This is a genomic window from Rhodococcus artemisiae (genome assembly GCF_036327795.1).
GTDB lineage: Bacteria > Actinomycetota > Actinomycetes > Mycobacteriales > Mycobacteriaceae > Rhodococcus > Rhodococcus artemisiae.
This window is the reverse complement of sequence record NZ_JAUTXY010000006.1, coordinates 284,508-331,864: the sequence shown is the minus strand read 5'-3', so window position 1 is coordinate 331,864 and position 47,357 is coordinate 284,508. Positions and strand designations below refer to the sequence as shown.

At 62.6% G+C, this 47,357-nt stretch carries 45 protein-coding genes and 1 pseudogene (1 of these 46 only partly in view); 28 read left to right on the top strand and 18 right to left on the bottom strand.

Annotated elements, in window-relative coordinates:
- Positions 1–1,887 precede the first annotated feature (1,887 nt).
- The 24 genes and pseudogenes from cobA to Q7514_RS15885 all read left to right on the top strand — a co-directional run bounded on the left by cobA (position 1,888) and on the right by Q7514_RS15885 (position 30,169).
- On the top strand, positions 1,888–3,045 hold the full coding sequence (gene cobA / locus Q7514_RS15995; protein WP_408016108.1) for a uroporphyrinogen-III C-methyltransferase: 1,158 nt from the start codon (positions 1,888–1,890) through the stop codon (positions 3,043–3,045).
- Positions 3,046–3,173: 128 nt separating this feature from the next.
- On the top strand, positions 3,174–4,760 hold the full coding sequence (locus Q7514_RS15990) for a methionine--tRNA ligase (protein WP_330134246.1): 1,587 nt from the start codon (positions 3,174–3,176) through the stop codon (positions 4,758–4,760).
- Between the two features lie 669 nt (positions 4,761–5,429).
- Positions 5,430–6,377: a methylmalonyl Co-A mutase-associated GTPase MeaB gene (meaB, locus tag Q7514_RS15985; RefSeq protein ID WP_408016102.1), complete on the top strand. Its 948-nt coding sequence runs from the start codon at positions 5,430–5,432 to the stop codon at positions 6,375–6,377.
- A gap of 667 nt (positions 6,378–7,044) precedes the next feature.
- A complete protein-coding gene (locus tag Q7514_RS15980) occupies positions 7,045–8,493 on the top strand; it encodes an ArsB/NhaD family transporter (RefSeq protein ID WP_330134245.1) in 1,449 nt (482 codons plus the stop codon).
- A 92-nt stretch (positions 8,494–8,585) separates the two neighbouring features.
- Positions 8,586–10,085 carry an FAD-dependent oxidoreductase gene (locus Q7514_RS15975; RefSeq protein WP_330134244.1) on the top strand — a complete coding sequence of 500 codons (1,500 nt, stop codon included), beginning with the start codon at positions 8,586–8,588 and terminating at the stop codon, positions 10,083–10,085.
- A 108-nt stretch (positions 10,086–10,193) separates the two neighbouring features.
- Positions 10,194–10,982 (top strand): SDR family NAD(P)-dependent oxidoreductase, encoded by a 789-nt coding sequence (locus Q7514_RS15970; RefSeq protein WP_330134243.1) that lies wholly within the window; start codon positions 10,194–10,196, stop codon positions 10,980–10,982.
- 577 nt (positions 10,983–11,559) lie between these two features.
- Positions 11,560–12,381 carry a FadR/GntR family transcriptional regulator gene (locus Q7514_RS15965; RefSeq protein ID WP_330134242.1) on the top strand — a complete coding sequence of 274 codons (822 nt, stop codon included), beginning with the start codon at positions 11,560–11,562 and terminating at the stop codon, positions 12,379–12,381.
- A gap of 510 nt (positions 12,382–12,891) precedes the next feature.
- Positions 12,892–13,656 carry a FadR/GntR family transcriptional regulator gene (locus Q7514_RS15960; protein WP_330134241.1) on the top strand — a complete coding sequence of 255 codons (765 nt, stop codon included), beginning with the start codon at positions 12,892–12,894 and terminating at the stop codon, positions 13,654–13,656.
- A gap of 143 nt (positions 13,657–13,799) precedes the next feature.
- Positions 13,800–15,524 (top strand): methylmalonyl-CoA mutase family protein, encoded by a 1,725-nt coding sequence (locus Q7514_RS15955; protein WP_330134240.1) that lies wholly within the window; start codon positions 13,800–13,802, stop codon positions 15,522–15,524.
- Entirely contained in the window at positions 15,517–16,260 is a 744-nt protein-coding gene (locus tag Q7514_RS15950; protein WP_330134239.1) for an enoyl-CoA hydratase/isomerase family protein, read from the top strand. Before Q7514_RS15955 ends, Q7514_RS15950 begins: the two co-directional genes overlap by 8 nt.
- Positions 16,257–16,688 carry a cobalamin-dependent protein gene (locus tag Q7514_RS15945; protein WP_330134238.1) on the top strand — a complete coding sequence of 144 codons (432 nt, stop codon included), beginning with the start codon at positions 16,257–16,259 and terminating at the stop codon, positions 16,686–16,688. The genes Q7514_RS15950 and Q7514_RS15945 overlap by 4 nt, the downstream gene beginning before the upstream one ends.
- Positions 16,685–17,869 (top strand): CaiB/BaiF CoA transferase family protein, encoded by a 1,185-nt coding sequence (locus tag Q7514_RS15940; RefSeq protein WP_330134237.1) that lies wholly within the window; start codon positions 16,685–16,687, stop codon positions 17,867–17,869. The genes Q7514_RS15945 and Q7514_RS15940 overlap by 4 nt, the downstream gene beginning before the upstream one ends.
- Positions 17,866–18,465: a cysteine hydrolase family protein gene (locus Q7514_RS15935; protein ID WP_330134236.1), complete on the top strand. Its 600-nt coding sequence runs from the start codon at positions 17,866–17,868 to the stop codon at positions 18,463–18,465. Before Q7514_RS15940 ends, Q7514_RS15935 begins: the two co-directional genes overlap by 4 nt.
- 3 nt (positions 18,466–18,468) lie before the next feature.
- Positions 18,469–19,239 carry an SDR family NAD(P)-dependent oxidoreductase gene (locus tag Q7514_RS15930; protein WP_330134235.1) on the top strand — a complete coding sequence of 257 codons (771 nt, stop codon included), beginning with the start codon at positions 18,469–18,471 and terminating at the stop codon, positions 19,237–19,239.
- A gap of 36 nt (positions 19,240–19,275) precedes the next feature.
- Positions 19,276–20,244, top strand: coding sequence for an NAD-dependent epimerase/dehydratase family protein (locus Q7514_RS15925; RefSeq protein WP_330134234.1), 969 nt, complete (start codon positions 19,276–19,278; stop codon positions 20,242–20,244).
- 44 nt (positions 20,245–20,288) lie between these two features.
- Positions 20,289–21,422: pseudogene (locus tag Q7514_RS33210) on the top strand (acyl-CoA dehydrogenase family protein); the annotation flags it as partial.
- A 57-nt stretch (positions 21,423–21,479) separates the two neighbouring features.
- On the top strand, positions 21,480–22,487 hold the full coding sequence (locus Q7514_RS33205) for an acyl-CoA dehydrogenase family protein (protein WP_408016107.1): 1,008 nt from the start codon (positions 21,480–21,482) through the stop codon (positions 22,485–22,487).
- Between the two features lie 13 nt (positions 22,488–22,500).
- Positions 22,501–23,403 (top strand): SMP-30/gluconolactonase/LRE family protein, encoded by a 903-nt coding sequence (locus Q7514_RS15915; RefSeq protein ID WP_330134232.1) that lies wholly within the window; start codon positions 22,501–22,503, stop codon positions 23,401–23,403.
- A 38-nt stretch (positions 23,404–23,441) separates the two neighbouring features.
- Positions 23,442–24,272: a crotonase/enoyl-CoA hydratase family protein gene (locus tag Q7514_RS15910; RefSeq protein WP_330134231.1), complete on the top strand. Its 831-nt coding sequence runs from the start codon at positions 23,442–23,444 to the stop codon at positions 24,270–24,272.
- A gap of 356 nt (positions 24,273–24,628) precedes the next feature.
- A complete protein-coding gene (locus Q7514_RS15905; RefSeq protein ID WP_330134230.1) occupies positions 24,629–25,987 on the top strand; it encodes an MFS transporter in 1,359 nt (452 codons plus the stop codon).
- A 45-nt stretch (positions 25,988–26,032) separates the two neighbouring features.
- Positions 26,033–26,875: an enoyl-CoA hydratase/isomerase family protein gene (locus Q7514_RS15900; protein ID WP_330134229.1), complete on the top strand. Its 843-nt coding sequence runs from the start codon at positions 26,033–26,035 to the stop codon at positions 26,873–26,875.
- Positions 26,872–27,741, top strand: a complete 870-nt coding sequence (locus Q7514_RS15895; RefSeq protein ID WP_330134228.1) for a CoA transferase subunit A — start codon at positions 26,872–26,874, stop codon at positions 27,739–27,741. The genes Q7514_RS15900 and Q7514_RS15895 overlap by 4 nt, the downstream gene beginning before the upstream one ends.
- The gene (locus tag Q7514_RS15890; RefSeq protein ID WP_330134227.1) at positions 27,738–28,490 is read left to right on the top strand and encodes a CoA-transferase subunit beta; all 753 of its coding nucleotides are present in this window, start codon (positions 27,738–27,740) and stop codon (positions 28,488–28,490) included. The genes Q7514_RS15895 and Q7514_RS15890 overlap by 4 nt, the downstream gene beginning before the upstream one ends.
- A 65-nt stretch (positions 28,491–28,555) precedes the next feature.
- Positions 28,556–30,169 (top strand): class I adenylate-forming enzyme family protein, encoded by a 1,614-nt coding sequence (locus tag Q7514_RS15885; protein WP_330134226.1) that lies wholly within the window; start codon positions 28,556–28,558, stop codon positions 30,167–30,169.
- Between the two features lie 500 nt (positions 30,170–30,669).
- Here the strand turns inward: Q7514_RS15885 and Q7514_RS15880 are convergent, their stop codons facing one another.
- The gene (locus tag Q7514_RS15880) at positions 30,670–31,485 is read right to left on the bottom strand and encodes a FadR/GntR family transcriptional regulator (RefSeq protein ID WP_330134225.1); all 816 of its coding nucleotides are present in this window, start codon (positions 31,483–31,485) and stop codon (positions 30,670–30,672) included.
- Positions 31,486–31,693: 208 nt separating this feature from the next.
- On the opposite strand from Q7514_RS15880, the gene Q7514_RS15875 reads away from it, so the two are divergent.
- On the top strand, positions 31,694–31,993 hold the full coding sequence (locus tag Q7514_RS15875) for a hypothetical protein (RefSeq protein ID WP_330134224.1): 300 nt from the start codon (positions 31,694–31,696) through the stop codon (positions 31,991–31,993).
- Positions 31,994–32,982: 989 nt separating this feature from the next.
- On the opposite strand, the gene Q7514_RS15870 is transcribed toward Q7514_RS15875, so the two are convergent.
- Positions 32,983–33,255: a hypothetical protein gene (locus Q7514_RS15870; protein WP_330134271.1), complete on the bottom strand. Its 273-nt coding sequence runs from the start codon at positions 33,253–33,255 to the stop codon at positions 32,983–32,985.
- Between Q7514_RS15870 and Q7514_RS15865 the strand changes: the two genes are divergently transcribed.
- Positions 33,145–33,561 (top strand): tyrosine-type recombinase/integrase, encoded by a 417-nt coding sequence (locus tag Q7514_RS15865; RefSeq protein ID WP_330134223.1) that lies wholly within the window; start codon positions 33,145–33,147, stop codon positions 33,559–33,561. The two genes, Q7514_RS15870 and Q7514_RS15865, sit on opposite strands and share 111 nt — an antisense overlap.
- A 360-nt stretch (positions 33,562–33,921) precedes the next feature.
- Here the strand turns inward: Q7514_RS15865 and Q7514_RS15860 are convergent, their stop codons facing one another.
- Positions 33,922–34,221, bottom strand: coding sequence for a hypothetical protein (locus Q7514_RS15860; protein WP_330134222.1), 300 nt, complete (start codon positions 34,219–34,221; stop codon positions 33,922–33,924).
- A gap of 128 nt (positions 34,222–34,349) precedes the next feature.
- Between Q7514_RS15860 and Q7514_RS15855 the strand changes: the two genes are divergently transcribed.
- On the top strand, positions 34,350–34,514 hold the full coding sequence (locus Q7514_RS15855) for a hypothetical protein (protein WP_330134221.1): 165 nt from the start codon (positions 34,350–34,352) through the stop codon (positions 34,512–34,514).
- Positions 34,515–34,552: 38 nt separating this feature from the next.
- Positions 34,553–35,044 (top strand): acyltransferase, encoded by a 492-nt coding sequence (locus Q7514_RS15850; protein ID WP_330134220.1) that lies wholly within the window; start codon positions 34,553–34,555, stop codon positions 35,042–35,044.
- A 274-nt stretch (positions 35,045–35,318) separates the two neighbouring features.
- Here Q7514_RS15850 and Q7514_RS15845 read toward each other — a convergent pair whose 3' ends face one another.
- The 15 genes in view from Q7514_RS15845 to Q7514_RS15780 are tightly spaced (at most 20 nt apart) and all read right to left on the bottom strand, a layout consistent with a single transcriptional unit that may run on beyond the window.
- Positions 35,319–36,266 carry a hypothetical protein gene (locus Q7514_RS15845; RefSeq protein ID WP_330134219.1) on the bottom strand — a complete coding sequence of 316 codons (948 nt, stop codon included), beginning with the start codon at positions 36,264–36,266 and terminating at the stop codon, positions 35,319–35,321.
- A gap of 1 nt (position 36,267) precedes the next feature.
- The gene (locus tag Q7514_RS15840; protein WP_330134218.1) at positions 36,268–37,194 is read right to left on the bottom strand and encodes a LamG-like jellyroll fold domain-containing protein; all 927 of its coding nucleotides are present in this window, start codon (positions 37,192–37,194) and stop codon (positions 36,268–36,270) included.
- A gap of 12 nt (positions 37,195–37,206) precedes the next feature.
- Positions 37,207–37,707, bottom strand: coding sequence for a hypothetical protein (locus Q7514_RS15835; RefSeq protein ID WP_330134217.1), 501 nt, complete (start codon positions 37,705–37,707; stop codon positions 37,207–37,209).
- Positions 37,707–38,141: a hypothetical protein gene (locus tag Q7514_RS15830; RefSeq protein ID WP_330134216.1), complete on the bottom strand. Its 435-nt coding sequence runs from the start codon at positions 38,139–38,141 to the stop codon at positions 37,707–37,709. Before Q7514_RS15830 ends, Q7514_RS15835 begins: the two co-directional genes overlap by 1 nt.
- An 18-nt stretch (positions 38,142–38,159) precedes the next feature.
- The gene (locus tag Q7514_RS15825; protein ID WP_330134215.1) at positions 38,160–39,347 is read right to left on the bottom strand and encodes a fibronectin type III domain-containing protein; all 1,188 of its coding nucleotides are present in this window, start codon (positions 39,345–39,347) and stop codon (positions 38,160–38,162) included.
- Positions 39,344–39,706 (bottom strand): putative phage holin, encoded by a 363-nt coding sequence (locus Q7514_RS15820; protein ID WP_330134214.1) that lies wholly within the window; start codon positions 39,704–39,706, stop codon positions 39,344–39,346. The genes Q7514_RS15825 and Q7514_RS15820 overlap by 4 nt, the downstream gene beginning before the upstream one ends.
- Positions 39,703–39,909, bottom strand: a complete 207-nt coding sequence (locus Q7514_RS33320) for a DUF7620 family protein (protein ID WP_456239146.1) — start codon at positions 39,907–39,909, stop codon at positions 39,703–39,705. Before Q7514_RS33320 ends, Q7514_RS15820 begins: the two co-directional genes overlap by 4 nt.
- On the bottom strand, positions 39,906–40,190 hold the full coding sequence (locus Q7514_RS15815; RefSeq protein ID WP_330134213.1) for a hypothetical protein: 285 nt from the start codon (positions 40,188–40,190) through the stop codon (positions 39,906–39,908). The genes Q7514_RS33320 and Q7514_RS15815 overlap by 4 nt, the downstream gene beginning before the upstream one ends.
- A 3-nt stretch (positions 40,191–40,193) precedes the next feature.
- Entirely contained in the window at positions 40,194–40,598 is a 405-nt protein-coding gene (locus Q7514_RS15810; RefSeq protein WP_330134212.1) for a hypothetical protein, read from the bottom strand.
- On the bottom strand, positions 40,598–41,860 hold the full coding sequence (locus Q7514_RS15805; protein ID WP_330134211.1) for a peptidoglycan recognition protein family protein: 1,263 nt from the start codon (positions 41,858–41,860) through the stop codon (positions 40,598–40,600). Before Q7514_RS15805 ends, Q7514_RS15810 begins: the two co-directional genes overlap by 1 nt.
- Entirely contained in the window at positions 41,860–42,039 is a 180-nt protein-coding gene (locus tag Q7514_RS15800) for a hypothetical protein (RefSeq protein WP_330134210.1), read from the bottom strand. The genes Q7514_RS15805 and Q7514_RS15800 overlap by 1 nt, the downstream gene beginning before the upstream one ends.
- Positions 42,036–42,629 (bottom strand): translation initiation factor IF-2 N-terminal domain-containing protein, encoded by a 594-nt coding sequence (locus Q7514_RS15795; RefSeq protein ID WP_330134209.1) that lies wholly within the window; start codon positions 42,627–42,629, stop codon positions 42,036–42,038. Before Q7514_RS15795 ends, Q7514_RS15800 begins: the two co-directional genes overlap by 4 nt.
- Positions 42,630–42,649: 20 nt before the next feature.
- Entirely contained in the window at positions 42,650–44,332 is a 1,683-nt protein-coding gene (locus Q7514_RS15790) for a Gp37-like protein (protein ID WP_330134208.1), read from the bottom strand.
- Positions 44,332–45,255, bottom strand: coding sequence for a hypothetical protein (locus tag Q7514_RS15785; RefSeq protein WP_330134207.1), 924 nt, complete (start codon positions 45,253–45,255; stop codon positions 44,332–44,334). Before Q7514_RS15785 ends, Q7514_RS15790 begins: the two co-directional genes overlap by 1 nt.
- Positions 45,256–47,357, bottom strand: partial view of an aggregation-promoting factor C-terminal-like domain-containing protein gene (locus Q7514_RS15780; protein ID WP_330134206.1) — the 3' end only. It continues 2,212 nt past the right edge of the window; only the last 2,102 of its 4,314 coding nucleotides appear in the window; its start codon lies off the right edge, out of view; the stop codon is at positions 45,256–45,258.

The window sequence follows — 47,357 nt, the reverse complement described above, 5'->3', positions numbered from 1 at the left end:
CGGATTCAAGACGGCCTCGTTGGAGCCACATGCGGCTCAAGCCGGCATGACATGGGCTTCCTACCCGGCACTCCGCCGTGCTACACCGAAGAACTCATGATCTTCGAATACGTGATCACACCGGTATACAGTCACGAGGTGCACAACACGCGAATTCAATGACTCCCACCGTCGTGGGACGCGACGACCCCTCCGCACCGGCCACTCATGCGGCCGCTGGTCTGCGGACTCACTGTCAAACGGTATGGGCGGCCGCGGCGTTGAGTCCGTGGTTACGGCGGGTCTTCCGCAAGCAGCCCGTTCGCGGAGGTCCTCACCGCGGCGTGGTGCACGCAACTCGTTGACCCAGCGGACGCGACGGCGATCGCGCGGGTGAGCACGTCCGGGACTTCTGGTGTCCGAGCGACCGCGTCGAGGTCTGCTGAGACTCTCACTCCCGCACTGATGATCTTGATGGATAACCACGATTATCCATGTCGAATCGGCAAGAAGAACAGCGCCTCCCCTTGCCTCGACCGCACCCCTTGAGGTCGTCACAAAGTCACGAAATAGCGTGTACTCCCCCAATTCTGCAGCCACCCACGCTCGGATCCTGTCCTGGGCAATGAACACCACGATGGCCAGGATGCACCCAACGCCCACAGGCTCGCGCCAGCGCTCGCCGTTACCGCAATGTCGTAGTTGCGTCTCCACATGCGTCCAGTGCCGTGCGCCCCGCGCGGATGCGTCCGCCCGAAACCGCATGCCCCAGACGTGGGCGGCATCGAACTGCGCTCGACGGCACATGTTCCCTTACCGAAGCCACGGTCATGCAGATCCTGCACGCAGACGGCGTCACCTGCATGAGCATGTACACCGCATGAGCGCTGATCACCCACATCGACGTGCCCGCCGCACCGGCGCGCTGCACCGCTACGATGTCAATTCCTTCCCGATCGCCGACGGCACCACTGTGGAGGTCTGTTCCTGAGCGCCTGGGCCGTTGGACTGCTTCGCACCGAGGATCGGCGTCATTGAGCCGAAGATGGCGGAACCGTCGTCGTGAGCACCCTCCGTGCGAGGTGATCCTCCGTCGGGAGCGCGACAGACCGTACATTATCAGCGTTCTTCTACCGGGAGTGGCAGCAGATGCGAGAACTCCCGCCCGGATCGATCCGGGCGTTTGTGGAGGTCGTCAACGGTTCCAACGAGGTGGCACTCTCAGCTGCGGAATGTCGCGGCGCAGGCGCCAGTGGCCGTATGTTTCGTGATTCGTTCGGGCGGCTGTCCATCGCCGACGGCGCCCGATCAGTCACCGCGCGTCTCTTGGGGTACCAGGCGGGATGGCCAACTGCCGCCCTTTTGATATCCGCTCCACCAGAAATAGCTGCGGATTCAGACACAGCCGTAGCCTGTCGAACCTCGCATCGCCCGGCCGTTCGCGTGCTTCATGCAAGCCGCATTCACGAGTGTTGTTACTGGCACTTCTACCCGGAGACAGCACTCTGCCAGGCCTACGATTGCGGCGCCGTGGGCATCCGTTGACATTTGACGAGCGCGCACCTACGCTGCGATAACAGAGATACTATGACCCTATATATTGGGTTTTGCCCTCCTGGAAAGTCGGTGGATCCGTGCAGGAAAAGCGATTTCCGAGGGGGTGATCGCGGCGCGGTTGTCGACTACCGATGACCCTTTTACTAGGAGATCAAAGCATTGCATCGAGGCGAGCGGGTGCGCGGCTGAATGCACTTGCATAGGAACCCATTTTGCGATGGCGCCGGCAACTCGAGCTGACGACGGGCCATCTGTCCACACAATGAAAGAAGAGACACTGTTCCCGTTGTACAGCGTAGGGCGTGAGTTGTGATTGATAAGCTGGAGAGCTCACTCGGGAACCGCAGCTACATGTTTGGCCTCGATCTCACAGACCGACATGTCGTCGTTGTCGGGTCCGGACCGGAGGTGGAGCGACGACTGGAATCCCTGCTCGCATCCGGAGCTCGGCCATTGGTGCTCTGCCTTGATCCCACCCCCGCACTCCGCTCGATGGCGGTGTGCGGCCGCATCGTGCTGGAAGTACGTACCTATAGTCCTGAGGATCTCGATAGCGCATGGCTCGCGGTCGCATGCACTGGCGATCCGAACATCGACGCAGCAGTCGCCGTGGATGCCGAGCAACGCCGCGTTCTCTGCAGTAGTGCCTCAGCCCGAACTGCAGGGGATGCAACCACAGCACCACGTGCATCGATCGATTTGTCCCGCCGCGCACACGAATATGAAAGCAGAAGCCGCTCGGCAATGCCTCCGGGAGTAGCCCTGGTAGGAGGCGGGCCTGGCGACCCGGATCTGATCACTGTACGAGGGCGGCGACTTCTCGAATCCGCTGACGTGGTGGTCACTGACCGACTTGCTCCCACGTCCTTGCTCACCGGCCTGCCCGCCGAGGTGGAGGTTGTCGACGCGTCGAAAGTGCCTCGCGGGCCCCACATGACCCAAGACACAATCAATCGCGTCCTCATCGAAAACGCCCGCGCTGGCAAGTTCGTGGTCCGGCTCAAGGGGGGCGACCCATATGTGTTCGGCCGCGGCTATGAAGAAGTGAAGGCATGTACTGCCGCAGGAGTTCCCGTCACGGTGGTACCAGGAGTGACCAGTGCGATCGCAGCCCCTTCCTCGGCATCGATTCCCGTGACGCACCGCGGCGCCGTGCACGAGTTCGTCGTCGCCAGCGGGCACCTCCCGCCGGGCCATCCGGATTCGATGACGGACTGGCACCTACTCGCGAAACTTCGAGGCACACTGGTGATTCTGATGGGTGTCGAGAATCTCGAAGCAATCGCCCAGGCCTTGATGTCCGGGGGGCGCGCTCTGCACACCCCTGTAGCCGTCATTCAGGAAGGCACATGGGAAACCCAACGCGTCGCGCGAACACACTTGCGGGGGGTATCTGATCTCGTCCGAAAAGAAGAGATTCGGCCGCCGGCAGTCGTCGTGGTCGGTGATGTAGCTGCGTTTACTACAACAGAGCGCGACGGCATCAAAGATCTTGTGCACGGCATATGACAGACCTGCTCGGTTTCGAACGTGTCCCGGGGCAGCGGCAACGCCTCGTCAGCCGACGATGGGCTACCAGTTCTGTGACGCGACCTCCACCTGCACCTGGTTTGCAAGACAGAGAGGACCACTCCGACATGGCCCACCGTAACGGATTCTGCCACTATCTCACTGCGGCTTTTGCAGCTGCCCCCGAGACGCCTGACATAGGACGCGCCTACCAGTACATCGCAACAGATGTCGTTGCCCGATTCAAAAGTCTCGACGGCTTCCAAGTCCACCGCCTGGCCGACGTAGACGAACTCAGAGCCGAATCGATCCGGGGTGCAGCTACTGTCACAGGTCGAGCTCGCAGTCCGGAGCACCTTGATTCGGATCTGCACGAGCACCTACAGAGGGTGTTGAACGTCTCCTTCGACCGGGTTATTCGCACCACCGATACTGAGCACCAAAATGTTTGGCGAGTTCTGTGGAATTCGATGTTGGCCAAGGGGGATCTCTACGTCGATACCTATGCGGGCTGGTATTCGACACTCGATGGCGCCTTCCACTCCGGTGCTGGCGTCAGGATCGGAAACGATGGTTCATGCACTGCTGCATCGTCAGGCGTACCAGTCGAATGGACCAGGGCGTCATGCTACTTCTTCCGTCTCTCTAGATTTCGAGAGCGGCTTCTCGCTTTTCATCGCGCCCGTCCCGATTTCATCACCCCTTCATCTCGGCGACCAGAACTTCTCAGTTCGCTCTCCCGCGAACTTCCTGATATCCCGGTAGCATTGGCCATCGAGGAGAAAAGAGGGAACTCCGGACGCTCCGAAAATAGTCTTAGCGGCGGGCTGCGCGGCTTAGCCGGTGCACTGGCAGAAATGGCCGAGATCGTCGGCGCCAGATCGGATAATTTCCCGAATCAGCCGAGAATTCTGCATGTTATCGGCCAGGACGACCTGCATCGACACGCTGTATATTGGCCAGCTGTTCTCATGTCCACCGAAATAGAGATTTCATACCGCCTCTTTGCTCACGGTAGTGCGCTCGGTAAGAGCACTACCGTGAGCGGCGCGACAGCAAAGCCACACGCCACGGATCCTTTCGAATTGGTGAGGAAATACGGCCGCGATCGTATTCGGTATTTCCTACTTCGTGAAGCACCTTTCGGATCTGAATGGGAATACAGTCATCAAGGGGTCATCAGCCTAACGGAAAACGATCTGGCCCAGAATCTGAGCACTGCCGCTTACAATGTGCTGTCCCTGCTTTCCAAGCATTGCCACGGGAAGGTCCCATGCCCATCCAGCCCCTGCGAGAGGGACATGGATTTGGTGAGGAGCGCAGACGCCCTACTCCCCCAATGCCGCGAATATATCGACGCCCAACAGTTCCATCTTATGCTGAAAGAAATATGGTCCGTTATCGAGGACGTTGGACGATATATTTCCGCCGAGAAACCATGGGGCTTGCGCACTACGGATCCGAACCGGATGAACACGATCGTGTATACCGCTCTGGATGTGCTCCGCACAGTCGGAGTGTTGATTCAGCCGATAGTTCCGGAGACTGCCACGCGACTTCTCGACCAGTTAGCGGTTCCTTGCCGGAGCTTTAACGGGCTTGATCACAGGATCGAGCCGGGTACTGCGCTCCCCGAACCTCAACGTGTCTTTCCCCGATACAGAAGAAGACCCTCGAAGGAGAGCCCTATCGCAGTGGGGGCTACACCTCCATAAAATCCTGGATTGTTCTTTTCCGGGGAACGATGAGTGACTTCGCGGAATTCTTCCAGTATTGGATCCGCGGCGGCGATAGAGATGCGCTGGTCGGTCGGTGGTACCAGCTCCCTCGGTTTCCGCGCCGAGGCACTGTACACATCCGCCTGGTTGCACTCGTCGGGTTTGCCCAGTCGGTGAGTCGGGTGCGCCGACTCCTACGACGATCCACTCGCACTCGGGCTCCGGGGTTTGCGCCACGCCGAGGATAGGGGTGTATATGCAGCCGTTGACATCTGCTCCGTGTGCCCTTAGGCTCCGATTAATAGATATATTCTGACCCTATATATGGATGCTCTCGCTGTGGGAGAGCGACCGGCATGGTCTCGTTGCCTTCGGTCGCTTTGGTGCGGAGTTCAGCCAAGGAGAATGTATGCCCAGGGATGCTTCATTTCCAGGTGGGAACGTAGAGATGAGGTGCCTGGACCGACCATGTAGTGCGCATGAACACGCTGTGGCTTGTCGCGCGATCGTGCACGGAATGGGGTCGTGAAGATGAAGCCTGTCTACCGGTCACGCTCCGCATCGACCTCCCCGATTGGAACCCGGCAGTCCCCCGAATCAGATTTCAGGTCGGCCGACAGCTCCAGGGGGAACCAGAAGACGTTTCGGGCTGTCGCCGTCGACTCCTTGGTCGAGGTGGCGCGCGGCGGCCGATTTCGGGCGATTGCACAGCTGTTGTCCCTCGTGGAGCAGGACCACCCCCAGCTCCCCGAAGTTACGGCGGCGCTGACGCCCCATACGGCCGGAGCGGTTGTGATCGGCCTGACCGGGCCGCCTGGGGCAGGGAAGTCGACGATGACTTCCATGCTTGTCTCGGCGTTTCGGGAAGAAGGCCGGCGCGTCGGCGTTCTTGCGATCGACCCGTCCTCTCCCTTCTCTGGCGGCGCTCTTCTCGGTGATCGGATCCGCATGACACAGCACTCGACCGATAAGGGAGTGTTCATCCGGTCGATGGCGACACGCGGTCATCTCGGTGGCCTGTCGTGGGCGACACCCCAAGCGGTCCGGGTCTTGGACGCGTGCGGATTCGATGTGATCCTCATCGAGACGGTCGGAGTCGGGCAGTCAGAGATCGATATCGCAAAACTCGCCGACACCACCGTTGTCTTACTCGCTCCTGGGCTCGGAGATGCCGTGCAGGCAGCAAAGGCGGGAGTCCTCGAAATCGCCGATGTATTCGTCGTCAACAAGGCCGACCGCGATGGTGCGGACGAAGTTGCGCGCGATTTGAAGCAGATGATCTCGTTTGGGCGTGCAGCACCCTCGGCACCGAGCTGGCGTCAGCCGGTGGTCAAGGCAGTTGCGTCGCGGGGTGAGGGAGCGGAAGACATCCTCGACGCGCTGCGCGACCATCGTGAATGGATAGACAGTCACGGCGAGTTGGAGGGCCGTCAGACCAATCGTGCTGCTGGCGAACTGGAATCGATCGTTCTGAGCCGCCTCAGGAGTGAACTGGATCGACTGTCAGACGAGACGATGTTCTCCACGGTCGCGCGCAAGGTCGCACGAGGAGCTCTCGATCCCTTCACTGCGGCGAATCAACTCATTACAGCTCTGGGGCTGGCCGGCACGTGAGAGTTGTCAACATAGTTATCATCTAACCAAGCTGAACTGCGATGAGCTGGCTGAGGCACGCCGGCATCCACCGCGACCCACAACGCTGCAGAGCCCCGACAATCCACTGCGGGTTCGTCGAGCTTTCATATCGCAACCGGCGCGACGTCAACAGAAGCGATCACTGAAGCCGGATGGGCGATGCCTCTATGAGCAAAGAGGAACAGCATCGACTTCGCAGGCTCTCCAATGCACTGCCGCGGCGGTGTGCGACGCCCCGGCTAGAAGAATGAACCTGGCACTCTGCGCCACGGATCCACTGCTGGGCCGATCTTGGGCGACAACCGGACTGCCCCCTCCGACTTGCCGATAGTCACCTCGTTGACCCAGCGCGAGCTCGGCCGGTCGGCCTAGGAATCCTGCCCTGTTGAAAATGGGTTCAGATGCTCTTCTTCCGCCCTCGGATCGATTGATGCGCTCCGGGCACAGTACGCAAACCACTCCGCAGGGCCCTATTCAGGACACACCACCACTCGCAGCTCTATCGCGGTCCAATGGACCGGGGCCCATGGGCGCTGAAACCCGTCGGGTCGACCAAAGTGACTGTTGACACACTCACGCCGAGCTGTCTATCGTTTTCATATATATCCTGACCCTCTTTTGTGGGCTGGGGTCTTACAGCCCGCAGTTGCAGAACCTGCTGCGTGCACTCCCCCGGGTTCGAGCGCGACAATCGAGATATCGCCTCGGTCAGCCGAGTACAGCGAAAGGACCAGTCTTGACTCTCCAACTTGGCGCGCTGCTCATATGCGTCGCCGTGTTCGCGATCGGCTTGTATCGCGGCGTGAACGTCGGAATTCTTCTCTTTGCCGTCGCGGCGGCAGTAGGGGTCGGACTGGCCGACCTGCCGGTGAAAGAAGTCATCAGCGGGTTCCCGATCGACCTCATGATTCTGTTGGCCGGTGTCACCTTCTTCTTCGGCGTCGCACAGGTCAACGGAACAGTCGACCGCTTGATCGATGCCGCGCTGCGTAGAATCGGCCACCGGCCGAGATTGCTGCCCCTGGCCTTCTTCGGATTGACAGGAGCAGTCGCATCGATGGGCAATCCCGGCGCCGCGCTCGTCGTCATGCCCATCGGTATGAACGTCGCCCGCAAGAAGAACATCAACCCAACGCTGATGGCCATCGCCATGGGTACCGGTATGAGCGCGGGCGGATTCGCGCCCACAAGCACCTTCGGCATCATCATCAACGGGACAGCACGAGAGGCGAATATCGACTTCAGTCCCGTTCTCCTCTTCGCCATTGCCTTGGTTGTCAACCTGATCCTGCTTGCAGTTGCTCATCTGATTTTCGGCCGCTCGCGGTATCGCCGACGCACCGAGGCGACCGCTCGTGCCAGCGCGCACGTGTCCGACCGTGATTTCGTGACAGTCGGGCCCAATGCTTCGGCCATCACGCCATCCGCCGACTTCACTACCGACGAGGACGCTATCGGACTCGGCACCCACGGGCCCTTCACTTTCATTCAGAAATCCACAGTGGCGTGCATCTTCGCGCTCATCGCCGCTGTCATCGGAGCCAACGCACTGGGTATGAGTCCAGACATCGGGGTAGTTACTTTCAGCCTCGGGGCCATCCTCATCCTGCTCGACCCCAAGTCCGCCAAGGACGGCGCCGCCAAGATCGACTGGAGCACAATCCTGCTGGTCGGCGGCATCATCACTTACGTCGGCGTACTGCAGGAAGTCGGCACTATCGACATGCTCGCGGACTACGCGGCAAGTATGAGTGTGCCGCTGCTTGCCGCCCTGCTCATCTGTGTCGTCGCAGGCCTGGTGTCTGCATTCGCCTCCACCATCGGCATGCTCGCAGTTCTTGTACCCCTGGCTATTCCGCTGATCACCTATGGAGGAATCCCCGGATGGGCGATGATCTGCGCAATCGGTGTCTGCGCATCAATCGTCGACGTGTCACCTTTCTCCTCGAGTGGTGCCACCATGATCGCCACCTATCCCGATGCCGACGAACGTCCGCGCATGACCAAAATGCTGATGCGCTGGGGGCTGAGCCTGGTAATCATCGGCCCTGTCGCGATGATCGGAGCCGTCATCATTCCCGCGATGCTGCTCTGATCCGGACTCACAACGCATGCACGACCGCCCTCGTACGGAACCGGCTTCTATCGTGGTTCGGTGCGAGGGCTCTTTTGCGAAAGGGAACCCACATGCAGGAAGCGCAATCGGACGACACCTTCGACGTAGTAGTCGTCGGCTTCGGTGGTAGCGGTGCCGCCGCTGCGATCGAGGCACACGATCGGGGTGCGCGAGTGCTCATACTGGAGAAAGCCACCGAGGAAACCCATGCGCCTACAACAGCTCTGCTTGCGGGCGGGGCAATGTTTGCGGGCAACGCCGATTCTGCCCACGTCTATCTGTCAGCCTGCGCGGGAAAGGTGGTCCCCCACGACGTCAGCAGGGCCTGGGCGGAAGAAGCAGCAACACTGCGTAGCTGGATCGACGGCTTGAGTCCGTCCACTTTTCGTACTGCAGAACCAGTGCCATCAGCGGAGTTCGACGACATCGACGGGGCCGACTCGATCATCTCGTCGGCCGGCGAAGCTCGGACTTCCGACGGAACATGGGCTAAAGGCTCCGGCGCCGAGTTGTTTGCCGCTTTGAGACATGCGGTGGAGAAGCGAGGGATCGAGGTGCGTTTTGGTGCGCGCGCCCATCAGCTGACCGTAGACAACGACCGCGTAAATGGGGTGAGGTTCAGGACCGTAGGCGGCGACGAGTACATCCAGGCGACGTCCGTCATCCTGGCCACCGGAGGCTTCGAGTTCGATGACGAGCTCAAGCGCCAGTACCTCACCGGTGGCGATCAAGTCCACTTCTATGGAAGCCAGCACGCGACGGGAGACGGACTCCGGATGGCCCAGGCGGTCGGAGCGGATCTTTGGCACATGTCGAGAATGGCCGGCAGGGGGGTCGGACACTTCGTCACTTCCGAAGGGGCCGTGGTCAATACGATCATGCTCCTCGACCTGAAGTGGCTCGGCCGGGCAGATCAGGTCGGCTACATCATCACCGACGGTAACGGCCGACGGTTCGCGGACGAGTCGGTTCAGGCCAAACTCGGCCATTCATTCTTCTACGAGATGTTGTACTACGACGCGGAGTCCGGGACGTTTCCCCGAATCCCGAGTTACTGGATTTTCGACAGTCGCAGATTCGGCGCGGGGCCGCTCAGCATTCCCCGCTACGGAGCGTCGGGTGGTGGGGGTCATTCGTGGAGCGACGACAACGTCGCAGAGACCGACGATGGCTGGATCCATGTGGGCGCGACCGTCGAGGAGGTCGCCCGCGCCGCCGGAATCGGGAATCCTTCCGTCGTGGCGGACGAGGTTGAGCGCTACAACAAGGCATGCGTGGGCGGCGAGCAGGACGCCTTCAGACCGTCTGGATCGGACATGACGCCGTTGGACCAGCCGCCGTACTACTGCGTGAAGCTGTGGCCGGGCGGAACGAACACCTCAGGTGGCCCGCGACGGGATGCGCACGGTCGCGTTGTTCATGTGTTCGGTCATCCGATTCCCGGCTTGTTCGCATGTGGAGAGAACGGGTCGATCATCGGTGAGCGGTATCCCGGGCTGTACGCCTACTACTCCGAGGTTCTGTGTACCGGGCGAATCGCAGGGCGCAACGCTGTCCACCCTGTAAAATAAAACAGGTATACAGTATGATGTGTTTAACAGCGCAACCCTTGCACCTTCCGAATGCGTGCACGTCCAGCGTTACGTTTCGAGAACATTCAAAGTCAGGAGACAAAGACGGTGACCGCTGAAACCCGCCTCAGGCCACTGGAAGGCAGGGCAGCGCTGGTAACCGGTGCCGCTCGGAATGTCGGCCGAGCCATTGCACTGAGGCTTGCCGCCGAAGGCGCACGCGTCGTCGTCAACACGCGGTCGGATGCTGACGCCGCTAATTCTGTAGTTGCGGAAATCGAAGCAGCCGGCGGCGAGGCGATCGTCGCGGTCGGAGACATCACAGACGCGCAATCAGTGAGCTCGATGGTGACTGACGCGCGCAACGCGGTCGGCCCGATCACCATTGTCGTGTGCAACGCGGCCGTTCGGTCTTCGGCCCGGATACGCGAGATCGACATCCACGAGTGGGACACCACCATCCGAACAACCCTCTACGGCGCATTTTATTGCGTCAAAACCTGTTTGGGCGACATGACCGACGAAGGGTTCGGGCGCATCATTGCCATCAGCGGAGACGGCCCCCACCAGGGGATGCCGGGCCACGCACACGTCGGCGCCGCGAAACTCGGACTGGAAGGCCTCATGCGCGGGCTTGCTACCGAACTAGGACCCGATGGCATTACTGTGAACACAGTCTCGCCCGGAATCGTCGCAACTACCCGTGAGTTCACCTCGGAACTACATCGAGAGCGGCTTCAGGAACAGATCGCCACCAGCCTCTCCGGTAACCCGCTCGGCCGCGCCATCGAAGTAGACGAAATCGCCGACCTCGTTACGTACCTGGCGTCACCGCGAGCACGTTTCGTATCCGGACAGACCATCCATGCAAACGGTGGTGGCTACCACGGATACTGATGCAGTCGGGCCGCGAACGCCAGGTTTCTCAGAAGGTCCCGCGGGGAGTCCGCTCAGCCGATCCTCTCGCATCACCGTTCCCCGACTCTTTTCGCGTGGTCTCAGCGCCACAGGATCTCGACTCAAAGAGCGAAGGAGTCGCTGGGACGCCGGAGCTCGAGAATTGCCTCGCATTCGCCGATCGTTCGATCTCACTGTGAACGCAGACTCTGTCAGATAGCCGACCATCAACCGGTAAGGGGTGACATGCGCAGAAACCGACACAGCGCGCACGCGCCAACTGCGAGAACCATTGGTGCCCGGCCCCCTGGCCACTCGCTGAGCCCCCCCGGGCTCCGCTTTGGTTCTCAAGATGGCGCGTGACTGGATGCCATACGGAGGGCCACCTCCGGACAAAACCTTCGTGACCTTCGGGCTGACTACAGTCCAGTTTCGCGAGAAACTCTGGGAGATCCTGCCGTCCGTCGCGGATGAGGCAACGCTCACGAGGTGGGAACGGGTGTACCCGCGGCCTCGTTCATTTCCTGCCTCCAGTTCTCGACGTCAGGCCTGAGGTCTGGTGAGACACGACCGAGCGATGGGCCCAGCATCGGCATCGGTTGCCGAAGGCGACGATCATCAGGAGGGACACAGCGTGGTGGAGAAGGCATGGACGGTTCCCCGCGGACAACTGCCGAGGCATACAGCTCGCCGAATCATGAGCGATCTCATCGACCTCGACCTTCGTCCTGGCGACAGTCTTGCCGACGAGAACACGCTCCAGAAGCACTACGACGTTGCGCGTTCCACGTTGCGTGAATCACTCCGCCTTCTCACGTTCCTCGGCGCGATCAAGGTCCAGGTCGGAAGGTCGGGCGGACCGCGAGTGGCGATTCCCGAACCGATCGTGGTCGGGAGTGCCCTGGGAATGGTCGTGCAGTCACGCGGAGCCACACTGCGCACCGTTTTCGAAGCGCGCCTGGCGGTCGAGCCCGCAGTGGCCGCGATGGCGGCGAACCATCGTGATGAGCGTGACCTGCTCGTCCTCGACGGCTCTGTGACCGCACTGCAGTCAGCACAGCAACGGGTCGGCCCCGAATTTGCCGAGCATGCCATCGCATACACTCTGCGAATCGGCGAGGCCGCCCACAATCCCGTTCTTGGCGCAGTCGTCCCCGCTCTCGCTGCCATGACGTCCGCTGTCCCTTGGCGATACCCTCCGGGCGTGCGAGCGGAGCTCGCCGAGGGTGTCACTGCAACCGTTGAGGCCATCCGGCGGGGCAACGGCACGTGCGCGGGAGCGGCGACGCGGGAGATGCTCGAACTCCTTGTGGTACGGCTGCAGGTAGATCAGCCCAGCGCGCTGAACAGCCCCATTCGGTGGTCCGAGGTCGACGAGACCTTGCACGCCAGCCACTAGCGGGTGAGCATGCTGCGCCGCATCCCGAATTGTTTGCCGTATCTCGCTCGAACCGCGAGTGGAGGTCCTGCTCGATGCACTCTGGCACATGAACATGGAATGAAACGCAACACTGCTGTTCGAGGAACGGCCAGGTATCTGGCCATCAGACGCCCTCGAGTCCATGGTGGTGAGCCGACTGCAACACGGGCCGGCTGCCCCGGAATTAGGTGTCCTGAGCATCATCTCAGGGCGTATGAGATCCGCTCGGTCGAGGTAGGCCACAGTCCACTTCATACCGAACGCGGGCTGCGGATCGGGAGTCCGTCCATCACCCTTGCATTTAAATAGGTATATAGTATTGTGTGTTACGTGGCACAGCGCTTCTCGCTCCAGCGATGGCCCCGGCGATCCACCGTCAGAGCGATGATCGCCCGTAGCCCCGCAACCTGCAGGCCCTGGCGTGTCGATGGATGTCGGGAGTCTGATGCCACACTCGTCACCGACAGTTCACAACCAGGTGAGGACCACATGACCGAGAATTCCCCGATGCACGGATTCGAGCAGCTCCGGCGGCCTCGGTCGCTGAAGATGTCCGAGCAGATCGCGAGACAGACGGTCGACTTCATCATCAACAACGGTCTGAAGCCTGGAACGCGCCTGCCCGTCGAGTCCGAACTGGGCAAAATGCTCGGCGTAGGACGCAACACGCTCCGTGAAGCCATGCGCCTACTCGAAGCGTGGGGCGTGATCGAAATTCGTCAGGGACGCAATGGCGGGGCCGTGGTCCGCCACCCGGCGCCGTCGGATCTTCGGGGACCGCTGACCGTGCAACTGCTGTTCGACGGCGCCACGCTGGAAGATGTCCTTGCGATCCGACTCATGCTCGAACCCGAAATGGCGTACCTGGCAGCACAGAAAGTCTCGGAGGGCGACGCCGACGAACTGGACGCATCGGTCGAGCGCATGAGGTCCGATACCACGGGGCCACACGAGGTGTTCGTCCAGGAAAACAGGGTGTTCCATGCCGCGATCGCTACGCAGTCGGGAAATATCGTGCTGCGGTCGGTGATCGAGTCGATCGAAGCGGTATTCGACGGGACAACGCAAGGAATTTCGTACAAAGATCGCCGCCGAGCGTCCGTTGCGGACGCACATGCGCGCATTGCCAAGGCAATCCGCGACGGAAATCCCGCACAAGCCCGGGACGAGATGCGGGCGCACATCGAAGAGGCCGGCGACTACTGGTCCAAGAATCGCGACCTCATGGAAAAACGTCTCAATTGGCCCGAATAATCCGGTGACCGGCCGGCCGGAGCCTTAAGAGCTCACGGTCGATGCTGCACAGAGACATCCAGGCCCCATACCGACAAACGACACCGCACGCGGTGGTCGTTGATTTGTCGACGCCTCCACGGCGCCGGAAAGGAGTGTTCACCATGCGCGAGGAACGCGAAGAGCTCGCCGGACGTGCGAAGAAGTGGGAAAACGAGCTCTACCCCAACGCGGCCGCCAAGCTACGGATGGGCGACACCACCGCCCCGCATGCATACACCCCCCTCGACACCGCAGGACACGACTTCCTACGAGATGTAGGGCTTCCGGGCGAGTACCCCTTCACCAGCTGGAACTATCCCACTCGGATGCCATTCGAGGAAGCCGGTGCACATTCGCTCAATCGCGCCGGACGCTACTCCGGATACGGCACGGCCGACGACTCCCGAGTCTACTTCGAGAAGATGAGCGCGATGGGGTTGCGTCTCGGAGGGCCGAACGTCGCATCGGACCTTCCCTCCCAACTCGGCTGGGACTCCGACGATCCACGATCGGCCGGTGAAGTCGGCCGAGTCGGTGTCACCGTCGACTCGCTGCGCGACTTCGAGATCCTCTACGCGCCGTTCGTGGGCCCGGACAACATCGACACGATCTCGACCAACTGGACGATCAACGCTCCTGCCGCGGTCTACATGGCCTTCTACTGCGCCCTCGCCGACAAACGAGGAATTCCACGCAAGGCGCTCCGCTGCACACCACAGAACGACATCCTCAAGGAGTACATCGCGCGCGGTCAGTACATCTTCCCGGTCGAACCATCCATGCGACTGGTACGGGACACGATCGAATGGGTCACCAAGGAGATGCCCAAGTCGAACGCGATCAGCATCTGCGCCGAACACATCCGCTACGCGGGAAGTACTGCAGCACAATCAATCGCCTTCGCATTCGCCAACGGCGAAGCCTATGTCAATCTCGGACTGTCACGAGGTCTGGCAGTCGACGAGTTCGTACCACGATTCACCTACCGCGGTTTCGGCGACTCGACCCTCGACTTCTACCGCGGCATCGCCACCCCTCGCGCGTCGCGACGAATCTGGGCGCGGATCATGCGTGAGAAGTTCGGGGCGAAGAACGACAAGACCTGCCTGCTCCGCGGCGGCGAACACGCATGGGGCAATGCGTACATGAAGATGACCGCGCAACGCCCGGTCAACAACATTGTCCGGCAGACCCTCGAAGCACTGATCTTCGGACTCGCCAGCGGTCAGCACACCGGCAGCATCCCTTTCGACGAACCCTTGGGACTCGGCCACAGCATCGAGGCCCAGCAGATCCGGCGCGACCTCGAACGGATCCTTCACTTCGAGGCACGCATCACCGACCAGATCGATCCCTTTGCCGGCTCGTACTTCATGGAGAGCCTCACCGATGAGATCGAAGAGGAAATCCTCACCGAACTGCGTGCTGTCGAGGAAATCGGCGGTGCGAGCGCAGCAGTCGAGAGCGGCTACTACAAGCGGGCAGTCGGTGATGCGGCGTGGAAGTCCCAGCGCGACATCGAAACCGGCGACGAAGTGTGGGTCGGGGTCAACCGGTTCACCGGGCCCGACGAGATCGACGTGCACATCGAACGCTCCTCCGAATACGACGCCGGCCAGCTCGCCACCGCCGAAGAGCGTCAGGTGGAGTCAGTGAAGTCGTTGCGACTCGAACGGGATAGCGCAGCGGTCGACCGCACGCTGAGCGCCCTCCGGAGCGTCGCCCGCGACCACGAAGCCAACATCATGCCCGCACTGATCGAGTGCGCCCACGCATACGCCACTATCGGTGAAATCTGCGACGTTCTGCGCGACGAGTTCGGAACGGCGGAACTCCCCTATGAATGAGCACTTCTCCGTAACCCGAACATCGGAAGGCACGACGGCGTTATTCACCATCACCCGCCCCGAACGAGCCAATGCATTGAGCCACCAGGTGATCGACGGACTGCGGACAACGGTCGAATACCTTCCGGACGGTTGCGACGCCCTGGTGATCATGGGCAGCCCAACGGTGTTCTCGGCCGGAGCGGATCTCGGTTGCGTTCGCGGAAAATGCCACGATAGCCGGCCCATCCAGCCCATGCTCGACGAGTTGACCGCCGCGATCGAAACAGCACCGTTCCCGGTGGTGGCTCTCATCGAAGGTCCGTGTGTGGGCGCCGCAGTCGAACTCTCCCTCACCTGCGATGCGCGGATCGGCACCGCTGACGCGTCGTTCCGGATACCGGCGACCGAAATCGGCACAGTCTACCGGGCAGGCGGAGTCGAGAACCTCTACCGACGACTGCCGTTCGTCGCATTGCAGAGCATGCTGCTGCTCGGTAGCGCGGTCTCGGCCGAAAAAGCTCAGGCCTGGGGGTTGATCGACACCGTTGACGGCCGGAAGGAAGCCCTGAAAACCGTCGATGCACTCGTCGACCGAATTCGACCTCGCCCACAGGTTTTTGCCGCCCAGAAGGCGTCGTTGGGGATTGCGGCACGCGTGATCTCGCTCTCGGACGAGGCGCATCGACAGATCACCGACATCCGCAACGAAAACTCCGGCCGGCCGGCCGCGCACGTGGAGGAGCGAATCCGATGAGCAGGTACAAGGCACTGATTTCCAAGGCAGGGCTCGACGCGCACGAGCGCGGGGTCCACGTCGTGGCGCGTGGGCTTCGGGATTCCGGGTTCGAGACCGTCGTCCTCGGTCTGAGGACCACACCCGAGATCCTCGTGGCGTCGGCCATCCAGGAGGACGTCGACGTCATCGGCATCAGCAGTCTCGCCGGCAGTCATATGCACTTCGTCAAGAAAGTGACCGAACTGCTTCGCGAGGAGGATTTCGATCCTGTGCTTGTGGTCGGTGGGGTCATCCCCGATGAGGATCTCGTCCCGCTCGAAGCGCTTGGGGTCGACGCGATATTTCGGTCCGGGTCGCTCGTGCTGAACATGGCCGAGGTGATCCGTGGACTGTGCGATGAGAAAGCATCTGCAGCTTCTGTGAAGAACAAGGAGATTTCGAAATGACCAGCACTGCACGACGCCCCCTCGAGGGGATTACCGTTCTCGACCTGTCCTGGCATCTCGCCGGGCCGTACTGCACCATGGCCCTGGCCGATCTCGGGGCCCGCGTCATCAAGATCGAGCGTCCCGGCGCCAACGGTGGGTACGACCCGGGCGGAGTTGCACGATTCGAGTTCCAGGGCGACGACGTGCACTACATCGCACTCAACCGCAACAAGGAGAGCATCATCCTCGACCTCAAGTCCGAGGAGGGACGGGAGGTGTTCTTCCATATGGTTGCGCAGGCCGATGTCGTGTTCAACAACTTCCGCCCGGGAACCATGCAGAAACTCGGTCTCGACTTCGAAACGGTGAAGACGGCGAACGACAAGATCATCTACGCGTCGCTCTCCGCGTTCGGCGCCACCGGTCCCGACACCACGCGCCCAGGCGTGGACCTGGTGATCCAGGCCGAATCGGCCGGCATGAGCATGACCGGCTACAAGGACGGCCCGCCCGCACGCGCCGGCCTCCCGATCGCCGACCTCGCCGGCGGAATGTGGAGCGCGATGGCGATCCTGGCGGCGATCCGCGAACGCGACGCTTTCGGAACCGGTGCACGCGAAATCGACATGAGCCTGTTCGACTCACATCTGTCGATGATCCCGTACTTCTCCGCCTACCTCACGACGAACGGATTCGTGCCGGGCCCGCAGGGGTCGGGTGGACACAGCCCGACATACGGAGCATTCGAGACAGCCGACGGATCGTGGCTCGTCCTGGCGGTCATCGATCAGAAGCCGTGGAATCTGCTGTGTGAGGCGCTCGAGGCCCCGCAGCTGCTGGAGGACCCGCGTTTCGCCTCGGCCGGTACGCGGATCGAGCACACGGAAGATCTGCGGAAGGCCGTCCAGGAAATTCTCCTGACCAAGCCCCGCGCAGAGTGGATGACGAAGTTCCGCGGACTCGGTGTGCCGTCCGGAAGCGTCAACGACCTGCGTGAGGCCCTCGACCATCCGCAGGTCGCGGCCCGCGACATGCTCGTCGACGTGCCCTACGTCGGGGGAGGAACCGTGAAGTTGCTCGGCAACCCGGTCAACATGAGCGGCTTCGAGAAGACCTTCGCTTCGCCGCCGCGCATCGGTCAGGACACGGATCGAATTATCGCCGAATTCACCACCGGAGCAAAGGAGAACGCACAATGAGCACGTTCGATTTCACGAAGTCCGCGATCGTTCTCCTCGACTGTCTGGAAGGGGTCGCGGCCGGCCAGTTCGGACAGGGACAACCCGAGGACCGCGCCCAGTTCGTCGATTCTCTCACCGAACTGCTCGACACCGCCGAACGCGCGCAGATCCCGGTCATCCGCGTCGATGTGCAGTTCCGAGCAGGACATCCGGAAGTGAGCCCGACCAACGCGTACTTTTCTGCGGCCAAGGCAGCAGGACGGCTTGTCGAAGGTACAGAGCCGACCGAGCCCCTGGCAGAACTACAGGACCGCCTCGATGCCTTTCCCCGGGCGATCAAGCGGCGCATCGGTGGTTTCGCGGGCAGTGACCTGCCGCAGCTTCTGGCCGGAGTCGAGTGCAACGGCATCATTCTCGGAGGGCTCATCACCCGGGGTGCTGTTCTCAGTACGGCGACCGAAGCCGCGGACCGCGACTACCGCGTCGCTGTTCTGACCGATTGTTCGTACGACCCGGACCCGGAGGTCCATGAGGTGCTGACCTCCAAGGTTCTTCCGATCCGGGCCGAGTTGTTGACGGTATCCGACATCGATGCCGCGTGTGTGAGGAGCTGAATCATGGGTCGGGTTGAAGGTAAGAAGTGCGTTGTCCTGGGCGGTGCCGGCGGAATCGGTTCGGCCATCTCGCTGGGTCTGGCACTCGAAGGCGGCCGGGTCGCTGTCCTGGATCGTGACGAAGCAGCCGGCGCGAAGGTCGTTGCGGAGATTGTGGACAAGGGCGCCGAAGCGCGGTTCTGGCCTGTCGACGTCACGAAGTATTCGGAGATGGAGCGTGTGTTCGGTGAGGCTGCCGAATACCTCGGCGGAATCGACGTCATGGTGAACTCGGCCGGTATCACCGGTTCGCACGCACGCGCTCACGAGGCCACTGAAGAAGATTTCGACAAGATCTACGCGATCACCGTCAAGGGTGCATGGTTGGCGACGAAGTTCACCGTGCCGCACATGCTCGCGGCCGGTGGTGGCAGCGTCGTGAACATCTCGTCGATCATGGGCTTGGTCGGTGGGGCGTCGCTGCCGCTCTACCACGGCACCAAGGGCGCGGTCCGCCTGATGACGAAGGCTGATGCGATCAGCTATGCCCCGGATAAGATCCGGTTCAATTCGGTTCATCCCGGGCCGATCGAAACCTCCCTGAGCCTGGCCGCGACCGCGAGCGACCCGCTCGGAGCGGACGAGTACATGCGTCGTCTGCTCGCCAACCTTCCGTTGGGCCGGCGCGGCGAACCTGCAGATATTGCTGCCGGTGTCCTGTACCTCGCCAGCGACGAATCGAAGTTCGTCACCGGCACCGAGCTCGTCATCGACGGCGGTTATACCGCCCGCTAGCCGATCGCGGCACTCCCAATATCGAAAGGCTTCACCATGCGTGGAAAGTTCTGTGTGATCGGCGGCGGCAGCATGATCGGATCGACGCTCGTCGATCATCTGGTTGCCGACCCCGAGGTCGAGTCGGTGCGTGTACTCGACGCCTTCTTCGCCGACGACAACCGCGGCAACCTCGCCGACGCACTCGCCACCGGCAAGGTCGACCTCGTCGAAGGCGACATCCGCAATCGTGAGCAGTTGCGCGAGCACCTGGCCGGGATGGACGGCGTGTTCAACCTGGCGGCCGTAATGTCACTCGACGGAGCGGGCAAGAACGAGTGGATGTGGACGGTCAACGCCGACGGCTTCTTCAACATCGTCGACGTTGCTCGCGAACTCGGCATCCCGCGCGTCGTCACATCCAGCTCGGCCGCAGTCTACGGTGAGCTACCCAGTGACGAATTGTGCCGGGAGGATGTACCCCTGCGTCCGTCGACTGTATACGGGGCAACCAAGGCAGCCTGCGAGATGCTGGCCTCGGCCTACAGTGCCTCGCAGGGTGTGTCCACGGCCGTGCTGCGTTACGGCGTGGTCTACGGGCCGCGTCTGCACCGGCGAGCAAAATCGTCCTTGGTGATCTCCGACGTCATCGACGCGCTGCTGCGAGGTGAGCGCCCTACGGTCATCGGCGACGGCACCCAGGTGTGCGATTGGGTCTATGTCGGTGATGTGGCCCGTGCCAATATCGCCGCCATGCAGTCCGACAGCACCGGCGAGGTCTTCAACGTCGGCACGGGAGGACGCCGCACCGTCGCAGAAGTCATCGACGTCATCTACCGACTCCTCGGGGTCGACGGACAACCGCCGATCTTCGAGCCGGCCCCCGAAGGGGTTCGGTACAACCAGAACATCATGTCTCCGGAGAAATCCGAGCAGATTCTGGGCTTCCGTGCTGAGACGAGTCTCGAAGAAGGCATTGTCGCGCAGATCAAATTCCAGCGCAGCCAGCTGTCCACCCAATCCTGATTCGAAGGGACACCGGGCGGTCTGCCCGTTGAAAGGAGTGGTCCATGACCACGTTCGAGGATGTCGATGCCGCTGCCGCACCGGACACCGAAAGTCTCCGGCATGAGGTGCGGACCTTGGTCGAGGCCTTGCGTGAGGAGGGTCGTTTCGTGCCCACCGTCGACAGTTGGGTCACGGGTTGGGACGAGGACTTCAGCAGGCTTCTCGGATCGCGAGGGTTCGTCGGCATGACGGTTCCGGTCGAGTACGGGGGCCATGGGCGAACGTACCTCGAACGTTTCGCCGTGACCGAGGAGCTTCTTGCTGCAGGCGCTCCGATTGCTGCTCACTGGATCGCCGATCGGCAGATCGCCCCCACCCTGCTCGCTCACGGAACCGAAGAACAGAAGCGCAAGTACCTCCCCCGCATAGCGTCCGGTGACTGCTATTTCGGTCTCGGTATGTCCGAGCCGGAGTCCGGATCGGACTTGGCTTCGGTTCGGACGCGGGCGGAGAGGGTCGAGGGCGGGTGGGTCGTGAACGGATCGAAGGTATGGACCTCCGGGGCACACCGGTCCGAAGCGCTGGTTGTTCTCGTCCGGACCGAAAGCGTCGAGACCGCTGGCCGGCACGGCGGTTTGACCCAGTTCCTCATCGAGACCGCCGCCGACGGTCTCGACGTGAGGCCGATCTTGTCGTCGTCGGGCGAACATCACTTCAACGAGGTGTTCTTCACCGATGTGTTCGTTCGGGACGAGGATGTGCTCGGCTCTGTCGGAAACGGATGGGCCCAGGTCACGCAGGAATTGTCGTACGAACGCAGTGGGCCGGAACGCTTCCTCACTCCCTACCCCCTGCTTGCTGCGGTCTTCGATGATCTGGATGTCGACGCGGTCGACCACGAGGCAGGTCGGCACATCTCGCGTCTGAGCGCCTTGCATCAGATGTCGTTGCAGGTCTCGAAATTGCTCCAGTCGGGTGTGCCCGCTGGGCTGGCTGCAGCTCAGGTCAAGTTGCTCGGCGGACTGTTCGAGGGCGACGTGGTCGGATGGGCGGACAATGCGGCACTGCGCCGTCCCGACCGACCGACGTCACCCGGCGTAGTCGACATCCTCGATCGGGCTTTGATGCAGCGCCCGGGATTCACTCTCCGCGGGGGTACAACCGAGATTCTCAGCGACATCATCGCCCGTGGGCTCGAAGACACCCAGATCGGACTCGCACGTTCGGTGGGCGCGGACCCGGACCTCGCCGAGATGATCGCTGATGTCATGGCGAAGGCCGGTCGCACGCTCGACTCCGGCGCGGACGATCCCGGCGTGATCGAGGCAGTCTGGAGGCACTTGGACGACCTCGGCCTCGTACGCTTGACGGGTGATCCGGAAGCCGGTGGCAGCGGCGCGGGCTGGCCGGAAGCTGTAGTACTGCTTGAAGCCGCCGCTGCCCACGACATCCGGCTGCCGTTGGCAGAGCACGACCTGCTGGCGGGCTGGCTCGTTGAACGCAGCGACCTCGAGACCCGCCCGGGTCCGACCGGATTCGCCTTCGTCGGATCCGACGACATCGCGCACCTGTCCGTACCGAGCCCGATCCTCAGGCAGATAGTGGTCGTCGGCAAGAAGGCAGACGGCAGTGTACGCGCAGGTTATGTCGATGCGGTCGACATCGAGAGCAAAATCCGCCGTTCATCTCCGCTCGGTACGGTGGACCTCCACATCGCCCCCGACGCAGTGGACTGGGTTGCCATCCCCGCAGAACTTGCCGCGGAGTTGCATCTGCGGGGTGCGCTCGCACGGTCGGCCCAGATGGTCGGCGCCATCGGCCGGGTGGTCGATTCTGCGGTGGCACACACCAACGAGCGCAAGCAGTTCGGCAAGCCGCTGGCAAAATTCCAGGCGGTCCGAGCACTGCTGGCCTCCACCGCAGCAGAAGCCGCACTGGCTTCCACCGCAGTGGCGGCCGCGGTCGAGGCCGTCCGCAGTGGTGACCTACGGGACGGCAATGCAGCCGGGCGAGCTGTCGCAGGCGCGAAATCGAGCGCAGGACGCGCATCGGAAATTGCTGTTCGGCAAGGACATCAGGCACACGGCGCGATCGGCACCACTTTCGAGCACGACCTACATCGCTACACGACCGCCTTGCTTGCCTGGCGTCGGGATTTCGGAAGCGCCTCCTTCTGGGACGAGCAACTCGCACGACAAGCCAGAGCCCGGACGCAGGGAACGCTGTGGGCGCATGTCACCGGTGTCGGTAACGCGATCTGAGACGGAGAATTCGATGGTTCACGTAGAGGTGGTCGATGCCCGGATCCTCGACCTGATCGAACCCGAGGTCGAGGGGACACCGATCGCCTCGGGATTCGTGTTCACCGAAGGGCCGGTGTGGATCGAGGAGGACCAGTGTCTCCTGTTCTCCGATCTCCGAGGAAGCAAGAGGGGACGGTGGTCCGAGGCCGACGGCTGCACCGTTGTCGCGACCGACACCAACAAGGCCAACGGAATGACCTGTGCCATCGACGGTGATCTGGTGGTCTGCGAACCTGCCAGCAGCAAGGTCGTCAAGATGTCCCGTGACGGCACCGGCCGCGACCGAACCGTCCTGGCATCTCACTACGGAGGCAAGGAACTCAACAGCCCGAGTGACTGCGTGGCCAAATCCGACGGGACGATCTGGTTCACCGACAACACTGCTGGTCGCCGAAATGACATTTCGGGAATCAAGAGGGAACACTCGCTGGACTTCCGTGCGGTGTACCGACTCGATTCACCAGGCGCTCTGAAGGTCGTGTCCGATGGGTTCGATCTGTGCAACGGACTCTGCTTCTCCCCTGATGAGCGGTATCTCTACGTCGCCGATACCACTCGGTGTCACATAGTCCGGATCGAACTGGGTGAGTCCGGCACACTTCTCGGCGAGGCGGTCTTCGCCTCGGGCATCGGGACGTTCGACCTCGACGAAGGGTACGTCGACGGACTGCGCTGCGATGAATACGGAAACGTATGGGTCACAGGACCGCGCGGAATCTGGATCTTCGATCCAGACGGTCACCATCTCGGAGTCATTCCTGTTCCCGAAGTCGCCACCAACCTCACGTGGGGCGGCCCCGGGTCCACCACCCTCTACGTCACCGCTACTGAATCCGTCTACCGGTTCGGTGTGAAAGTTCGCGGCGCTCGATGACCCCGCCCGGTGCACGACCGACCCTCGAAAGAGACGACATGACGACCTACCCGAACCACCCCGACGACAAGGCTTTCGACAACGACGCCACGCCCTGTGTCCTCGCCGAACACAAGGACGGCGTCGAGACGTGGACTCTGAATCTCCCGGAAACGAGAAACCCGATCTCTGATCCGGCAGTCGTCGCAGCTTTGGTAGATCATCTCGCACGGGTCGCAAACGATCTCACCGTCGGCGCGATCGTGCTCACCGGAGCAGGAACAGCGTTCTCGGCAGGCGGCGATGTTCGTGCCATGCAGGAACGAACAGGCATGTTCGGGGCGCCGCCGCCTGAGCAACGTCGGGGATATCAGCAGGGTATTCAGCGGCTCACCCGAGCTATGGTCGAGTGCGATATTCCCATCATTGCCGCGGTGAACGGGCCGGCGATCGGCGCCGGGTTCGACCTTGCCTTGATGTGCGATCTCCGCATCGCCAGTAGCAGTGCAAGTTTCGCCGAGAGTTTCGTAAAGCTGGGACTGGTCCCCGGCGACGGAGGTGCGTGGCTCCTTCCCCGAGTGGTCGGTCACGCTCGTGCTTCGGAACTGGCGTTGACCGGACGTCGCATCGATGCCGCGACGGCCCAGCACTGGGGGATCGTCAGCGACGTGGTTGCCCCTGAAGACCTCCTGGTCCGGGCGCACGATCTGGCGCGGGAGATCGCCGCACTCCCCCGTGAGGCTGTCCGGATGACGAAGTCCTTGTTGCGGAAAGCCCCTGATATCGGCCTCGACGCGACCTTGGAGCTGTCTGCCGCGATGCAACCCTTGTGTCACACCACCGATGACCACAGGGACGCTGTCGCCACTCTCGGTGTTCGACGACGCTGACAGACGCAGGTCGCCGAGGATTCACGCCTATCTGAGCCGGTGGTTGCCAGAAGATCTTCGGCAACCACCGGCAGTCCTCGTTTGGGCGGTAGGACCACCCTGAATTCGGGATCGAGGTGACCCTTGACACACCCATTCGGCACGATTAGGGTCTCTATATATATTCTGAACCTATTTTAAGAGGTTTGGTCTTTGACTTCGATTCATCGGCGTCCGGCTCCGCACACGCGCTGGCCCACCGCCCTCCGTGTACGAGGTATTCGGTGTGAGCGTCTTATTTCCCGTTCCGGAGACGTCGACCCTGAACCAGACATCCTGCCCCTGAGCATGCTGACCTGAACGCTAAGGAGAACGAGATGGCACACCAAGCAGAGGCGAACCATATGTCGCCGACGCCATCCACCGGCGGGGACGAACCTGCCGGCAAAACCAGCATGGCCCGTGTGGCGACTGCAAGTCTCATCGGTACGGTGATCGAGTTCTACGATCTCCATATCTTCGGCACCGCAGCCGCCCTGGTCTTCCCCCACGTCTTCTTCCCGAATCTCGGCGCCGCGGCCGGCATCATGATGTCCTTCGCCACCCTTGGTGTCGCATTCGCCGCCAGGCCGCTGGGTAGCATCATCTTCGGACACTTCGGAGACCGACTCGGCCGCAAAAAGATCCTCGCGATCACCATGCTGATGATGGGCATCGGCACCTTCCTGATCGGTGTCATGCCCACAGCCGCCCAAATCGGCATTCTCGCCCCACTGTTGATCGTGGCACTGCGCATCATGCAGGGCCTCGCTGCCGGCGGCGAGTGGGCGGGTGCCGTCCTGCTCGGCGCCGAGAACGCTCCGCCCGGCAAACGCGGCCTCTGGGCCGTGTTCCCCATCGTCGGAGGCGGCATTGCCATCGCACTGGCAAACCTGACCTTCCTCGGGACTGCGCTGTTGATGAGCGACGAAGCTTTCATGAATTGGGGCTGGAGAGTGCCCTTCCTCGCCAGCATCGGTCTGGTCGTCATCGGCATGTGGGTTCGCCTCAAGCTCGAGGAAACCCCTGTGTTCAAGGGTGAAGTCGAGCGCCACGGCACCGCCAAAGTCCCTCTTGTCGAGGCTTTCCGGAAGCAGCCCCGGCAACTGCTGTTTGCGGCCATGGTCGCGATGGCCACGGCGTACGTGCTCCCCTATATCGCCGGTCCCTACATGACCAACTACGGATCCAACACACTGCAATTCGATCGCACCTTCATCCTCTGCGTCGCCACCGTGGGCGGTCTCACCGTCGCAGGCGGCTCGCTGTTAGGCGCAATGGTCTCCGATACAGTCGGACGCCGCCGAGTCATCATGACCGCCATCGGTATCGGCGTGGTCTGGTCGTTGGTCTTGTTCCCGCTGGTCGACTCCGGATCGAAGGTTGTCTTCGCTATCGCGATCCCTCTGACAATGTTCATCGGCGGCGTCTCCGCAGGGCCATTGGGAGCCTTCCTCTCCGAACTGTTCGACACCCGATACCGTTACACGGCAGCAGGATTCACCTACAGTGTCGGTGGCATCCTTGGTGGCGCACTTCCGCCGTTGGTTGCCGCGGCCATCACCTCCGCCTTCGGCGGATGGGTCTTCGGACTTCTTCTTGCGGGCCTCTGCCTCATCGGAGCACTGTCCGCCTATGCCCTGAAAGAAACCGTCAGCGGCTCACTCGAGGAAGTGACCGTCCCGTCTGCGAAATAGGATTCGCTGCAACTTCGTCTCCCAGTCAGAAAGAACGCCATCACCATGAACCGCGCCATCGACTTCGCCCAGTACCAGCGCCTGGCTCTGCAGAAGAAGGGCAACGGGGTGCTACTGGTGACTCTCGGCAAGTCCGAGAGCACGAAGGCTGCAGATGGCCGGATGCATGCCGAGATGGCCTCCATCTGGACCGATGCAGCCGCCGATGCCGACGTGCGCGTCATCGTCGTCACCGGCGCCGGGAAGCTTTTCAGCGCCGGCGGAGACCTGGCACTACTCGAAGAACTCATCGGTAACCACGACAAGGCCGCCGACATGCTCGACGAGATGAGCAGGCTCGTCTACAACATGATGAACTGCGACAAGCCCATCATCTCAGCTATCAACGGGGCCGCTGTCGGCGCCGGCCTCGTCGTCGCTCTCATGGCCGACATCTCCATCTGTGCTGCAGATGCACGCCTCGGCGACGGTCACGTCAAGCTGGGTCTCGCTGCCGGGGACCACTCGGCCATCTTGTGGCCGCTCCTGATCGGCATGGCCAAGGCCCGGTACTACCTGCTCACCGGCGACCTGCTCACGGGGGAGGAGGCCGAGCGTATCGGGCTGGTGACCAAGTCAGTTCCCCGCGCCGAGGTCGTTGACGAAGCGATGCGGGTCGCTGAGAGGTTGGCTGCCGGGTCCCAGACGGCGATCCGGTGGACCAAACGGGCACTGACCAACTGGCTCCGGATGGCGGGCCCGATCTTCGATCAGTCAGCCGCCTACGAAATGCTCGGATTCATGGGCCCGGACATCGTCGAAGGCGTCGCGGCCCTGCGCGAGAAGCGTCCCCCGCAGTTCCCCTCCGCCCAGAACCGAGAAATTACGCAAACAACAGAGCCGTCATGACCGACAAGCAGATGACCGACGACGACGTCGTGGCCCAGCTTCGGTCCGGAATGACCATCGGTGTCGGCGGATGGGGCTCGCGCCGCAAGCCGATGTCACTCGTACGGGCGATCGCACGGTCCAGTTTGCGCGATCTCACGGTCGTCAGTTACGGAGGTCCGGATGTCGGCCTTCTGCTCGCCGCCGGAAAGATCCGTCGTCTCGTCTACGGATTCGTCTCGCTTGATACGATCCGGTTGGAACCTCATTTCCAGACAGCTCGACAGAATGCTGCGATCGAGGTCACCGAGTACGACGAGGGCATGCTCTACTGGGGCCTGTACGCGGCAGCCGTGCGGCTGCCCTTTCTTCCGGCACGGGCAGGCCTCGGGTCCGACGTGACAGTGAACAATCCAGAATTGCGTACGGTGAGCTCCCCATACGCCGATGGTGAGGAGTTGCTCGCGGTTCCTGCGTTGAATCTCGACGCCGCTCTGGTGCATCTTCACCGTGCCGACACCGCAGGCAACGCCGCATTCCTGGGGCCAGATCTGTACTTCGACGATCTCTTCTGCCGGGCAGCAGAAAACGCCTACCTCTCCTGCGAACGAGTCGTTCCCACCGCCGAACTCACTGCGGAAACGGACGTCACCCGACTACGTATCCATCGGTGGATGGTCAACGGCGTCGTGGAAGCTCCCAATGGAGCGCACTTCACCTCGTGTGTTCCCGATTACGACCGTGACGAGGATTTCCAGCGCGAATATCACACCGCGTCGCTCGATCCCGTCACATGGGAAGCCTTCTCGAAGACCTATCTTTCCGGCACCGAGCTCGATTATCAGCAGGCAGTTGCCCAACGAGCTCGGATGAAGGTAGTGCGATGAACACTCCGACCAGAGCAGACGTGTGCGTTGTCGCATGCGCTGAAGCGTGGCGTGGAGACGGGGAGATCGTGGCACGTCCGATCGGCGTCGTTCCATCGATCGCTGCCCGGTTGGCTCGCGCTACCTTCGCCCCCGACCTCCTCCTGTCGGATGGTGACGCATATCTGGTCACCGGAACCTGGCCTATAGGACGGGTGCCGGAGGGCGACATCGAGGGCTGGTTGCCATACCGCTCGGTCTTCGAAATGGCCTGGGGTGGAAAAGGTCACATCATGATGATGCCGGCTCAGGTCGACCGGTACGGCAACGCGAATTTGTCCGCGATCGGCGACTACGCCAAGCCGACCCGGCAGCTCGTCGGGGTGTGCGGAGCTCCCGGAAACACTGTCAACAACACGACCAGTTACTGGGTACCCAAACACCTTGCCCGCAGCTTTCCTTCCCGAGTCGATGTCGTGTGCGGCGTGGGATACGACAGCGCGGAGACAGCCGGGTCCGCCGCACAGAAGTTCCACGAGGTACGCAGGGTCATCACGAACCTCGCGGTGCTCGATTTCGACACCTCCACCCGTTCTATGCGTCTGGTGTCCGTGCATCCGGGCGTCGACGTCGAGGACGTCCACGCGAGCACCGGCTTTCCCCTCGGAGTCACCGGCGAAGTGCCTGAAACACGAACACCGACCGCCGCGGAAATGGCACTGATCGAGCAGATCGATCCGGATAACCTCCGATATAGCGAAGTGCCATAACCCGGGCCCTGATCGAATACCAACCGCACCACGTATCCACGAGATGCATTTCGAAGGAACCAACGATGAGCACGCACCACCGCCATGAGGGGACCGCTCCGTCCCTCGGACACCTCATGTGCGACCTCGCCGCCGACCACCCGAACGATCCAGCACTGATCACGCTCGAGCGGCAGGCCACCTACGGCGAAATCTGGGCACGAGCCCAGGAGATCGCAACGTATCTCACGAGCGAGAACATCGGTCCGGACAGTCCGGTGGCTGTGCTCGTCGAGAATAGCGTCGAATGGCTCGAGATTGCGGTCGGCATCTCCGTGGTCGGTGCTCGCCTGGTCGCGTTGAGCACGTGGGTCGAACAGTGGGACCTCGAGCGCCTGCTTGCCAGCGCTCAACCAGAGATGCTGTTCGTGTCCACCACCGTACGCGGCGGTGAGGTGGTCGATATCCTGCATTCGGTGCTCCCGGAACTCGGTTCCGGTGACGAGCCGCGCTTTGCGAACTGCCCATCGCTGCGCCGTATTGTCGCAGTGGGCCCGCGCACCGTGCCCGGAACCACGCCGTACAACACGTTGCGCACGCGGAAGCCGTATTCCTCAGGGCCGCAGGCACGCCCGAGCGACATTGGCCTCATTCTCTTCAGCTCCGGCTCGACATCGGCACCGAAAGGCGTCGCTCTCGTCAACGAGGACATCATCGTCAACGCGACTGCCATCGGCGACCGTCTGGGACTATCGGACTCCGATCGGCTGTTCGTCCCGATGCCCTTCTTCTGGGCCATGGGGGGACCGAACGGAATGATGGCTGCCTTGACGCACCGTTCCACGCTCGTGACCTTGCCCAAGTTCGAACCGGGTGCTGCTCTCGACCTGTTCGAGACGCATCGTTGTACAGGGCTGTACACGATGCCCAACATGACCCGGGCCATACTGGACCATTCGGACTTCACGGCAGATCGAGTGTCCACGTTGTGTAAGGGGATCACTGTCGGATCGCCGGCCGAGGTGCAACTGGCAATTAACGAACTCAGGGCAGAACAGATCTGCAATGTCTACGGCAGCTCGGAGCTCTACGCCAACGCAACCGTCACACCGCATGATGCACCGGTCGAGGACCGACTCACCACCAACGGCCCTCCGCTTGTCGGCGTCACGATCAAGATCGTCGATCCGGACACGAGAGATGAGCTGTCGGCCGGGGAAATCGGCGAGATCTGCGCTGCCGGCCGCGTCGCTGCGGGATACATCCAACCCGACGGAAGCATCCGACCCATCGCAGATGAGTCGGGTTACTTTGCTACCGGCGACCTCGGCTTTGTGAACGAACGCGGCTGGTTGACATACGTCGGTCGGGCAACCGACATGATTAAGACTCGCGGAATCAACGTCTCTCCCGTCGAGGTCGAAGAGTTCCTCTGCACGAACCCGTCCGTCGTCAGCGCGCTGGCCTACGGGATCGATGACGCAAAGTACGGTCAGGCACTGGTGGCTGTGGTCGTACCGGAACTCGAAGCCGATGTGGACGAAGAATCGCTGCGGCGATGGTGCAAGGGCAAGGTCGCAAGCTACAAGATTCCTAAACATGTCGTGGTCGTAGACGAGCTGCCCACAACCCAGACAGGCAAGATCTCTCGGAGTATCGCAAAAGCCCGATTCCATGCCGTCACGTCGAACAAGTCATGACGCGCGTTGCGTTGCTATCGACTTCGGACGAGGTTCTTCTGGCGGCACTGTCCTCCGACGCCGACTACACCCTTGTCAATCTGCGGCGGCTACAGAACGCCTCGGCACTGACACTTATTCTCGGTGGCTGCGACGTGGCCATCGTCCACTCCGCCGAATCGCGGCGAGACTGGAAAGAAATATTGGACACAACCTGCACGCTTGTCCCGCGAGTTCTAGCCGTCGAGGAAAACAGCCCTCCTACAGAAGCGCTCCCATGTCCATTGACTGCTCCGGCGGAAGACTCCGGAATCGGCAGGCTCCTCGCTGGAGGAGAATCACTTCACCTTGCACGGCTACACGAACTCGTGTCTGCAACCGTCGAGGCTGTCCCGGGTCTCGTAGAAGTTGAGGTCGCGGTCCCTCGCTCTATACCTGCGGTGTGGTAAGTATCGGGCGGCCTCCAAGACACCAACAGCAAGGGGAATGCCGCGGCATCCTGGTCAATCCTGACCAGTAGGTCACTGCGGCCAAGCGACTCGGTCGGTCATCAGACCACGGTGCTCGGCCCAGTACTCGTCGACTTCCTGGAGATGAAGTCGCATCTCCTCGCGAGCCCTCTCCGGGTCTTTTTGCCGAATAGCTTCAGCGATCCGCGCGTGCGCGTTTGAGACCAATTCTCGTCGGTTATCGTCGTACCCGATACCCTGCGCGGTGCCGTCGAATACTGCCTCGATCGATTCGATGACTGACCTTGCAATGATGTTTCCGGCGTGTTCGGCAATGACCGCATGGAAGTTCTTGTTTTCTCGAATGAAGGCGTCATGAGTACCGCTGGAGACGGATCGCATTCGCTCGATCGCGTTCTCGAGTTCGATCGCCTTCGCTTCGGGCATCTTCTGTGCCGCAAGATAAGCGGTCTCCGGTTCGAGCATAAGGCGGATCTCGAGGATGTCCTCCAGTGCGGCTCCGCCGAAAAGGAGCTGCACCGTCAACGGTCCGCGAAGGTCCACGGGCTCCGGCTGGCGAACAACGGCTCCTCCATTGCGCCCCTGACGGATCTCTATCACTCCCCACGCCTCCAGCAAACGCAACGCTTCACGTAGGGTATTCCGGCCGATCCCGAGTAGTTTGCCCAGCTCGGATTCGATCGGGAGACGAGTCCCGGGCTTGAGGCCGTTTGCGATAATGTAGTCCACGGTCTGCCGTGCGACCTGTTCGGACATCTTCAGGGTTCTCGGTCGCCGAAGTTGCTCGAAATCGTTTTGCGGGACCGGGAAAGTGTCGGCGATCTGGTCGTCGCCTGGTTGCTCGAACTCTACGGTTGAGTGCCCCATCCGAAATCCCTTCTAGCGTCCCTCTTACCGGCCAACGGTCGAACTTGCGGGAATCGCCGAGCCAGAGATCTGATCTTTCCCGGTGGTATGGACCATGTACTACACAAACCCACCATATTGTATCCCTCTTACCTCTCGGCTCCGCGGCGCCCAAGCCGCGTTCGATCGGCACGGTCTGAACCTGGCGTTGCCACCAAATCTGAACCACATGGTCGGTGTGGGCCTGAGCACCGCCCCGATCACCCAACAGGTGATTGCCCGGATCCGGGGCTGCGTCGCCAACCCGGCGGACGCCGCCGCGCTGGCCACCGTGTTGTTCACCGGCGCCACCTACCGCGAGTTGACTTTTCTGCCGCGGCGTACCGCCACCGGGGACACGGCGATCTTCCCCGGTACCCCCGATGTCGACCACCCGGCCGACCTGGGAGTGTGGGGTGATCCCACCGTCGGGGCGGCCCCTGCTGCAGGCTGCCGTCGTCTTCCAGGAAAGACGCACGGTACCCGCTGATCGGTTGTTCGCCGACCGTGATCAGGAGGACTAGCAGACTGCATCGGACAGCCCCGGCCTGTGGAGTGCGCATTCCGGCTCGGCACCCATGGCGCGACGGATGGATCCGCCACATCGTGGCTCTCAACCTCGACCTCGGACAACCCTGAGCCAATTCAGCCACCGGACGTTCTGTCCGAGCGACTTCCCTTGTTGCCACCATCCAGGGAAACGCCGGCCACCACCGTCGCGTCCACTGACATCGATGTCGCCTGACAGGGGATGGGAAAAGTCCAGCTCGCCGCACTGACATCCCGGCGGGAAGTCTCAGCCATTCCGGCGTCGCTCTCAGCTGACATTCTCGTGCGGCTCAGCGGAAGACGGGAGTGCAGTACGGAGTTCTCTGTCATAATGGCAGGTGGAGGCTTTTTTACGGGCGAGTCCTGCACAGGGTCGATGGGTGCATTCGACTACAGGAGCACGCCCCAACAATTAGGGTAAAACGGGCAAATCGTAGGTACTTTCGTGTCTGGGGGGTTTGTCACTCATGGTTTGTGCGAGGTGACCGACGAAAAATGACATTATCGCACCGTCTCCCCCAAAACCTCCTGGTGAGCGCGTTTCCTCGCACAGAGGCGTCGGAGCAGACCGGTCGCCTCTGGTCTCGTGCACAGCGACCAGCCGAATCCCCCACCGCAGAGCGTTCCCGTGCCCGTAGGGACGTCTCGGGCGCCGTCCGCAGCCACCGTGCCGAGGCTTCACGCCTCGAGCTCACGCCCTTGCTGAAGCCAAAGCGCTCGCCCACGACCTGGCCGAACAGGGCATCCCTGTCTGCGACATCGGCGCGATCCTCGACGTCACCTTCCAACGAGCCAGCCAACTCGTGAACTCGTAACTCACACCACCTCGGTCGAAAACGCCCGCCTCACGAATGCGTTGAGGCGCAGTGCGTCACGGGGGTCTGGATAGCAGAAAGGCAGGACCTGACCACCGTTTCGACTGGCCAGAGCTTATTCACTGGAGCCCCCTGTTCCCTTTCCCAGGCGGAAAACTCCTTCGCTACCTACATCGTCTACGAGTTCTTCGACCGGATCGAGAAGTTCACCGACGAGCGGCGGAACGCGTATCCGTGGGTTGGCACGCTCGAGGGCCACAAGTCCCGCGAGGTCGTCATGCCCGGGTTCGTCGCCGAAGCGCTGGCGCGCCAGTGTGAGGGCAAGGGACGCGACGACCTGCTGTGGCCGTCCAGGACCGGCGGCTTCCTCGGGCCACCCTCCGCGCACGACTCGTGGCTATCAGGGGCGGTCCGGCGATGCCAGCTCCGGGGCGAGTTCCCCCGCGTCACGGTTCACGACCTGCGCCACACGGCCGCGTCCCTGATGGTCTCCGCCGGAGCGAACGTGAAGGCCATCCAACGGTCCCTGGGCCACGAGTCTGCGGCGATGACCCTCGACACCTACGCGGCCCCTGTTCGAGGACGATCTCGACGATGTGGCGGACGCGCTGGAGGCGTTCGCGTCCATTCGGGGTCCAGATACGACGAAAGGGGCCGACCCCGTCTCCGGAATCGGCCCCTGACCAGCGCCTAAGCCGCTGGAATGATGGAGCCCCCTGTCAGGATTGAACTGACGACCGCTCGCTTACAAGGCGAATCCTCAAGCGATTCTGGACGATTCGATGCGCGGCACGACGCGCTTACCTGCATCGATCCGATTCGACACGAGGCGATCCGGGGCCCCGCGGTGCGCACGTTGTGACAACCGTGTGACAACTTTGCCCCTTGGCGCCGATTCCGCTCACTACTCAGTCATCGTCGCACGTCTGTTCGACTCGAGGTAACGTCTCCTCGCGTGGGCGGTGGGGCTTCGGTCCGGGAAGCATCGCCCACGCCCCAACGACAAAAGCGGCCCCACCCTCGTGAAGAGGGTGGGGCCGTAGTCGTGTGTAGGTCAGGCAGGCTGGTCGGGTTCGACGTCCTCGACGGGAACCTCGGGGGTCTCGGGCTCGGGCACAGCATCCTCGTGCAGATCGTCGAGGGCCTGGGCGCCGGCCTCCAGACGCGAGAAGTCCAGGTTTTCCCCTGCCTCGACCTGAGCCTTCAGGTCAGCGATACCGCCGACGATTTCGGTGCGGGCCTTGTCGAGCTGGTCCGCGATGGCATTGATCTTGTCCTGGTTCGACACGATGGTCCACCTTCCTGTTGCTACTACGACCGCGGCGATCGCTGCGGTCTCGATCAGTCGCCACATGGCGACACCTCCCCTGGGTTGGGGCTGGGTTGTGGGTGGTTCGTAACGGCATCGCGGGAGGCGTTATGGGCGGGTGGTCAGTACGTCCAAGATGCGACCCGGAACGACCTACGGGAGAATCCCGGCCTATGTACGAACACGAGGACAGGATCACCGCACCCTGGTTGTGGACAGTCGGAATCGTCTACTTGATCTCAGCTATAGCCCTCGCAGGAGTGTTCATGTACAACCACGAACACGGCACCTACAAAGAACGGCACCCTGAGGTGTACGAGCAGCTGCTCGGCAACTGAACAGGCGCCGCCTGAATCTGTGGTGCAGAATTCCCTGCATGACGCTCAGAGGTTGGCTCGCCAACGGACCCGCCGCATCAGCACTTCTGCATCCGAAACTCCGGCTCTCGCTCCTGCGCAGCGCAGGAGCGAAGATCGGACGCGCACGGATCATGCACGGCACCACGATCGGCGGCGACATCTCCGGGCTGACCATCGGCGACGGAACATTCCTCAACACCGGATGCTCCCTCCACCCCACCGGCGGCATCACGATCGGCAACAACGTGTCGTTCGGTCCGCGAGTGGTCATCATGACCGGCACCCACGACATCGGACCCGGCGCGAAGCGTGCATCAGACCCGACTCGATTCCAGCCGGTCACCATCGCTGATGGTTCGTGGCTCGGAGCTGGGGTCCTCGTCAACCCCGGTGTCACGATCGGGGCCGGCTGCGTCGTTGCGCCCGGTGCGGTCGTGACGAAGGATTGCGAGCCGAACGGGCTCTATGCCGGTGTCCCTGCAATACGTAAGCGAGACTTGGAACCGTGACGCAACGATCCACCCGGGACGCTCCGCCTGCTCGCCACTCGCATATCGACGCTTCGAACTGCGAGAAGTGCGGCCACCCCCGCGAGGGGATCGCGGCCTCTGTGTGGGGGAACCGGATCCGCGTCGCGCTGGGGAAACCTCTTCTCAGGCCGGAGTGCACCAGCCACAGTCTCAATGCGTTCGACGATCCGGTGATGTGCGAATGCCGGGACCTTGCCCATTCCAGTTCGGTGGTGTCCGGTCTGGATACTGCGGTGCTGGGGATCGTGTTCGACTAGTTCGACGTCGGGGCCCATTCGCCGCCTTGCCGCACCTGCAGGGCCGCATCGACCCAGGCGCCGCCTTGGCGGACCTTGACCGCAGCATCCACCCAGGCACCGCCTTGGCGAACGCGGGCACCGGATGCCGCGACCGGGTGTTCCTGCTCGACGTTGCCGACCGCGAGCGCGTGCGCGTAGAAGTCGACGACCTCGTTCGGCCGGTAGTGGTCGGGACTCAGGTGCGTTCCGGTCACCGTCATTACCTGTGTCGATGCGCTGCGATAGTCCAGGCCGCGTGCCTTGAACTGGTCGGCGTGCTCGGTCTTCGGCGTGGTGGTGTCGTCGGGTGACGCCCAGAACTTGAAGTGCATCGTGGCGTAGTCGTTCATCGTGCCGACGAACGGCGCGTAGTCCGCAGACTGGGCCGCGAACGTCGAGGCGTTCGCCCCGTACGCGGCCCGGATGTCTGCCGATGAGCTGCCGGAGTCGGACACCCACTGGAAGTTGAGTGCCGGGGCGACGGCGGCGACGGCACGAAGAGTGGGGATGATCTTCCGGCGGGTGGCGACCATGACCACACCGCCACCTTGCGACTGGCCGAAGAACATCGTGTCGGTGACATTCCACAGGTCGGCGCACCACTCGTACAGGTTCGCCATGTGCGTCATGGCCTCCGCGTTGCCCCACGTGTTCTCGCCGAGCTGCCCCGCGACCACGACGTACCCGGCGTCGAGCAGAGCATCGCGGACGGTCTTGCCGTTGCCCGAGTCCATCGTCGCGTCACTGCCGTTCGTGCCGTGCGTGGCAATGACCAGCTTCACGTCTGCCCCGTCTTCGAGGGCTACGGGTGCGCACACCGTTGCGCGGTCGCTGGTGCCGTTCGGGTACACGCGGGCACTGCGCCACGCGACACCACCCGAGGTCGTTCCGGTCGCTACCGAGGTTTCATCAGGCCACGCCATGTCAGGCCCCCAGGGTTTGGCCGTAGAGGTCGGCGAGTTCCTCGAGAACGTCCTTCACTTCGGTGTCGGTACAGGCACGGTTGACGATCGCGAGATCCGCGATGTCGATGCGGCTGTATTCACTCGACGCGGCGGGTCCGCGCCCGAGGCGCAGGTCTGCCTGGTTCACGATGTTGGTGGTGCCTGTGATCGGTGTGCGCTTGTGCCGGTACAGCGCCGAGGATGCGCCGTCGAACACTGCGGCGATGATCCGCCACCCTGAGGTCGAGGTCCACGAGTCGTAGATGCTGTTCGGTGCCGATCCGGAGGAGAGCATCCCGCCGGTGGTTCCGTTCGAGGAGAGTCGGATCGACCGGAAGCTTCCCGACGTCATGGAGGCGACAGCCCGTCCACCGGCACTGCCCGCGGTCTGCAGGTCGCACACGATGAAGATCGTCGACGGTCCGGTGATGTCCTCGTGGTCGAGGTCCATGTACTGGTTCGTGCCGTTGAACGAGAGCACCTTGCGGCCGTTGAGTGCGGAGTGGGCGAGCGTCGGTGCCACTCCGGAGGAGGCAACGAGTGGACTGGTCCAGGCGCCGACAGTGGGGGCGAACGAGGTGACCTCGCTGCCGTTCCCTGCGGTGAGGGCATCGGGCTTCCAGCGGGCGGAGAGGCCCGAGAGCGTGTCGAGGACAGACTCGGTGATCGTCGGCTGCACCCAGATCGTTCCGTCGGGGACCGCGCCCGGGTCGACGCTGGAGATGAGGATCTTGTTCGCCAGGGAGGCAGGGGCGTACCGGAGATCGGCCTCGTCCTCGTCGATCTTGCCGGTGATCACGGAGTCGGTAGGCCGCACATAAGTGTTGTGTAGGACCGTTTCTACCGCGTCCGGGAGACCGGTGCCGGAGGAGGCCGCATCGTCGAACGAAATCAATTTCTTGGCCACGATGGCCTCCAATCAGATCAGGTACAGGCCGGGATTGTTCGGGTCCTCGGTCAGGCCCGCCGACGATGGGGAGAAGAGACCGGAGCCGGGCGGATCCTCCACCAGCGACCCGCCACCGCCTCCGGTCGGTGGGTCCGTCCAGGCGAGTGCTCCCCCCGACTTGGCGAGCACCTGCCCATCAGCGCCACCCGGCGGCATCTTGAAATACGTTGCCGACGGCGGGGGAGTGACGACGGACTCGATCAGATCCCACAAGTCCACCGATGTACCGGACGGGACCATCGCTTCCCACGACCGGAATCGGCCACCCGTCGACAGGGAGATCTGTACGGGCCCGGGGTCGACGACGGGACTGCCGGTGATGACACCGGCGACAACGGGAATGTCGTAGGTACGTTCGTCGACGACCGCGTCAGCGCCGGCGTTGCGTCGTACTGCGAGTGCGCGGACTCGTAGAGTGCCGGTGGCGGGCCGCCCGGCCACATCCTCCACCGAGCCTGTAATGGTGGGCATCAGGTTACGTCCTCTCCGAGAATGCCTTTGCGGGCTTTGCCGTTACGCTCAGCCTCGAGGACCCGCACCTGTTCGGCCGGATCTGAATGGTCGAGGTAGTCGTTCACCTCGGCGACGGTGCGATCGGCAGGGTTGAACGGAGACAAAGCAGGTGTCGCCTCCGATTCGATCAGCACGTATCCGCCCGCGAGCTGCAGCGCCAGGTGATGGTTCGGTTCATCGGTGGTGTACGAACCATCGCGTTGCCGCATGTCACTGGCCACTCCGTACTCGTCGGAGACGAGGACACACACCTTCCCCTTCTGCCCGTACATCGGCGGCTGGTGATACACGATCAGATGATTCGATCCATCGACCGGCGGATCGACTCGATACAACGTCGCCGGCCCCGCATACACGTCGGGGATCTCTGCAACAATTTCGGCTGTGGGCATCGCAGGTCGACGCTCCTTCTATGCGGTAGTGGTGAACACGGCTTGCATCGAGAAGTTCGAGCGTTGCCCGTCGGCATCCACCGAACGGACCCGCACCGCGTAAGGCGTGGACGGTGTCAGGTTGGTGAGGTTGAAGCCTGTGGTCGGCGATGTACCGGCCAGGTCACCGTTGGCTGAAATCTCGTAGCTCACCGGTGGGACACCGAGTGTGGGTGCTGCCCATGTGACGATCGCCGACGTGGACGAGATGTTCGACACCAGCACATCGGACGGCGGGAACGGGACGGTGACAGCAGTGTTGATGATGGTGGTGACATAGACCGCGCCGCTCGCACCGATGCCGCCGTTGCCAGCGAACCCGAACGAGATGTACGCGCCGCCTCCACCTCCGGGGCCTTGCGGCCAGCCACCGTCACCGCCTCGACCACCATTGCCGCCGAGGACGGCGCCCTGGCCGCCTCCGCCGCCGCCAGATCCTGCGCCGACCTTGCCGGCGCCGACGCTGAATCCGTTCTCACCGCGGCCGCCGCTACCGTCCGGGCTGCCCTTGCCGCCCGGGTCGAAGCTGCCCGCGGATCCTGCGGTGCCGCCGTTGCCGTTCGATCCGCCGGTGCCGCCGCGCATGCTGAAGGTGTTGTTGCCGGTTCCGTAGCCAGCCGGTTGGCCACCGGTGGCGACGGCCAGCACACCGAACGCGGCATCACCTCCGGCGCTGCCTCGGGATCCGTCGGATGTCGCTCCGGCGCCCGGGCCGCCGAGGATCACCTCGACTTCATCCGGAAGATCTTCCGGGTTGAACTCGAGTTTCGTCCAGCCGCCGGAGTATCCACCGGTGCCGCCGCGATATGCGCCACCGTTGCCGCCGTTGTTCGATCGGCCACCACCCGAGGAGGAAGCGAGAACGTCGACGATCACACGGGTCGCGCCCGGAGGTTTGACCCACACATCGGAAGTGGAGAATGTCGCGATCTGACCTTTTTCGGTGCCGACGACGATCTCGTCGATGCGGTTGTCGAGGCGCACCACTTCGCGGTGGGTGTAGTCGCCGCGGGCGTAGGTGCCACCGATGTTCTGCTGCGCGGTGTTCCAGGCGCTCAGTGGGATCTTCATTTTGTTTTTGGCGTCGGCTTCGGTCATTGCCTGCCACGACGCGAAATCACCGATCCCCAGCGAACCATCAGGACTGGACTGATTCGGGGCAGTCATCGACCCTCACCTATCTTGTCGGCTCGCTGCTGCGCAATCAATGCGATCAGTCGATGGGTCAACGCGAGTACGAGGATCGACACGGTCGCTGACCTCACTTCGTTGCGGCCCGTGTAGTCACCGAACCACCACACGGAGATCAGCTGTGACCCGATCAGCACCAGCGAGCCAGCCACATACATCAGGGACCGTCCACCTGTCGTGGCGCGCCAATCCGACACCAACGCGTACCGCACCACGAACACCGCGGCCAGAACCGTCATCGACGTGAGAAGGATGCGAGCCTCGGTCTCAGCACCAAACAGCAGCACAACCGCAGCACACGCCAACGCGACTGCGGCGAGAATGAGGTGCCTCACGCGTGCCTCCTTCGTCTCATCGCGGCCGTAGCCGACGCACCAAACCCATTGACTCTCAGAGCTTTTTCGGCGCGGTCCGCCAAGTGCTCGACATACTCTCGATCCGCCCGCACATCCTCGAGTTCCTGCTCGGTGACCATCCGTTCCGCCCGGGCCCGTTGCACTTCGGTCGAGTCGGGATGCTTCCTCCGAAACCACCTCACGAACCCTCCCCTTCTCCGAGTTTCTTGAGGGCGTCAGCGATGTGCACCGACAGTTCGATCTTCGGAATGAGCAGGGAAATCTGCATTGCCTGCTCGTCGATGATCTGTCGCTGCGCCACCTTGTCCGCACGATGCTCGGCAATTTGCTGGTCCTTCTCTGCGAGCGCTGATCGGTACTGCCGCCTGGGGACCAGGCCGCCGCCGAGGATGAGTAGGACCGTGAGCGCGAGGAGTCCGGAGAGTCCGAGGTCGGCGACGGCGATGCCCGCCACGGATTCCATGCTCTACCGTCCGAGGTATCGGTCGGCCTCTGCGCGGAGACGTTCTCGGATGTCCTGGACGCTCAAGCGTTCTTCTTCGGCGTGCGAGATCGCGCGATTGAAGTGATCGACGACCGGCGTCGCCTGAGCCATCACAGGTTCGGCTGCCGTTCGGGCGCGCTCCGTGAGCGCGTCCTTGATCTCCTGAACATCGAGTTTGGTGATCTTCGCCGGGGCGTTGCTCACATTCCGACGGGCCAGCTCGCCACCACCGGCGAGCACGAGACCGAGCACGCCGCCGACCGCTGCGGTCAGGGTGTCGCTGAACTCCTGCGTGACCAGACCGCCAGCAACCAACGCGACAAGCGCGGCACCAATCACGACCTGGGCGACATACGCCCACTTACGAAACTCGGGACTCGACAACATCAGTTGCCCGCCTTTCCCTTGAGGATGGCGAGGACCTCATCGAGCTTGTCGCTCTCAGCCTCGGACAGGTCCAGTAGCTTCGCCGTGCGCGACGCCGCCGTGAACGAATGCCGGTCCGCAGTGAACAGGAGGGACGCCGCCGAGAACGGCTTGCCGTCGACGAGTGAGGGCTTCGGGTCGATCAGGAAGTTCCACAGATCACGGATCTTGTCTCGCATCTCTTCTTGCTCGTGCTGAGGCAGCATGTCGAACAGTCCTTCCGAGCCTTGATGATTGATGTGCTGCTGGACGTCGCGGCGGGCCGAATCCATGTCGATGCCGCCCGGATCCCACTTGCCTTGTGCCTTGCCCGCCCAGTCCTTGTGGCCGAGCACGCGTGAACTGTCACGTCCGAGCTTGCGGAGGATCGCGGCGGTGCCGCGCACGTACGCGCCGTACTGCGCAGGCGACCAACCTTCGGTGCCGGAGTTCTCCGCCTCGATACCGATCATGAGCCGGTTCGCGTCGTTCGTCGGCAGGCCCGGGTAGGAGCCGACACCGGCGTGCCACGCGATGCCGACACCGCACAGCGTGAACTTGCCGTTGCGGTCCAGGTGCAGCTGTGAAGCGAGTCCGAGCGTGGGGTGCTCGGCGATCGCGCGCGGTCCCGGCGCGGAGCCGGCGGGGGCACCGGTGTGGTGCCACATGACGCCCCAGATTTCCCCGAAGTCGCCCTTGCCGCGGTTGAATGCGCCTGGGTAGATGTCGCATTTGAGTCCCGCAGCGCGGAGTACGTCGGCGAGCCAGATGGGGTCACCCACGGTGTGCACCTCCTGTCGAGGGGGAACCGGAGAGGAAGTCTGCTGTCCTGCGATCCGGTCGTAGAGTTGCTGCGCCTCACCCATCCGCTGGTCGTAGCGATCCGGGTAGGCGGACTTCTGGACCGCCTGCGCGTACCAGCCGGGGCTCCGCGAGGAGTCGAGGTAGTTGAGCTTGTCCAGTTCAGCGAAGAACATCTTCGCGGACTCGTACGGGCTCATCCGCTGCGCGACGGTGCCCCACCACGGGGCGCGCTGCTGAAACAGGCCGACCGAGTTCGCATCCGATCCGACACGCTCGTGCGGGAAGTTCAGCGACTGTGGGTCGCCGCGGTTGGCGTACATGTACCAGTCACATTCGACCGACACGGTTGCGAAGGCGATGACGATGCCCTTCGGCTGGATCCCCATGTCGCGGCCAGCGCGCAGAATCTCACGTGCGTACTCGTCCCGTTTCGGTGCCATCACAGCCTCCCTTCACGGTTCCATTGCAGGACCACTTGGCGGATCGACTCGAAGTACGAGTGGTGCACACCGTCGGTCGCATCGATGCCGAGTGCCGCGCACGCGCCGAGAATCACCCCGACCGTCACACCCAACTGCTCCGCGACCTCGTCGACGAGCATCATGTCCGGCGACATCACGGGGCCCTCCGATACGCCATCGCCCGTTTGATGCGCACCTGATCGCGGATCGCCGCGCACCGATCACCCGGAACATTCGACGACGCGCCCTTCACCGTCAGCCCGATCTCTTGCGCCACCGCGATCACCTCCTTCGAGGTTGCGTTGATCCGCTTCGCGAGCTCGTGCACGCGCATCGAATCCGGCCACCGCGGTTCGTCGACGATCTGCACCGGCGACATGTTCGGTGCCGGTTCACCTTCGAGTTCGAGCGCCTGCCGCCGGATCTCGTCCTGCATCACCTTCGACAGCTTCGTGATGTCGATGTCCGGGCGTTCATGATCCGGCGGGGTGTCCTTCCACTCACCGGCCGCGAACATCGGCGAGATGTCCCCGGCCTGCGGCGGGTGATACCAGACCGTCTGCTCGGCCGTGAGCCGGGCGCCACAGTCATACAGGCGCCTCGACACCTCCCGCAGATACTCGATCGGGAACGGGAACGGAGCTCCCTTCATGCCAGGGATCGCGACCAGCATCCACAGGAATATCTCCTCCGGATCGTCCAGGTCGCAGTTGTCGCGAGTCGGTAGCTCACCAACGGGTACAGCCATGTGCGGGTTCTCCTGATTGCTCAGAACACGCCGAGAGCAGAGATCATCGACAGCATGTGCTCGATCTTCTCCATGGCGCGTTCAGCGGGGTCTTTCAGTGCAGACCGGTCACCGATCACCGGCATCCATTCGGCGGCACTGTCGCGGTTCCACGACAACGTCAACTCACGGACCCGGTCGACGTGAACCTGTCCGGTCCAGTCACCGGCGATGGTGGCGCCGATACGGTCGTCGAGGAAGAAGTGGCCTTGCCCGTTGTCACCGATCAGCCAGGGTGCGCCGTCGACGACAGTGAGTTCGTGCGCGAACCGTCCTCGGGTGGCCCAGAATCCGGTGCGCAACACCATCAGTGAGCTGAGGGTGTAGGCGCGGTTGGCGCCGTCCTGGAAGTACTCGTAATACCGAGACCATCCCGAATTGTTCGCTCGCTGAACACTCTTGATCGAATGCCAGGCCAATATGGTGTCGCTGTACAGGGGCTGAAGCACCGCGTCCAAAGCCCCGCCTATGGGGGGCGCGAACGGAATCATCGCGGTCAGGTCACCCACGGTTTGGATCGCCGCCGAGATCAACTCGTTCACACCGGGCATCGACTTACCACCCGCGTTGACCTGAATACCCTTCGTCGGGATCCTGGTGAACCGCGATGTCTGAATGCCCGTCTCGTCGCCCTCGGGGTAGATCACCACCGGGAGGCGCTTCATCGTGCCCATCCAGTTCGCCTGGTAGTACTCCGACGGAATGTCGGTGTCGTTGATCAGCGATTCGGTGGTGTCGATGAAGTCGGATGCGAAGTTCGCGACCGTCTGCCGCAAACCATCCCAGATGGTGCCACCGTTGGAGGTGCCCATGTAGTAGCCGGACTTGTCGACGATGTCGACGACGAGGCAGCCGTGCCGCAGGTTCGCGCCCGGCCACGGAGCTTCGTCACCTTCGAGATAACGCCGGCACACGACCGACAGCTCGGCGTCCTCGAGGATCGGCTTCGCGATGTCATGCCACGTCTGGAACCGTGAGGCGACGAACGCCCACAGGATCCCGTCGTTCATGTCGTCCATGAACGAGTGCGGCTTGACGACCACCGACCAGTTCGACTGGTTGGGGCCGCTCCCACTGGACGCCAGCGGATCGTCGGGGAACTGCCACAGCGAGGTTTGCTCGCGCATGATCTGGAAGAACAGTGTCGTCAGCAGAGCCCAGCGGGCACCACCGGCGAGCATGAACACGCGCGGGAACTGGATCAGGTTGATCGGCAGGAACGGGTTCGGCGGGACCTGATACCACTTCAGGTTTTCGTAGTCGTGCAGGAATCGGACGATCAGAACGATCGAGCCGTCCGACCGTTTGTCGACCGCGACGTCTTCGAGGCGGCCACCCCAGCGGGCACCGTCCTTGTCTATGGTGATGTGCACGTTGCGGTATTCGCCGCGCTCCATGCGGCCGCGTTCATCCCAGATCCAGCGGGCGACGTAGTGGTCGAATGGCAGCTCGATTTCCCCGGCGCCGGTGTCGTTGGACACCCACCCGAACGTGCCCTGATATTCGGCGGCGATCTCGCCCTGCCAATTCCACGCGCCATCCCACACACGCACCAGTGGTGGTTGCAGGCGTGCGATTTTCTCGCGTCGCTCCTGGTCGAGTGTCGCCTGCCAGATCGCGGCACACTCATCGGACAGAGGCCGATCGAGAACAGGTGCAGTCACTATTCACCACCCCAAGGACGAGGCCACAACCGTGGCTGAATGCACGACACCTTCAATCCCGGCAGTGCACCAGTCACCCACACAGGAAGCTGCGTCGGTGGCGTGTACGGCGGGATCTTGTACAGCAGCCGGTTGCCGCGCATCGCCGCGGTCGGCCGCATCGAATTCACGACATTGCGGAACGGGATCTTCATGCGATCCACCTCGGCGGTGATCCCACCACCATCAGAAGCGAGCACCTCGATGGTGAGCATCCGCTCCGAGTGATCCTTCCCCGATGCCAGATCGACCCCGGGGACGCGCGCATACTTCGGTCCCGTCCACGAATGATCGGGTAGTGCAACCGTGCCGCGGCCCGCGATGATCCACGTGTGCATCATCGGCAGCGGAGTCGGATTGGACACAGTGACGAATTGCTCCCCGGACGTGCCGGTGAACGTCACCTCCGACACGTCGGCCGGCGCCTGCCAATCCGGCTCCGGAGCAATCAGCATCACCGGCAACAGGGAATGCTCGTAATCCCACGGATCTGTCTCCATCTCCATCACCGGAGACTCGGACATGAACACACCCAGCTCACGCGGCCCGGACCGGTCCGTGGTGATGCGGATGATCGCCGGGGTCGCGTCCGGATCCCACGGATCCAGTTCGTAGTCGAACGCCTTCCGCACCTGCGAATCAGCCTCAGCCCACTCGTCAGGCGAGTGCGCGTACGACCCGATCGGCAACATCAGGTTCCGGTACCGGCGGGTGACCTTGGTGAGTTTGCCGCCGATCTCGAACGCACCCGACTTGTAGGACGTTTCCACCGGCGAGTCGTACAACCCCTGAGGGGAGGTGCCCAGATAGATGTTCTGGACACCGTCCCCTGACAGTGGGTGATGCGACCCGTCGACACCGAACAGTTCGACGAGAGCGCCCATCTAGAACCTACTTCCCGACGCGACCGTCTTCCGGCGTTCCTCCTGGCGGATCTTCTCGATCGCCTCGTACATGTCCTGCACGATCACGTTGATCTGAGAACCTCGATCCCTCATGGCGCGCAGGTGATTACCGAACGGCATGCCTTCGAGTTGTCCTTCGACGAACGCCTGTCCGGCGTTCGTGAACCGCTCATTCGCGTTCTTCTGCCACTCGGCCCACTTGTCGTCGTCGGAGGTATAGGTGTCTTCCACCCCGGTACCTCCGATCGTCGGTGTCGTGTTTCCTGCGCCCGGGAACGCTTCGCCCGCTGAGGCTGCGGTGGGATCCGATTGCGCGGGCGCCACCGTCTTCAAGGCGTCGACGAACTCCGGCTTCTCGAGGACGTCGACGAGACGCTCGAAGTGCTTCGTCATCTCCGGCGACAACACACGTTCCGGCTGAACGACGTTCTTGAGCATCAGCCCGACACCGGACGCCAAACCACCCTGGTCGTACCAGCCGTTCTGTTCCCAGAACGCCTTGGCGGACAGGGGGTCGCCGTACCGGTCCCGGATGTAGCGGGCGCCCGCGTCGCCTTGGATCTTCGGGTTGGGGTTCTCGTCCGGCAGGTATTGATCCTTCGTGCCGCCGAGGAACTGGAACAGACCGAATGCCCCCGAGTCGGGGTTGCGTGCGGTCGGGTTCCAGGACGATTCCTTACCGATGATCCAGTTCGCTGCATCCCACTGGGCGCCTTCGCCCCAGCCGTACGCGGTGAACGCTTCCCGAACCTGATCGACGATCGGACCGGACCCCGGTGCGACATCGAACGATCCGCCGGACACGCCGCCCTTCTGGTCGGCCTGCCCGAGAATCCAGTCACGCACCGAGGTGCGGAACTTGTCGAACGCGAGCTTCGGTAGCTGCCCGATCTGCGAATCCCCGAACGACGGGATCGCGTTGCCGATCGGGTCCATCACGCCGTCGAACAAACGGGCCACAACCGACCGGAGCGACTGCATCGCCGACGACGCGGCACCCTTGATGCGATCCCAGATCGACGGGTCCATCTGTCCTGCGATCGACGGGTCGAGAGCGAACGGGGCAGCGACGTGCACGTGGTTACGGTGCGCCGCCATCGTGTCCGCCCCGTAGAACCCGAACCCGTCGCCGACGTTCGATCCGTCCTTGACGTTGTTCCCGAACGGGGAGTGGATCAGCTCGAGCAGGCTGCCACCGTAGTTCTCGTAGAACCATTGGGCTGCAGCCTGCATGCCGGGCGTCGAGTCGGTGCCGTCAGAGAAGTCGACGGCCTTTCCGGCACCGTGGTGGTCGTTGCTGTTGCGGTAGGTGGAGGTGATCGTCATGCCGGGGAAGTGCTGATTGACCAGCCCGACGATCGACTCGACGATGCCGCCGTTGGCGAATGCGCCCATGAACTTCTTGACGCCCTGCACACCACCCATGCGGGCAGCCGCGTTGGCACCGTCCACGTAGTCGGAACCCATCGCCTTCGTCCACTCCGGACGCATCACAGCTTCACCGCCGCCGACGGCGATCAGGCCGGTGTCGCGCCCGGGCGTGTAGCCGGGGATAACACCACCTGATGCGTAGGCGCCGAGCAATCCGAGATCGACCGGCGCGAGCTCCTCGAGATTAAGGAACCCTGCGACCTTGTTCCAGGCCTCACGGATACCGTTGTTGTAGACGGTCTCCACCACGAACCGCACCGGCGCGGCGACGATCGACTTGATGCGATCCCACACCTGACCGATGAACCCGACCGCAGTCTCGAACGACGACTGCAGTGTCGAGAGCCCGGACTTGAACGACTCCCACACCGGAGAGACGACGTTGTCCCACACCCATTTGATGCCAGCACCGAGTGCGTCCCAGACCGGTTTGATGACGTTGTTCCACGCCCAGGAAAACGCGTCCTGCACCAGCACGAGACCGGCCTTCAAGGATTCCCACACCGGGGAGACGACACTGTTCCATACCCAGGAAATACCTGCGCCCAGCGCATCCCACGTCGGTTTGATGACGTTGTTCCATGCCCACGAGAACGCGTCCTGCACAAGGACCAAACCGGCCTTGAGTGCATCCCATGTAGGCGAGATCA

Coding starts and splice junctions, on each gene's coding strand:
- Q7514_RS15890 (WP_330134227.1), top strand. CDS start 27,738: ATGAACACTCCGACCAGAGCAGACGTGTGCGTTGTCGCATGCGCTGAA.
- Q7514_RS15965 (WP_330134242.1), top strand. CDS start 11,560: ATGGGCCCAGCATCGGCATCGGTTGCCGAAGGCGACGATCATCAGGAG.
- Q7514_RS15860 (WP_330134222.1), bottom strand. CDS start 34,221: ATGTGGCGACTGATCGAGACCGCAGCGATCGCCGCGGTCGTAGTAGCA.
- Q7514_RS15900 (WP_330134229.1), top strand. CDS start 26,033: ATGAACCGCGCCATCGACTTCGCCCAGTACCAGCGCCTGGCTCTGCAG.
- Q7514_RS15855 (WP_330134221.1), top strand. CDS start 34,350: ATGTACGAACACGAGGACAGGATCACCGCACCCTGGTTGTGGACAGTC.
- Q7514_RS15795 (WP_330134209.1), bottom strand. CDS start 42,629: ATGGCTGTACCCGTTGGTGAGCTACCGACTCGCGACAACTGCGACCTG.
- Q7514_RS15990 (WP_330134246.1), top strand. CDS start 3,174: ATGGCCCACCGTAACGGATTCTGCCACTATCTCACTGCGGCTTTTGCA.
- Q7514_RS15895 (WP_330134228.1), top strand. CDS start 26,872: ATGACCGACAAGCAGATGACCGACGACGACGTCGTGGCCCAGCTTCGG.
- Q7514_RS15945 (WP_330134238.1), top strand. CDS start 16,257: ATGAGCAGGTACAAGGCACTGATTTCCAAGGCAGGGCTCGACGCGCAC.
- Q7514_RS15865 (WP_330134223.1), top strand. CDS start 33,145: ATGCCCGGGTTCGTCGCCGAAGCGCTGGCGCGCCAGTGTGAGGGCAAG.
- Q7514_RS15940 (WP_330134237.1), top strand. CDS start 16,685: ATGACCAGCACTGCACGACGCCCCCTCGAGGGGATTACCGTTCTCGAC.
- cobA (WP_408016108.1), top strand. CDS start 1,888: ATGTTTGGCCTCGATCTCACAGACCGACATGTCGTCGTTGTCGGGTCC.
- Q7514_RS15935 (WP_330134236.1), top strand. CDS start 17,866: ATGAGCACGTTCGATTTCACGAAGTCCGCGATCGTTCTCCTCGACTGT.
- Q7514_RS15910 (WP_330134231.1), top strand. CDS start 23,442: ATGACGACCTACCCGAACCACCCCGACGACAAGGCTTTCGACAACGAC.
- Q7514_RS15875 (WP_330134224.1), top strand. CDS start 31,694: ATGGTCGGTGTGGGCCTGAGCACCGCCCCGATCACCCAACAGGTGATT.
- Q7514_RS15825 (WP_330134215.1), bottom strand. CDS start 39,347: ATGACTGCCCCGAATCAGTCCAGTCCTGATGGTTCGCTGGGGATCGGT.
- Q7514_RS15960 (WP_330134241.1), top strand. CDS start 12,892: ATGACCGAGAATTCCCCGATGCACGGATTCGAGCAGCTCCGGCGGCCT.
- Q7514_RS15785 (WP_330134207.1), bottom strand. CDS start 45,255: ATGGGCGCTCTCGTCGAACTGTTCGGTGTCGACGGGTCGCATCACCCA.
- Q7514_RS15805 (WP_330134211.1), bottom strand. CDS start 41,860: ATGGCACCGAAACGGGACGAGTACGCACGTGAGATTCTGCGCGCTGGC.
- Q7514_RS15975 (WP_330134244.1), top strand. CDS start 8,586: ATGCAGGAAGCGCAATCGGACGACACCTTCGACGTAGTAGTCGTCGGC.
- Q7514_RS15915 (WP_330134232.1), top strand. CDS start 22,501: ATGGTTCACGTAGAGGTGGTCGATGCCCGGATCCTCGACCTGATCGAA.
- Q7514_RS15950 (WP_330134239.1), top strand. CDS start 15,517: ATGAATGAGCACTTCTCCGTAACCCGAACATCGGAAGGCACGACGGCG.
- Q7514_RS15830 (WP_330134216.1), bottom strand. CDS start 38,141: ATGCCCACAGCCGAAATTGTTGCAGAGATCCCCGACGTGTATGCGGGG.
- Q7514_RS33205 (WP_408016107.1), top strand. CDS start 21,480: ATGATCGCTGATGTCATGGCGAAGGCCGGTCGCACGCTCGACTCCGGC.
- Q7514_RS15810 (WP_330134212.1), bottom strand. CDS start 40,598: ATGTTGTCGAGTCCCGAGTTTCGTAAGTGGGCGTATGTCGCCCAGGTC.
- Q7514_RS15835 (WP_330134217.1), bottom strand. CDS start 37,707: ATGCCCACCATTACAGGCTCGGTGGAGGATGTGGCCGGGCGGCCCGCC.
- Q7514_RS15845 (WP_330134219.1), bottom strand. CDS start 36,266: ATGGCGTGGCCTGATGAAACCTCGGTAGCGACCGGAACGACCTCGGGT.
- Q7514_RS15905 (WP_330134230.1), top strand. CDS start 24,629: ATGGCACACCAAGCAGAGGCGAACCATATGTCGCCGACGCCATCCACC.
- Q7514_RS15955 (WP_330134240.1), top strand. CDS start 13,800: ATGCGCGAGGAACGCGAAGAGCTCGCCGGACGTGCGAAGAAGTGGGAA.
- Q7514_RS15850 (WP_330134220.1), top strand. CDS start 34,553: ATGACGCTCAGAGGTTGGCTCGCCAACGGACCCGCCGCATCAGCACTT.
- Q7514_RS15880 (WP_330134225.1), bottom strand. CDS start 31,485: ATGGGGCACTCAACCGTAGAGTTCGAGCAACCAGGCGACGACCAGATC.
- Q7514_RS15885 (WP_330134226.1), top strand. CDS start 28,556: ATGAGCACGCACCACCGCCATGAGGGGACCGCTCCGTCCCTCGGACAC.
- Q7514_RS15930 (WP_330134235.1), top strand. CDS start 18,469: ATGGGTCGGGTTGAAGGTAAGAAGTGCGTTGTCCTGGGCGGTGCCGGC.
- Q7514_RS15925 (WP_330134234.1), top strand. CDS start 19,276: ATGCGTGGAAAGTTCTGTGTGATCGGCGGCGGCAGCATGATCGGATCG.
- Q7514_RS15815 (WP_330134213.1), bottom strand. CDS start 40,190: ATGGAATCCGTGGCGGGCATCGCCGTCGCCGACCTCGGACTCTCCGGA.